This is a genomic window from Rouxiella chamberiensis (assembly GCF_026967475.1).
Taxonomy (GTDB): domain Bacteria; phylum Pseudomonadota; class Gammaproteobacteria; order Enterobacterales; family Enterobacteriaceae; genus Rouxiella; species Rouxiella chamberiensis.
Genome location: NZ_CP114058.1, coordinates 632,005 through 689,675, shown reverse-complemented (window position 1 = coordinate 689,675; position 57,671 = coordinate 632,005). Strand labels below are relative to the sequence as shown.

General features: G+C 52.1%; 36 protein-coding genes and 13 pseudogenes (2 of these 49 only partly in view). 23 read left to right on the top strand and 26 right to left on the bottom strand.

The features are described 5' to 3' along the window. The 3 genes and pseudogenes from dptH to dptF all read right to left on the bottom strand — a co-directional run. Positions 1–3,167: pseudogene (dptH, locus tag O1V66_RS03285) on the bottom strand (DNA phosphorothioation-dependent restriction protein DptH); it reaches 1,914 nt to the left of the window's first position. Then, a complete protein-coding gene (gene dptG, locus O1V66_RS03280; protein ID WP_045047183.1) occupies positions 3,148–4,473 on the bottom strand; it encodes a DNA phosphorothioation-dependent restriction protein DptG in 1,326 nt (441 codons plus the stop codon). The pseudogene dptH and the gene dptG overlap by 20 nt, the downstream one beginning before the upstream one ends. Before the next feature lie 4 nt (positions 4,474–4,477). Next, positions 4,478–6,128, bottom strand: a pseudogene (gene dptF, locus O1V66_RS03275) (DNA phosphorothioation-dependent restriction protein DptF). Between the two features lie 174 nt (positions 6,129–6,302). Here dptF and O1V66_RS03270 point away from each other — a divergent pair. The 5 genes and pseudogenes from O1V66_RS03270 to O1V66_RS03250 all read left to right on the top strand — a co-directional run bounded on the left by O1V66_RS03270 (position 6,303) and on the right by O1V66_RS03250 (position 12,949). Continuing rightward, positions 6,303–7,422 (top strand): annotated as a pseudogene (locus O1V66_RS03270) (IS3 family transposase). 915 nt (positions 7,423–8,337) lie between these two features. Next, entirely contained in the window at positions 8,338–9,138 is an 801-nt protein-coding gene (gene otsB / locus O1V66_RS03265) for a trehalose-phosphatase (RefSeq protein WP_045047186.1), read from the top strand. After that, positions 9,135–10,559 (top strand): alpha,alpha-trehalose-phosphate synthase, encoded by a 1,425-nt coding sequence (otsA, locus tag O1V66_RS03260; protein WP_045047187.1) that lies wholly within the window; start codon positions 9,135–9,137, stop codon positions 10,557–10,559. The genes otsB and otsA overlap by 4 nt, the downstream gene beginning before the upstream one ends. Positions 10,560–10,862: 303 nt before the next feature. After that, positions 10,863–12,493 (top strand): annotated as a pseudogene (locus O1V66_RS03255) (alpha,alpha-trehalase). A 128-nt stretch (positions 12,494–12,621) separates the two neighbouring features. Then, positions 12,622–12,949: pseudogene (locus O1V66_RS03250) on the top strand (gamma-glutamylcyclotransferase family protein). 70 nt (positions 12,950–13,019) lie between these two features. On the opposite strand, the gene O1V66_RS03245 reads toward O1V66_RS03250, so the two are convergent. Together O1V66_RS03245 and O1V66_RS03240 are read right to left on the bottom strand one after the other, a co-directional pair. Next, positions 13,020–13,457: a VOC family protein gene (locus tag O1V66_RS03245; protein ID WP_269128082.1), complete on the bottom strand. Its 438-nt coding sequence runs from the start codon at positions 13,455–13,457 to the stop codon at positions 13,020–13,022. Positions 13,458–13,697: 240 nt separating this feature from the next. Beyond that, a complete protein-coding gene (locus tag O1V66_RS03240; protein WP_045047191.1) occupies positions 13,698–14,150 on the bottom strand; it encodes a GNAT family N-acetyltransferase in 453 nt (150 codons plus the stop codon). 196 nt (positions 14,151–14,346) lie between these two features. Here O1V66_RS03240 and O1V66_RS03235 point away from each other — a divergent pair, with 196 nt between their 5' ends. Together O1V66_RS03235 and O1V66_RS03230 are read left to right on the top strand one after the other, a co-directional pair. Beyond that, positions 14,347–14,997 carry a M20/M25/M40 family metallo-hydrolase gene (locus tag O1V66_RS03235; RefSeq protein ID WP_269128081.1) on the top strand — a complete coding sequence of 217 codons (651 nt, stop codon included), beginning with the start codon at positions 14,347–14,349 and terminating at the stop codon, positions 14,995–14,997. A gap of 145 nt (positions 14,998–15,142) precedes the next feature. After that, positions 15,143–15,826, top strand: coding sequence for a zinc-binding metallopeptidase family protein (locus tag O1V66_RS03230; protein WP_269128080.1), 684 nt, complete (start codon positions 15,143–15,145; stop codon positions 15,824–15,826). A 50-nt stretch (positions 15,827–15,876) separates the two neighbouring features. Here O1V66_RS03230 and O1V66_RS03225 read toward each other — a convergent pair whose 3' ends face one another. Both O1V66_RS03225 and O1V66_RS03220 read right to left on the bottom strand, forming a co-directional pair. Beyond that, entirely contained in the window at positions 15,877–17,112 is a 1,236-nt protein-coding gene (locus O1V66_RS03225) for an MFS transporter (protein WP_045047193.1), read from the bottom strand. Between the two features lie 83 nt (positions 17,113–17,195). Then, positions 17,196–18,155, bottom strand: a complete 960-nt coding sequence (locus O1V66_RS03220) for a sugar phosphate isomerase/epimerase family protein (RefSeq protein WP_269128079.1) — start codon at positions 18,153–18,155, stop codon at positions 17,196–17,198. A gap of 422 nt (positions 18,156–18,577) precedes the next feature. Here O1V66_RS03220 and O1V66_RS03215 point away from each other — a divergent pair, with 422 nt between their 5' ends. Continuing rightward, positions 18,578–19,324 carry an SIS domain-containing protein gene (locus tag O1V66_RS03215; protein WP_269128078.1) on the top strand — a complete coding sequence of 249 codons (747 nt, stop codon included), beginning with the start codon at positions 18,578–18,580 and terminating at the stop codon, positions 19,322–19,324. A gap of 20 nt (positions 19,325–19,344) precedes the next feature. Next, on the top strand, positions 19,345–20,250 hold the full coding sequence (locus tag O1V66_RS03210; protein WP_052673386.1) for a ribokinase: 906 nt from the start codon (positions 19,345–19,347) through the stop codon (positions 20,248–20,250). Positions 20,251–20,303: 53 nt separating this feature from the next. Here O1V66_RS03210 and O1V66_RS03205 read toward each other — a convergent pair whose 3' ends face one another. Both O1V66_RS03205 and O1V66_RS03200 read right to left on the bottom strand, forming a co-directional pair. Further along, positions 20,304–21,020, bottom strand: a complete 717-nt coding sequence (locus O1V66_RS03205) for a 4'-phosphopantetheinyl transferase family protein (protein WP_052673387.1) — start codon at positions 21,018–21,020, stop codon at positions 20,304–20,306. A 31-nt stretch (positions 21,021–21,051) separates the two neighbouring features. Beyond that, positions 21,052–23,369: pseudogene (locus O1V66_RS03200) on the bottom strand (molybdopterin-dependent oxidoreductase). 358 nt (positions 23,370–23,727) lie between these two features. Here O1V66_RS03200 and lldR point away from each other — a divergent pair. The 3 genes and pseudogenes from lldR (at position 23,728) to O1V66_RS03185 (ending at position 27,171) form a co-directional block, all read left to right on the top strand. Then, positions 23,728–24,483, top strand: a complete 756-nt coding sequence (lldR, locus tag O1V66_RS03195) for a transcriptional regulator LldR (protein WP_045047197.1) — start codon at positions 23,728–23,730, stop codon at positions 24,481–24,483. A 47-nt stretch (positions 24,484–24,530) separates the two neighbouring features. Then, on the top strand, positions 24,531–25,730 hold the full coding sequence (gene lldD / locus O1V66_RS03190; protein WP_269128077.1) for an FMN-dependent L-lactate dehydrogenase LldD: 1,200 nt from the start codon (positions 24,531–24,533) through the stop codon (positions 25,728–25,730). Positions 25,731–25,858: 128 nt separating this feature from the next. Continuing rightward, positions 25,859–27,171, top strand: a pseudogene (locus O1V66_RS03185) (NAD(P)/FAD-dependent oxidoreductase). Between the two features lie 59 nt (positions 27,172–27,230). Here the strand turns inward: O1V66_RS03185 and O1V66_RS03180 are convergent. The 4 genes and pseudogenes from O1V66_RS03180 to O1V66_RS03165 form a co-directional block, all read right to left on the bottom strand. Further along, complete coding sequence (locus O1V66_RS03180; protein WP_045047200.1) at positions 27,231–27,890, bottom strand: methionine ABC transporter permease; 660 nt, start codon at positions 27,888–27,890, stop codon at positions 27,231–27,233. Next, a pseudogene (locus O1V66_RS03175) lies at positions 27,871–28,910 on the bottom strand (methionine ABC transporter ATP-binding protein). The gene O1V66_RS03180 and the pseudogene O1V66_RS03175 overlap by 20 nt, the downstream one beginning before the upstream one ends. A gap of 155 nt (positions 28,911–29,065) precedes the next feature. After that, positions 29,066–29,659, bottom strand: a complete 594-nt coding sequence (locus O1V66_RS03170; protein WP_330873457.1) for a MetQ/NlpA family ABC transporter substrate-binding protein — start codon at positions 29,657–29,659, stop codon at positions 29,066–29,068. Further along, the gene (locus O1V66_RS03165; protein ID WP_269128075.1) at positions 29,586–29,906 is read right to left on the bottom strand and encodes a MetQ/NlpA family ABC transporter substrate-binding protein; all 321 of its coding nucleotides are present in this window, start codon (positions 29,904–29,906) and stop codon (positions 29,586–29,588) included. Before O1V66_RS03165 ends, O1V66_RS03170 begins: the two co-directional genes overlap by 74 nt. A gap of 379 nt (positions 29,907–30,285) precedes the next feature. Here O1V66_RS03165 and yncE point away from each other — a divergent pair, with 379 nt between their 5' ends. The 3 genes and pseudogenes from yncE (at position 30,286) to yghX (ending at position 34,833) form a co-directional block, all read left to right on the top strand. Beyond that, the gene (yncE, locus tag O1V66_RS03160; protein WP_045047202.1) at positions 30,286–31,347 is read left to right on the top strand and encodes a 7-bladed beta-propeller protein YncE; all 1,062 of its coding nucleotides are present in this window, start codon (positions 30,286–30,288) and stop codon (positions 31,345–31,347) included. Positions 31,348–31,539: 192 nt separating this feature from the next. Beyond that, positions 31,540–33,746, top strand: a pseudogene (locus O1V66_RS03155) (TonB-dependent siderophore receptor). Positions 33,747–33,945: 199 nt separating this feature from the next. Further along, entirely contained in the window at positions 33,946–34,833 is an 888-nt protein-coding gene (yghX, locus tag O1V66_RS03150; protein WP_045047203.1) for a YghX family hydrolase, read from the top strand. 84 nt (positions 34,834–34,917) lie between these two features. Here the strand turns inward: yghX and O1V66_RS03145 are convergent. Beyond that, positions 34,918–35,494 (bottom strand): annotated as a pseudogene (locus O1V66_RS03145) (C40 family peptidase). 370 nt (positions 35,495–35,864) lie between these two features. Here O1V66_RS03145 and O1V66_RS03140 point away from each other — a divergent pair. Beyond that, the gene (locus tag O1V66_RS03140) at positions 35,865–37,007 is read left to right on the top strand and encodes a lactonase family protein (protein ID WP_045047205.1); all 1,143 of its coding nucleotides are present in this window, start codon (positions 35,865–35,867) and stop codon (positions 37,005–37,007) included. A 258-nt stretch (positions 37,008–37,265) separates the two neighbouring features. On the opposite strand, the gene O1V66_RS03135 is transcribed toward O1V66_RS03140, so the two are convergent. Then, positions 37,266–38,177 (bottom strand): helix-turn-helix domain-containing protein, encoded by a 912-nt coding sequence (locus O1V66_RS03135; protein ID WP_052673389.1) that lies wholly within the window; start codon positions 38,175–38,177, stop codon positions 37,266–37,268. A gap of 1,113 nt (positions 38,178–39,290) precedes the next feature. Further along, positions 39,291–39,528: pseudogene (locus O1V66_RS03130) on the bottom strand (DUF2171 domain-containing protein). A gap of 433 nt (positions 39,529–39,961) precedes the next feature. Here O1V66_RS03130 and O1V66_RS03125 point away from each other — a divergent pair. Next, the gene (locus O1V66_RS03125) at positions 39,962–40,294 is read left to right on the top strand and encodes a hypothetical protein (RefSeq protein WP_045047207.1); all 333 of its coding nucleotides are present in this window, start codon (positions 39,962–39,964) and stop codon (positions 40,292–40,294) included. Positions 40,295–40,303: 9 nt separating this feature from the next. Here O1V66_RS03125 and O1V66_RS03120 read toward each other — a convergent pair whose 3' ends face one another. After that, a complete protein-coding gene (locus O1V66_RS03120) occupies positions 40,304–41,140 on the bottom strand; it encodes a MurR/RpiR family transcriptional regulator (RefSeq protein ID WP_045047208.1) in 837 nt (278 codons plus the stop codon). A gap of 242 nt (positions 41,141–41,382) precedes the next feature. Here O1V66_RS03120 and O1V66_RS03115 point away from each other — a divergent pair, with 242 nt between their 5' ends. The 4 genes and pseudogenes from O1V66_RS03115 to O1V66_RS03100 all read left to right on the top strand — a co-directional run bounded on the left by O1V66_RS03115 (position 41,383) and on the right by O1V66_RS03100 (position 47,697). After that, positions 41,383–43,509, top strand: coding sequence for a TonB-dependent siderophore receptor (locus O1V66_RS03115; protein WP_045047209.1), 2,127 nt, complete (start codon positions 41,383–41,385; stop codon positions 43,507–43,509). A 181-nt stretch (positions 43,510–43,690) separates the two neighbouring features. Beyond that, positions 43,691–44,779, top strand: coding sequence for an ABC transporter substrate-binding protein (locus tag O1V66_RS03110; RefSeq protein WP_045047210.1), 1,089 nt, complete (start codon positions 43,691–43,693; stop codon positions 44,777–44,779). A gap of 86 nt (positions 44,780–44,865) precedes the next feature. Then, a pseudogene (locus tag O1V66_RS03105) lies at positions 44,866–46,634 on the top strand (ABC transporter permease). Next, positions 46,627–47,697, top strand: coding sequence for an ABC transporter ATP-binding protein (locus O1V66_RS03100; RefSeq protein ID WP_045047212.1), 1,071 nt, complete (start codon positions 46,627–46,629; stop codon positions 47,695–47,697). Before O1V66_RS03105 ends, O1V66_RS03100 begins: the two are co-directional and overlap by 8 nt. Positions 47,698–47,763: 66 nt before the next feature. Here the strand turns inward: O1V66_RS03100 and O1V66_RS03095 are convergent, their stop codons facing one another. Together O1V66_RS03095 and O1V66_RS03090 are read right to left on the bottom strand one after the other, a co-directional pair. Beyond that, positions 47,764–48,591: an Ig-like domain-containing protein gene (locus tag O1V66_RS03095; protein WP_269128325.1), complete on the bottom strand. Its 828-nt coding sequence runs from the start codon at positions 48,589–48,591 to the stop codon at positions 47,764–47,766. 186 nt (positions 48,592–48,777) lie between these two features. After that, positions 48,778–49,538: pseudogene (locus tag O1V66_RS03090) on the bottom strand (inverse autotransporter beta domain-containing protein); the annotation flags it as partial. A gap of 497 nt (positions 49,539–50,035) precedes the next feature. Between O1V66_RS03090 and O1V66_RS03085 the strand changes: the two are divergent. Continuing rightward, a complete protein-coding gene (locus O1V66_RS03085; RefSeq protein ID WP_045047213.1) occupies positions 50,036–50,998 on the top strand; it encodes a D-2-hydroxyacid dehydrogenase family protein in 963 nt (320 codons plus the stop codon). A 111-nt stretch (positions 50,999–51,109) separates the two neighbouring features. Here O1V66_RS03085 and O1V66_RS03080 read toward each other — a convergent pair whose 3' ends face one another. The 6 genes from O1V66_RS03080 to O1V66_RS03055 form a co-directional block, all read right to left on the bottom strand. Next, positions 51,110–51,781, bottom strand: a complete 672-nt coding sequence (locus O1V66_RS03080; RefSeq protein ID WP_045047214.1) for a GntR family transcriptional regulator — start codon at positions 51,779–51,781, stop codon at positions 51,110–51,112. 132 nt (positions 51,782–51,913) lie between these two features. After that, positions 51,914–52,717 carry a transporter substrate-binding domain-containing protein gene (locus O1V66_RS03075; protein WP_045047215.1) on the bottom strand — a complete coding sequence of 268 codons (804 nt, stop codon included), beginning with the start codon at positions 52,715–52,717 and terminating at the stop codon, positions 51,914–51,916. 66 nt (positions 52,718–52,783) lie between these two features. After that, entirely contained in the window at positions 52,784–53,734 is a 951-nt protein-coding gene (gene speB / locus O1V66_RS03070) for an agmatinase (protein ID WP_045047216.1), read from the bottom strand. Positions 53,735–53,752: 18 nt separating this feature from the next. Beyond that, positions 53,753–54,409: an amino acid ABC transporter permease gene (locus tag O1V66_RS03065; protein ID WP_045047217.1), complete on the bottom strand. Its 657-nt coding sequence runs from the start codon at positions 54,407–54,409 to the stop codon at positions 53,753–53,755. After that, positions 54,406–55,209, bottom strand: a complete 804-nt coding sequence (locus tag O1V66_RS03060) for an amino acid ABC transporter ATP-binding protein (protein ID WP_045047218.1) — start codon at positions 55,207–55,209, stop codon at positions 54,406–54,408. The genes O1V66_RS03065 and O1V66_RS03060 overlap by 4 nt, the downstream gene beginning before the upstream one ends. Next, positions 55,206–55,874 (bottom strand): DUF1989 domain-containing protein, encoded by a 669-nt coding sequence (locus O1V66_RS03055; protein WP_045047219.1) that lies wholly within the window; start codon positions 55,872–55,874, stop codon positions 55,206–55,208. Before O1V66_RS03055 ends, O1V66_RS03060 begins: the two co-directional genes overlap by 4 nt. A 110-nt stretch (positions 55,875–55,984) precedes the next feature. Here O1V66_RS03055 and O1V66_RS03050 point away from each other — a divergent pair, with 110 nt between their 5' ends. After that, on the top strand, positions 55,985–56,947 hold the full coding sequence (locus tag O1V66_RS03050) for a hydroxyacid dehydrogenase (RefSeq protein ID WP_045047220.1): 963 nt from the start codon (positions 55,985–55,987) through the stop codon (positions 56,945–56,947). A gap of 15 nt (positions 56,948–56,962) precedes the next feature. Here the strand turns inward: O1V66_RS03050 and O1V66_RS03045 are convergent, their stop codons facing one another. Next, on the bottom strand, positions 56,963–57,671 hold the 3' portion of the coding sequence (locus O1V66_RS03045; RefSeq protein ID WP_045047221.1) for a LamB/YcsF family protein. The gene runs 62 nt beyond the window's last position; only the last 709 of its 771 coding nucleotides appear in the window; the start codon falls outside the window, past its right edge; the stop codon is at positions 56,963–56,965.

Below are 57,671 nucleotides of genomic sequence, written 5' to 3'. Positions count from 1 at the left end.
TTATACGCGCCAATAATGCCGTGCTTCTCTTTGCGCTCCCTTTCACTGGAGCGCAGCATTTTCAGCAACCATTCACCGTTAAAGGCGTTAAATTCAGCCAGAAGATGCTTACTGTCAACGGCGGGTTGCCCGGACTGGCTTCCGGTCTGGAGCAACCGCAGGAACAGATCAACCTGCTTCGTGACGGTGATGGCATCGTAACCTGCGCAACTGGTGTACTGGTCAGAATAGTGGATAAGAACCACATCTTTCTGACTGGTGAAAAAGTCGAGGGTGACTTTAGGATCAATGATGGTGGTCCAGAGCGCACTATTGTAAGAGTAAATGAGTAGCTGTTTAAAATTGCCACTTACGGCCAGGCCGATCCCTTGTCCATGATACTGGCTGTTACTTTGACGTGCCGGTTGCCACAGGCAGCCGATTAGTCGGGCAAGACGCAGGGCGCTGTAGGACTCAGTATCCACATCACGCAGGCCAAACGCGGTAAAGTAGGCATCCCCCTGCGTTTCAGCGCCTTCCCCAGCGATCAACCCATGACACAGTACCCCGCTGGACGCATCTTCAATGCGGATCTGGCGGCAATCCACTGGTGCTGTATTGGTGAAAAATGCCAGGTGTGCATAGGCCAGCTTGTCTCTTTCTGACGGTAGGACAAACTTGCTGAACGTTAACCGGCTGCGCAGCAGGTCAATCAGCATATCGGCTTCCGCCCGCCATACGCCGCTGTTCAGATCGAGATCGTTTTTAAGCTGCTCATAGCTACCACTTTCGGCAAAGTGATCGAACATATTGGGCAGCAGACGTTCATCGTAGCAGTTCACATGCACCGAAATAGCGTGCTCTTTTTCCTGCTTAAAATATTCCACTAATCCCAGAAACAGCTCTTTGGCATTCCCTTGGTTAATGGCATTTATAATCAACGCATTGTTTCCGGCGCTCTGGAACAATCGAGCGTAGGCGTCTGTGAACTCATTGACTTTGTCTTTTACCAGACGCTTAACGTAATCATGACTGACTTGCTGCTGAGGAACCGCATCAATCCAGAAGCGGTTTTCTTCCACCGGCTGTAATTGCGCGTACTCATGCTCACTGTGGTAAACAAACGGCATTAAGCCAGAAACCATCAGGCGATCGAGAGTAATCGGCGGTAATGTTGCAAATGAAGCCGAAGCATGCTGTTCCGACTCAGCAACGATGGTTTCTGACAGCTGTAGATGGTAGGCCAGCACTAGCGGATGCAGCGGTGAGAGACGCTCATGGCTATCAATGCGACAAATCCCAAGATGAAGAAGGCGTTTCTCCTGCGCCGTCAGCGCTCTGCTAAGGCCGATTTGCTGGAGCGCCTGTTCAAACGTGGTAACAATATAGCTGACCAGCGTGCGGTATTCTGCTGACCACGACACCAGGCTCGGCAGGGTATTACGACGCTGATAGTAGGAAAATAACTGCTCATAGGCGTTATGGAGCTCAGAGTAGCTAACAAGAAGTTCATCCAGCGCAAACTCGCTATCGTCATTTCCCGTTCCCAGCAGGCGTCGCTCAATTAATGAGGCTTCAAGCATCAACAACTGCTGACGAACACCGACAACCTTGTGTTCGGTGTTATCAAGAATGATACGCCCCTTCAGCCGGTTCCAGGTTGCATTACCCTCTTCTTTGAACAGTTTATTGAAACGACTTTGGTCAAAAAGCAGCGGCAGCGTTAGCCCTTCTTCGGCTCCTGGCCCTTCGATGTTAAACGACAGACTGGAATCGCCGGAAATAAGCGCAAACTGTACCAAGTCACTTTGATTCGCCAACGTCTCAAAATTCACCTGAGCATAATGCTGGCAGTCGATGTCTTCGCTCTCGTCATCCAACGTACAGGTCAGGTTGCCAGACTCGGCAATACGCAGCGTGTTATCTTCCAGTTGCAGGGTTATTTGCTCTTTACTTGGCTCAACACGATAGCAGTGCTGAATATCGTTTAGCCAGAATTGTCCCTGCTCGACCAACAACAGGCGAAATTTATACTCTTCGGCTGAATTATTGCGGTTGGTCAGTTCGAGACTAAAGAAGCAAGGATGCCCGTCAAAAGGCACCGACGCCATGATGCGGGAAGTCTTGCCCCCTGCCCGGCTGGTGCGCCAGAAAGGTGCATTCTTTAACTGGCGATGATGGGCAATCTTTATCTGGTTATCCTGAAGATCGTTGCCCTGAAAGCTGAACTCCAGCTCCACTTTTGATTGTCCCGGCAGCACCTGCACCAGCAGACTGATATCGCGTTTTCCCGCCTTGCTAACGCTTTTTGCCCGTTGCCAAACGTCACCGTTTTCGACGGAGACGTTCTCCAGCAACAGTTTTTGTTCGCTACTCTGTTCTTTCTCTTTCCGGTAGTCGGAGAAATCTAGCTCACGCCAGTCGCCTTTATCGTAAAAATGCTCCTGAATGAATTTTGTACTGAATTCAGGCAGTACATTCTCCAGTTGTCCGCTGTAGCGTTCAACACAGTCTTCAATCTGGCGATATAATTTCCGGTTTTCATTTAGCCGGGTGCGTAGCTGTTTTTGGCTATAGTTCAGTAGTTCATCGTCTTTAAACAAGTGAAGCTCAGAGAAATCCAGATTGCCGTCATCCAGCAAGCGATACAGCGACGAGAAACCAAAGACGGTCGCGCCTTCATCCAGTACCGTCGTCAGTTGATCCTCCAGCAAACAGCGGGACAATTCTGAACGTTTACTGTCGGTGGTAATGAGCTTTTCCAGTTGAAGGCTGAAAGTTTTCGGATACCAGATAGCATCCGGTGCCGCCACGTCTTTCGTGCTGTTAATCAGGGTATCGAGCATACTGTTGTGAATAATCAACAGTGCCGTTTGGGCAAAAATGCCGCTGCGCCCTGCAACTTCATCGCGCAAATGAGAAATGTAGTTTTCTGTGAATGCTGGAGCCTCGGCACCGTGCAGTACAGGAATAAGCTGAACACCATTGCAGGGGAGGCAATCAATATATTGCCCTGGCGCAATTTCCAACTGATTGCCGTCCGCCAGAGAGACGAATGCTTCCCAGAGTTTTAAGGCATTACCGGGATCGGGAGATTTGAACTGGTAGCGCTCGCCGGGCTGAATGATGCCACCTACCCATTCAATAAAGGTTTCTGCAAGATAGGTTTCATACTGTTTTACGGACATACACGGCGTCTCCACTATCACTCATTCGCTCTACATTTCCCATACGTTCATAAAACGCCACCAGCGTTTGCACTGACTGGTTGTCCAGATAAAAACCGCGTTGTTCAAAACCACGCAGCAATTCGTGCAGGCGGAGTTTGTCATTTTGGCCCACGGTGAGATTAGTCAGTAACAGCAGATGATCCTGATTCAGTACCAGCACTTTCCCTGCCCGGCCACGCACCTGAATGAAGTCAGTGCAAATGTGGTTTTCCAGCTCATTAACGTATTTACGATTTACCGTCGCGCGGTCAGTTTTTTTACCCTGGAACTGCTCTACGGCAACGGATAATAGCTGTTTGAAGGCACTCTCCAAGTCTATAGCTCGTTCACGAGCTAGAAGATCTCGTTCTTCCTTACTAATAAATTTTTGTATGTAATCATTAATCTCATCTAACACTTGATTTGGGGTGCCCGAATAATTCAAGCAATCCTGATATACCTGCCAGAGAGGGCGTTTTTTCGCCCCTTTTACCTGCAACACCTCCAGTGCGGAAAGTATTGGGAACAGTTTTTCACTCTGACCAGCAAACCATTTATAACCAAAGCGTTTAATTTGATCCCGCTCAGAACTGGCTTTTTCACTATCGAGAATAAAGAACAATGATTTACTTTGCGGTTCACCATCTCGCCAGTTATTCAGATTGAGAGCGAGTTGAGCACACCAGCTAAAAGCGTACAACCGCAGGGTATTGGTCAGCTCTTGCAAGAGATATTGTGGATGTTCCGCCAAAAACTGCAGGTCGGACTGAAAACATACTGCCATATATGGCAGATAGGATTGCTCTTCGGAAAATGGCCCTTTCCCTAGCAATTTTATTTTTTCATTGAGCTTATTCAACATTTGCTGCTCAATGAAGTTTAGCCTGTCCTGTATGGGGTAGCGAAGGCTGAAATCACCCATCAAATTGGCAAACAGAGTACCAAGACGTTTATCTGCTGTTGAACCCGCGCTTATTTTTTCACCCACAAATTGAGCATGAAACATTAAAAAAAGTGGGGATACACGAAAAATGTCCTGGCTGGAAAAATACATACGTTCCAACACCGACCAGAATGCAGGCTCATCAAGCAGCTCCTGCATATGTGTTTTACAGTCTTCACGGAATTGGTCAGGGTCGTAAGCTTCGATTTTGCGTTTCAGGGCGTAGCTAAGGGCCAGGCCTGTGACGAATTGCCAGCTAATATCGTTGTTTTTATTGCGTACAGGCAGGTAACTATCCAGTTGATTGTTACCCACTTTTAACTCGTTTGCGATAGGATACATTCTGCTAACCCTCCATACCGCTAATAGTGATCATATCGTCATCCGCCTTTGCACGATAAACCCGTTGTCTGCCATCATAAAATTTGATTTCACTGCTGGATTTAGCCTGTTCTCGCGATCAACTCAACAATTTCATCCAGTAACACGATTGCATTTTTATCGTATTTATTCGGACGATAACCATTATTTAACTTGTCCAATAATTCAAACAAATTAAGTCCGATATGAATATGCGGCAGTGGATTTCGCCCAACCTTTAAATAGACATCAAAGCCAGTTTGATGAGCCGTATGTTTATTGCGAATAGAGTCCCAGTCAGGCTTTATCTCGATTGGCGCCGTTATTTTAACACCACCAAACTCCCCCATGAAGAACTCTTCTTTTTGCATACTTAATTCAGGTGCTTTGCGGTTTGCATAGCGCTGGATACCGGCGATAAGTTCAAGTGCATAGAAGCGATTCAGTAATTTTTTCTGTTCTGAGTCTGCGGTATAGTTTCTATGCATATGCCAAATTTCTGAGTAACGTTCAAACAGCGATTCATTAAAGAACTCGGAAAAATTGCGGTGATAATCATTGCCCACCGATTCATGTTGTAGCAGCCAAAAAAGCCGGATTAACGAACTTGCGTCACCGGGCTTAACGCACTGGCGATCAAACTTAATATGCCACGGCTCAAGTGCAGCTAAAAAATCATCGAGATCGGCGTCAACCAGTCCAAGCTCATAGCGCAAAATGAACTGATCGAGTTCATAGGTATGCAATCTGGCTGGATCAAAATCGGATACCTTTTTAATCAAATCATTTTCTGCACCGGTGAAAAGGTTATCAAATAAGTAACCAGGCCCCATCAGCAGGTGATGCAAAAAATCCAGCAGCGTTCTGGTCGTTACAAACTGGTCTTTGATTAACCGTGCTTTAAAGAGCTGCGTAATTAACACATTTTGCACACCAGGTATGCAAAGCAATTTGAAATTCGCGACTTCTTTCAGATCTGGACAAACTGACTCATCGCGCCGAAAGATAAACTGGAATAAATTATTATCATCATCACGAGTTAAATTATTTAATAAAGTTTTAATAAATGATGAGTAGTGTTTATTTTCGTCAAACTGGAATTTAGGGTAATGTTCAAAATCAAAAAAAGAACAATTTTCGTTACGGTAAGGACGGGTTGCATCCTGCTGCGCTGATAAAAATGAATCGATTGCAGACCGGATCGCCTGGTGGCATTTAGCGCCTTCTCTGGCAAAATTGGCGAGCATTCCGGTGTTGATGCCAATGAGCAGCGGAGATGACTGCTGATGATGATTTGCAAATAAATCATTCAAGGCATCAATAGCTGATTGTCGAGGGGCAAAGCTATGCGTGGCATCCAAGTGGAAACTAAATCGCCGTTGATAACGCGGATCTGACTGGCAACGGGTTAAAATCTCGGACTTTCCATCCCCGCTACTACCACACAAAAAAATGATCTCACCGGGTTTGGTCACATCCAAATAACGTTGTAATTCAGTTTCAATCTCTTGTTTAACGAAGAGTTGTTCCTTTAACTGATCTAACTCATCCTTCTGGCGATGTGTTACGGTGGTGACGGAAAACGAAGATGACTTCGCAAGTACACCCAACGCTTTACGTAATGTGATTGCGCTCATAATCGCATAACCTCTCGGGGGAAATACTTACCATTCTATATAAATGAATTAGTTAACTCTACTAAACTTTAACTTGTCAAAATAGCACTTTTGACTGACCCTCCCCAAAATCCTGCTCCATTCAGTTAAAGAATTGCAGCATGATATTTACTCCCATGAACGGAGGTGGTGCCGATGAAAAAGTCAGGATTCACTGAAGAGCAGAATGTATTTGCCCTGAAGCAGTCTGAGCTGGGGACGTCCGTACCTAACGTCTGCCGCAAGCAGTGTATGTCCGATGCCACGTTTTACACGTAGCGTAAGAAATACGGCGGAATTTCTCCTTCTGAACTCAAACATATGTGGCAATTGGAAGAAGAAAATCTGTGGCTGAAGAGGCTGGTTGCCGACCTCAGCCTTGACAAGGCTATGTTGCAGGACGTGTTGGCAAAAGGGCTGACGCTGGCACGCCTGCGCGAATGGGTCAGGGATTTACAGGCCCGATACGGTGCCAGCGAAAGACAAATCTGTTTTGCGCCACGGCTCAGCCGCAGCTCGTTCAGGTATCGGTTCTGTTATTGCCGATGACAGCGCACTGCGCCTGCGTATCCGTGAGATCACTGAAACGCGAATTCACTACGGATATCGCCGGGTACACGTGATGCTCAGGCGGGAAGGCTGGCGCGATAACTACAAACGGATCTACCGGCTTTACAGCGAACAGGGGCTGTCACTGCGTCTCAAACGTCCACGGCGCAATAAATCCGCGCAGCGCTGGCAGCCGCAGCCGCAGCCGCAGCCTCAGAGGCTGAATCCCAATCAGGTCTGGGGCATGGATTTTGTCTCGGACGCGCTGTTTGACGGGCGACGAATGCGCCTGCTGACGGTTATCGACCTTTACACCCGCGATTGCCTAGGGATCTGCGTGTGGCAGAATCTGCGTTCAACAGAAGTGGCAGAAATGCTGAACAGCATAGCGCTCAGGCGTCCTTTACCTCAGTTGCTGAAAACCGATAATGGTTTTTAATTTGCAGGAAAAATGCTGGACAGGTGGGTGTATGAAAGAGGGATAAGGATCGACTTCTCACGCCCGGGAACACCTACGGACAACGCTACAGTCAAGTCCTTCAACGGCAGGTTGCGGCAGGAATACCTGAACGAGAACTGGTTCATGTCTCTGGAGGATGCACGGTGCAAAATCGAGGCCTGGCGCATACACTATAACCAGAGTCGTCCCAATTCTGCACTGGGCTGGATGACGCCCTCCAAATTTGCCGAAAATTCTGCCGGTTGCCAGAATATGCAGCCAAAATGAAGCCGGTTATTCCTGATTATGAATGGATCAAATACGGGGTCAGGGTCAATATGTAGATGAAAACTCAAAGCAGATTTACGTAAATCACCGCTTGGTGGTCATTCTGGTGGTCTTGACAGAAAGTGCATTCAGGTTTAGCTTACTTATTAGCCAGTTACTGGCAAAGGCGATCCCAGTCAGAGGAGCCAAATTAGAGAAGCCCGCTCAAGGAAACTTGAGCGGGCTTTTTGCTTTTTGCTTTTTGCTTTTTGCTTTTTAGTCTTTCTGGTCTTTTCCACCAAATTTTGGCGCACTCGAGTTGTGTTTACCTTTCACCTGGAATTGTCAGCTCCAACGAGTAGCGCATATAGGAATTAACGTTCACTCAATGCACAAATAATACCCAGCTTATTTCTTGAACTCTATGCGTTAGTTTTCGGCATGTTCAAATAAAGCATTCGCCTATTTAATACAGCGTAATTGCAACGATATTCTCAGCAGCGATTCTTATTGTTTTTCAGGCTTGAAGCTAGGCTTAGGGATTATCTGTAGACAACCTTCTGCCTTTATTCGTAAATATCACGCCTGCATTTGGGTATTTGAGTTATTGCCTCACATTAATACCCAAAATCCTACTGGTGACAGTCTAATCTACCATTTTAGCCAATATGCATTTGAGACTATTCTGCCCTCGAAACCGGCATGGCAACTTGGTAAAAATGCGTGCAAACGTCTACACTTAATAAAAAGTGTCAAATATTTATACAAATATTAGCGTTATTTCTCTCACAAAATGAGAGTTTAGCTGGCAAATTAATACCCGTACTGACGCATTGTCATGCAGTTCGCCCTCGCGGTTTACGATGTTCTGCACTCGGTAGCAAAGATTTCCAGTTCCCCGAGACAATAAGGTCAGTACCAACAGGAGGAACTATTTTGACCACCGCTTTAACGGATGTTAACCACGATGCGCCGCCCCTTCTCGCCGTAGACAGCAGCAAATATGCCTTCTTCTTCGATGTTGATGGAACGCTCGCCGCAATCCAGCCTGAGCCGGATGCCGTCACAATCCCTCTCGATGCACGTCATAACCTGCAAAAACTCGCCGACCATTGTGAAGGCGCGCTTGCGCTGGTTTCGGGTCGCCCTATTTCGCAACTGGACACGCTGGCCGCGCCGCTTGTCCTGCCTCTCGCCGGTGTGCATGGTGCCGAACTACGCGATGCGGCCAATAATCTGCACCGCGTCGAATTACCTGCCGACGTTGCCGAACCGTTGCGTCAAATGCTTGAAGACGGCATGAAAGCGCTGCCGGGCACCCTTCTTGAAGCCAAAGGCATGGCCTTCGCACTTCATTATCGCCAGGCTCCGCAGTTCGAGAAAAACGTGCTGGCACTGGCGGAATCAGCCGTCGCGCAGTTCGCCGCCCTGACGTTGCAGCCCGGCAAATGTGTGGTCGAAATCAAACCGCACGGCACGGACAAGGGCGCAGCCATCAAAACCTTTATGCAACATGCGCCTTTTCACGGGCGTATTCCCGTTTTTGTCGGTGACGATCTGACAGATGAAAAAGGATTTCAGACAGTCAATGCGCTGCAAGGTATTTCGGTCAAGGTAGGAGAAGGTTCGACGAATGCCGCCTTCCGGCTTGCCGAGGTCACAGACGTCTACGACTGGATTGCGCAACTTTTATTACAATTACAACAAGATAAAATAGGTAAGGAGTTTACGTTATGAGTCGTCTGGTTGTCGTATCTAACCGTGTCGCTATTCCTGATGGGTCGAAATCATCCGCTGGCGGTCTGGCCGTTGGCGTATTGGACGCATTGAAAACTACCGGCGGGCTGTGGTTTGGCTGGAACGGAGAAATTAGCGAGATTTCCGGTGAAGAAGATGATGATCTGAATTTGCTGGAAAATGATGGTATTACCTACGCCTCGCTTCCCTTGAATCAAAATGATTACGATCTTTATTACTGCCAGTTCTCGAATGCCGTTCTTTGGCCCGCCTTCCATTACCGCATCGATTTAGTGCAATTTCAGCGCGAAGCCTGGGACGTCTATTGTCAGGTCAATGACATGCTGGCGAAAAAACTGCAAAGTCTGATCAAACCGGATGACGTGTTGTGGATCCACGACTATCACCTGCTGCCTTTCGCCGCGGCCTTGCGTAAAATCGGCGTCACTAACCGAATTGGTTTCTTCCTGCATATCCCCTTCCCGACCCCGGAAGTCTTTAATGCGCTGCCAACGCATCAGGAATTGCTGAAAATGATGGCCGAATACGATCTGCTGGGGTTCCAGACCGAAGCCGACCGCAACGCCTTTGTCGAAAACCTTGTCCAGCAGAACGAGTATGAAGAGCTCGGCGAGAAGCATCACCGCGCTTATGGAAACACGTTCAGAACCGAGGTGTATCCTATCGGCATCGCGCCGGACAGCATCAAGGAGATGGCGGAAGGTCCGTTGCCGCCGAAGATGGCAGCAATGAAAAAAGAGCTGGGTGACGCGCAGAATATTATCTCCTGCGAACGTCTGGATTACACCAAAGGTTTGCCGGAGCGTTTTCTGGCTTTCGAAGCATTGCTTGAAAACTTTCCGCAGCATCGCGGGAACGTGCGCTATTCGCAGATTGCCCCAACCTCGCGCGGAGAAGTGCTTGCCTATCAGGATCTCCGCCACCAGCTTGAAATGGAAGTGGGCCGCATAAACGGCAAATACGGCACCCTGAACGGTACGCCGCTGTTTTATCTTAATCAGCACTTTGACCGCCGTCTGCTGATGAAGCTCTTCCGCTTGACCGATGTGGGGCTGGTAACGCCACTTCGCGACGGCATGAATCTGGTTGCCAAAGAGTATGTGGCGGCGCAGAACCCCGATGACCCGGGCGTGCTGGTGCTCTCCCGCTTTGCAGGTGCCGCCAACGAGTTGACCGCCGCGCTGATTGTCAATCCTTACGACCGTGACGAAGTGGCCGCCGCGCTGAATCAGGCGCTGACCATGCCGCTGGAAGAACGCAAAGCCCGCTATGACGAAATGATGGCGTTACTGCGCAAGAATGACATCGCGCACTGGAGTCGCCGCTTCACCGAAGATTTACAGCATATTCCGTTACATGGAAACGGACAGGATACCCCCGCCGAAGTCGCCACTTCCTGATATTTGCGTTTTCCCCTTTATAACAGCCCCGAAATCGGGGCTGTTCATATATAGTTGCAAACGAATCCGCGTATTTTCGCCGTAGCGCCCAACTCATATTTCGTGACTTTTCACCTACATCACAAATAGTTATAAGTTTTTGCGTTTTTCGTTCACGACTAGGAATGTGACGAAAAACACACTCTTGCTGTTGATGATGGAGCAAAAGTCTACACTTAAAGGAGAGCAGCTCGGGAAAGATCCCGTTTTTTTATGACGCAATGAAGAGGTTTGTAGCTTATGCACAACTCTAATTTACAGATTATGGAACCAGTGGAATTAGAAAACGATAACAATAACCAATTTGAACTTGAGCCGCTCGAGTTGATTTTGGAAAGAATGATGGATGCCGAGCCGGAACCGGAAATGATCGAGGGGTTACCCCTTCCGATGCCCTGACGCCAGCAGACCGTTATCTTGAACTCTTTGAAAGTGTTCAGTCTTCGCATATTTTTGATGACAGCAAAACATTTCCAGACTGCGCTCCGAAAATGGATCCGCTCGATATTCTAATCCGCTATCGGAAAGTGAAAAAGCATCCGAAATTCGACCTGAAGCGGTTTGTGGACAAACATTTCTGGATGCCGAAACACTACGGCAGCGACTATGTTCCCAATCCTCAAGATTCGCTCAAAGAGCACATCGACAATCTCTGGCCTATCCTGACGCGCGAACCAGAGCACCATATTCCGTGGTCATCCCTGCTGACTTTGCCGCAGGCTTATATTGTCCCTGGCGGGCGCTTTAGCGAAACCTATTACTGGGATTCCTATTTTTCCATGCTCGGCCTTGCCGAAAGTGGACGCCATGATTTACTGAAAACCATGGCGGACAACTTTGCCTGGCTGATTGAAATCTATGGACATATTCCCAACGGCAACCGCACCTATTATCTCAGCCGTTCCCAGCCGCCCGTCTTTGCCCTGATGGTGGAACTCTTTGAGGAAGACGGTGTTCGTGGTGCTCGTCGTTATCTGGAACATCTAAAGAAAGAGCACGAATTCTGGATGGACGGTGCGGAGTCACTGGCGCCGAATCAGGCCTATCGTCATGTGGTCAGAATGCCGGACGGCGAACTGCTTAACCGCTATTGGGACGACAGGGACACGCCGCGCGACGAATCATGGCGTGAAGATATTGAAACGGCGAAACATTCGAGCCGACCTGCCAATGAGGTCTATCGTGACCTGCGCGCCGGTGCGGCTTCGGGTTGGGACTACTCGTCGCGCTGGCTGCGCGACAAAGATCGCCTGGCAAGCATCCGCACCACGCAGTATCTGCCTATCGATCTCAATGCATTTCTCTACAAGCTGGAAAATGCGATAGCCAATATTTCGACGCTGGAAGGCGATAAAGATTCTGAAAACCTGTATCGCCAGAAGGCGGAAGCTCGTCGCGATGCCGTCAACCGCTATATGTGGGACGACGAGCAAGGCTGTTTTCGTGATTACGACTGGCACCGTCAAGAGATGGCGCTGTTCTCGGCAGCCTGCGTCGTGCCGCTGTATGTGGGTCTCGCCACGCACAAACAGGCCGATCGTCTGGCGGAAGTCGTGCGCGAACGCCTGCTGACCAAAGGCGGCATCATGGCCACCGAATATGAAACCGGCGAACAGTGGGACAAACCCAACGGTTGGGCACCGCTGCAATGGATGGGTATTCAGGGCTTCAAAATGTATGGCAATGATGCACTTGGCGATGAAATTGCCCGTAACTGGTTAAGAACGGTAAACAGTTTTTATCAGGAACACCATAAACTTATCGAGAAATACCACATCTCAGGCGATGATGCCAAAGAGGGCGGCGGGGGTGAATACCCGCTTCAGGACGGATTTGGCTGGACCAATGGCGTGGTTCGTCGACTCATTGGCCTGTATGGCGAAAATTACGATTGATCGCCATTAACGTTCTCTCTGCCGTAAAAAACTGTGTACAGCCACCGGGAGGTGGCTTTTTTAATTCAAATTCAAACCCGCAGACTGTTTCGGTATAGTCACTCTTCGTTGCGAAAACAGGAGCTGAAATGGAAAGTTTGTTTGTGTATGGAACGCTGGGACCCGGTCGCCCCAATGCCCATGTTTCTTGAAGGCATCGGCGGTCAATTTGAAGCAGGCCATGTTGGCGGCTCTCTGTTGAACAAAGGCTGGGGAGCTGAAATGGGGTTTCCGGGCATTGTTCTGGATGACAGCGGCAACCGCGTTGACGGCTTCATCTTCTTTTCAGAAAATCTGACGGCCAACTGGCACATTCTTGATGACTTCGAAGGCGAAGGCTATGAACGGGTACCCGTTGATGTCGTGACCCAGGATGGCCGTACTCATCAGTCGTGTATCTATAGGCTGAAAGCCTGAATGGATGAGGGCCGCGAGCGCGGCCTGTGTGATCTTCAAAATCTTCGACCTTTTTTGGGCAGGAAATAACTTATGAAATTTCCTGCCCGATCATCATCCTGTGGCCGTCTGGCGTCGCTATCGTGAATTCTCGCATGCCGTGGGGTTTATCGGCTGGCGGTTGAAGAATAATGGCTCCCGAGGCAACAAATTCCTGATAAAGCGCATCCACCTCATCAGTGTTGAAATAGCCGAAATAATTATGATCGCCGAGGCTGGCAGGTCTTGAAACATCCGGTGAATGCCCCAGCATGACTTTTACCGCACCGCGCGAAGCCAACTGCCAGCCCAGCCCGTCGGGCCATTCGAGGGTAAAGCCGAGCGCATCCCGAAAATACGCCGCACTTTTTTCAAGATCGGGTACCGCAATAACAAAGGATGACGCGAATAAGTTTGCTGTCGTTTCCGGCATAAGAGAGATACCTCTAGTTACGGGGGTAATCTTTGATATTAACGTTATGCCCGCCATTTAAACACCGGTATTAATAATCTGAAGCGGTCGCCATAAATTCGACATTCTCAGAAAATAACGTTCGAGCGCTGCGTTGCTGCCTATAAGCTCACAGACACAACAAGCATGGCTTTTCCGCCGATATGGCTTTCTCTCTGGGCATCAATAGCAGCGACAAGGCCTGTCGACGACTACAACATGTCGAGCACAAACGGGTCATTACTCTACCGATTAACTCATCGAATACATCGCCCTTCTCTACCCAAGCGATTTAGAAAAACAGACGGCTTCGTCGCGCCCTACATAAGGCCCGTAATTGGCTCTCTGCCGATAGCCATGTTTTAGATAAAACGCTACCGCTCGACGATTAATATGGCGCGTCTCGAGCCACACTTCCCGATAACCTAATTCCGCCGCGGCACGCTCCAGAAAAGCCAGTAATGCAGCGCCTGTACCGGGATAACGCCCATCGGCATACATTCTCTTCAATTCCGCCACGTCATTGGAGAGTGGGCGTATAGCGCCACAGCCCAGCGCTTCATGACTTTTATTCCTTGCCACCGCCCATACGGCTTTTTCACAGGCAAGGTCCTCGGCATTGAAATGACGCTTTCCGCTATCGCCCGTAATTTCAGCCAGCACGGCAGACAATGCTTCAATTAAAACCTGCGAATCAGGCGATGCGGGATCTTCTCTTTGAACAGAAATCATGACGATTATTCCATACCATAAAAAGATAAATGAGCCGTTAATAAAATTCTGACTCAATAAAATATATTACCGAAAATTTTATTGCCACTCTCCGGGCGAGTCAGGCTTTCGTTCGCACTGGCAAAACATAGCAGGAATCTAACTAAAGGGTTGACGAACATTGGTTTACCCTGAGGGAAATACCATGAGGAGGATAATGATGACAGCGCCATTAAATGAACAGGAAAAAGCATTACTCTCGCAGGTCGAACCCTGGATTTCGCAACATAAAGAACAGCTGATAGGTGAATTGGCACAATGGGTCGCCATCCCGAGTATCAGTCGTGCCGATTTAGCCAAACCCGGCGCGCCCTTTGGTCCCGAATGCGTCAAGGTGCTCGACCATGCGTTGAATCTGGCGAAACAGGCAGGCTTTCGTACAGAAGAACACGAAGGTTATGCCGGTTCGATAATCTTTGGCGATCACGCGCAGGATATTGGTCTGGTCAGTCATCTCGATGTGGTGCCTGCCGGTGAAAACTGGACCTACCCGCCCTTTTCTCTGACTCGTCGCGACGATTTCCTGATAGGTCGCGGCGTGTCGGACAACAAAGGTCCGGCCATTCTCGACCTGTATCTGTTAAAGCTTATTCGCGATCTCAAGATCCCTTTGCATCATAATCTGCGCATTATTTATGGCCTGGCGGAAGAAACCAATATGGCGGATCTGCGCTGGTTTGCCGAAAAGGGTCCTGTTCCGCGCCTGTCGATCGTTACCGACGGTAAATTCCCGGTCAACTTTGCGCAAAAGGGCCAAATCAGTTTCACGCTTGAAGTGAAAGAGGCTGGCGTTACTGGCGGGCCTTAGCGCGGGTAATGCCAGTAACAGTGTCCCGGCGCACGCAGAGATTCTGCTCGATATTGCCCTTACTACGGCGCTTGAGCAGAAAATCGCTGCGTTGCAGGGTCCGGCAACGGGCAGAATCAGCGCCCGGAAAACCGATAAGGGAGTATTGCTGATTGCAAAAGGCAAGGCCGGTCATGCGGCTTTCCCCGACCCCACCCTCAATGCCGCGCCGGTGCTGCTTTCGGCACTGGTGCAGCTTGAGTTGCTGTCTACGCGCGAGCATCAACTGGCAAGCAGTCTGGCCCGCCTCTTTGTTTCGCCGTTTGGCGAAGGGGCGAATCTGGCCCTTGAAGATACGCCGTCCGGCAAGCTGACCCTCAATGGCGGCTACTGGCAGTCTTCCACCGAAAATACCTTGTTGATTCATTCAGATATTCGCTATCCCGTCACCACAAAAGGTCCGGAGATCCTCAATACGTTACAACGACAGCTCGCCGAATGGGGGCGACATCGTGATTCAGGCTGCGTTGCGCGATGTGCCGCCGTTTTACTGGCCGGAAAGCGACCCTGTGCTGAGGCTCCTGCAAGACACCTGGAATCAGATAACGGAGCGCCACGACGCGCCTTATTCAATGGGGGCGTGACGCATTCCAAGGTGCTGCCACGTGCCATCACCTTTGGGCCGGGCTATGCGCGTACCGCGGAAAATGCACCCGATTTCCTGCCCGAAGGCCACGGATTGCCGCATGGCGCGGATGAAACGCTGCATCTGCCCACGCTGCTGAATGCCCTGCCGGTTTATCTGCTGGCGCTTGTCCGACTCGATCGCCACCTCGCCGAACAGTCATAAAAAAACGCGCCGAAGAATTGGCATCTTCGGCGCGTTTTTATGGTCTTGCATTAAATCGTCTTGTTTTTCAACACGACCTGTCCTTCAATCTCTTCAGGCGTTTTGAGGAACGGCGTGAGAACGGCACTCAAAATATACAGGCCAGCGTAAATCGCCAACACGCCGCCCGCGCCGAGCGGAGCATAGAATACGCCCGCAATGGCTGGAGCCAGAAAAGCGCCCAGACCCGCACCCAGATTCAGTACAGACATCGCTGCGCCTTTGTTGTCGGGTGCAAGCAGCGGGAACAGCGCCGAAAGCGGCACATAACCGGCCATCGTCACGCCGCACAGGCATAGCACGAAAGTCATCAGGTAGAAATTGTGCCCGGCATATTGCGGTGTCAGCCAAATCAGCATCAGCACAATGGCATAACAGACGCCGCCAATCCACATGATAGTATTGCGCCAACCAAACTTGTCGCCGAAGAAACCAAAGAACAGATTGGCAAAAATCGCCACCACAAAGACTGCCGACCACATATGCAGCCACTCGGTCTGGCTATAACCAAACTTCGCCAGATAGACAGGCAGGAACACCGCCAATCCATATTGCGCAATGCCGTTGATCGATTTCACCACCAGCCCGGTCGCAATGCGCGGTCTTTTGAGAATCGTGATGCAGCTGAGTAACTCGGTCAGCGAGAAAGGATGGATCTCGTCGGCCGGCACCCTATCCTTATTGGCAAAAATCGCCAGCACAGAACCGATTATCACAAAAACACAGCCCATCCACAGCACATTGATATGCCCCATCATCGGCAGCAGCAGTGAAGATAAATACGGCCCCATCACGCTCAGACCCAGCGAAAAGGTAAACCAGAACCAGCCCACGGCGGTGGCACGCTTTTCAATGGGCGAACTGTAGTTGATCCAAATCAGGAATGAGTAGGCAAACAGCGGATAACCCAGCCCGCGAATGGCGTAGAACGGGATCATGACCGCCATATTGAGCGTCGGCATACCCAGCCCGATAAAGCCGAGGCTGCCAATCACAAAAGCCAGCAACCCATAAAGCATTACTTTTCGCGGGCCAAGCGTTTGCACCAGCACGCCCGACAACCAGGCGGCCAAGGTTACAGTTACCCCGTAAAAGGTCAAGAGAAACGAAGCATCGGAAACCTGCAATCCTTTATCTACCAGATATAAAGAAATCCAGGCCTGCTCGACGCCATCCCCGACCATAAAAAGCGTGAGGCCGATATAGCCCCACAGTAAATTTGAAGGTAAGCCTATTCTATCTAACATATGGCCTCCAGACATTGCGTGCACAATGTCTATCAAGAGATCATGAAATGAGGGTATTCTGCCAATATCGCTATTGCGGCATTTTACGCTTTATTTGTTATGAGCGATAACAGCAGGCTTTGTATTTTAATCGCATCTTGCGATTTAATAATGGCGTCGATTTCTTCAAGCGACACTGAATCAATATAATCGGCCAAAGCATTATACATTTTGATATTTTGTTCACACTCTCTAACCGGGTCTTCACGGCTTGGGAAAGTATCGAAATAAACCAGACCATCAAATTTATATTTTTTCGCGTAATAGATATATTCCAGCGTTTGCAGCAAATGCACTGTACCCAGCATCAAACCGTCGTCAAAATGTCCATAACCATCATTTAAATGGAATCCGACCAGACGGTTTCGCTGCGCAGACAGGAACAGAGAATAGGCGGGATTCTCTTTTTTCATGATCATATGGCAGAAGTCGAGGGTAATGCCGAGGTTTTTCTGACCGACATCGTCAATCAGCATCAGCGTCGCGCAGACATCACCAATCAGAGAGAAGGTTCTCGGCTCGTAAGGTTTGTACTCGAAGCTGAACGTGATGTCCGGATTGGCGGAGGTTACGCGTTTAATCGCCTCGACGGTATCTTTGTAGGCGCGCTCGTAATCGAGTTGAACCGGGTAGTCGAAACCGTCGTTGGCAAACCACAGCGTCACCGTCTCACCGCCCAGTTCACGGCAGACATTCACCGCTTCCATCGTGATGTCGATGGCTTTTTCACGAATTGCCGCATCAGGATTGCTGAACTCGCCTTCGTTGAAATGTTTCTGATAACGCAGCGCAATGCCACCCAACTGCAATGAGGAGGATTCGATGGCATCCCTTATCTCGTTTAGCGTGTTGTTCTGGAAGTGCTCCGGATAATTCAGCTCGACGTGAGTCAATCCTTTTACCGACGCCATGCGTTTAATTAAATCAACGGTATCGATTTTATCTTTATCGAAAAAGAGTTCTGGTCGTGATTTGAACGAATTAATTCGTGATGAAAACTTCATAATAAAATTCCTTAGCATTTTTGACGACGTCGATACTTATAATGCAAGGCAAAGGCAATGCAAAATAGAAATGCGGTCTAACACTTAAAGTTTTTTATTACAGTAAAATAGACGGTAAAAATTTTACTCTGAGTAAAATGGAAAAGTAAAAAAGATGGATTTAAACACCATAACCGTGATTTAGATAACACTTTTAAGGTGTTGAAGCATGCTACCGTATTACTAAAGTTCCTAACCCCGCCCTTAAGTAAAATAATTCTTTTACTCAATACTTTCGGGCCCTCCTGGAAATTAAATACCATGCAGCAGACTTTAACCGGCAGGGAAATATTGCTTTATGCCAAGACGCTCGCTCCCACGCTGGGTAAAAAGAGCGATCCATCGCGCATTTCATCGAGAATAATCCAGACGTTATTTCATCGATGCGCATTAATGATGTCTCGACCTTTTTGAAGGTCAGCGTGGCCAGTATTACCAAAGTCTCCAAGAAACTAGGCTGCAACGGTTTTCACGAGCTGAAACACTCGATAAGCCAGATAAATCCGCTGGAAGAGGAAAACCTTCAACACGAGGTGTATGCCCCCGGTCGCTATGAAGATGTGCTTGAGCGTACGGTAATGAACTCCATTTTCGCGTTGCAGGAATCCCTGAGCCTGATTAATTCCACCGTCTTTAATCAGGTGGCGCAGCTGCTGATTAATTTCGACGAGAAGAACAAACTGATATTAACCGGCTGTGGAGGCTCGAGCGCCCTGTGCTCCGACTTTCATCATAAGCTTTTGAAGATAGGTATTTTCTCCAACGTTTATTACGACTCGCATATGCAGCAGATGTCGGCCGCACTGATGCAGCCGGGCGATATCGCCATCGGCATCTCTCATTCGGGCAAAACTTCCGACGTTTTCCATATGCTGAAATCGGCGCGTGCCAATGGCGCCAGTACGGTCTGTATTACCAACTATTTAAACAGCCCCGTGACGCTGGTTTCCGATCACGCGATTGTCTCCTCCGTTAAAAATAATCCTATTACCGGAGAGAACGCCTCAACCCGAATTGTGCATCTGAATATTCTTGATGCGCTGTTCACCATCCTGGCCAACGAGCGCGGTCAAAAAAGCCAGGCCAACTTGCATAAGACACGCGATTCCGTGCTGGCGAAACGCGTTTAAATTTGATTAGGGAAATTGTGATGAAAACTGACGTTCTGGTTGTGGGAAGTTTGAACTTCGATATCCTGGTTAAACAGGCACGCCTGCCGTTAATCGGTGAAACCTTTACCGGTGAAGGCCTGCTGCAAATGCCGGGCGGCAAGGGCGGCAATCAGGCCGTGCAATGCGCACGTCTCGGGCTGAAGGTTAATATGGTCGGCTGTGTGGGCGATGATCTCTTTGGCACCGAGCTGCTGAACTCGCTGAAAGAGAATCAGGTTTCCTGCATCGATATCAAACGTCAGGGCGCGTCGGGGCTGGGATTGGTACAGATTCTGCAAAGCGGCGACTATTGCAGCACCATCATCAAAGGTGCCAATTATGCGCTGGCGGTCGAGGATATCAAAGACGCCTTCTTTGTCGACGCGCCGCTGGTTATTCTGCAATCTGAAATCGCCCCCGACGTGGTGGCGCTCACGATTGAAAAGGCCCGTCAGTTTGGCTGTACGCTGTTATTGAACAACGCGCCTGCCCGCGATATCGAACGTGCCCTTCTGAATCAGATTGATTATCTGGTGGTTAATGAAACCGAGGCGTCGTTTATGCTGGGCTATACGGTAGAGACGCCACAGCAAGCCCTCAAGGCGGCCCACGCGTTGCGCAGCGAAGTCAGAAAGGCGGTGATTGTGACACTCGGCGAGAAGGGCTCGGTGGTGGTGGCCGATGATGAAAACGGCCACTTTCCGGCGGTTAAATGCGCGGCCGTGGTCGATACGACCGGTGCCGGGGATTCCTATATTGGCGCACTGGCTTACGGCATCATCAAGCGTCTCCCGCTTGCCGACTCCATCGCCTTTGCCTCGCAGGTCAGCGCCTTCTCGGTGCAGAATTATGGCGGTCAGGGCTCTTTCCCCTATATTAACGACCTGCAACCCTGCGTCGCCTGAACCCGCGCGTTGCTCTGCCGTTGACGTTATCGCAAAGGCGGAGCAACAGCGTTTTAGGTGGCGACAATGAGCGTCACGATATGTTTCCCGTCAAACAGATAACGTCCGTCGAAGGTCATTTCCTGCCGATAACGGGCGTTGATATCCTGCGTGAGTCGCAAGACAAAGCGCTGCTCCTGCTCGTCGATGGATTCAACCCTGGCGTAGTCGAAGCCGAAAAATACCTGAACGCTCGGATAGAGGGCCTTGAAGAGACTCTCTTTTGCGGAAAACGCCAGCAACAGCGCTACGTCGGTATCAATGGGTAGACTTGCCAGCAACGCAGCTTCGGCGGGCGTAACGATGCTGTCGGCAATCTCGCGCAACACGGCGGGATTAAAGCTCTCGATATCGATGCCGGGCGAGACGCCCGGTTGCCTCGTGACGAGCGCCACCGCCTGATTATCGCCATGCGAAATCGTTCCCGACATTCCGCGAGGCCAGCACGGTGAGCGATCGCTATTTTTAGTGACTTCCTGCGTGATGGAAAACGGCGCCAATGCACGAGCGCAACAGAAACGCCCCGCCAGATATTCGGCTTTGCGTTTGGCTACGGCGCGCGATAAATGTGCCGGAAATGCCCGTCCATACTGCGCAAACGCCGCATCAGAGTAAGCTTTGATATCGAACGTCACTTTACAGTAACGAATGTCGGCGTTGCCCGTGATGACGCCTTCTTCTGAATCAATGATGAAACCGGTCAGCGTTGACCGGTGATGAGGCGTCAGCATCGGCGCATCCTTGTGCTCAAATAACCGCAAATCAGGCTTCGGGTGCGTTGACAAAGGCCGGGGGCTGGAAAGCCGTAACCTCCGGCAGCGTGCCCTTGAATGGAGCTATTTCGACCCAGCAACTTTGGGCGCTACAGCCTTGTCCTAGACGCGAACTTCCCCGATCTTCGGTCAATACGTTGGGATTGCCATGTTTGTCGAGCGAGTTGGGTTGCGCCGCATCGAGCGGGTCATACCAGGCTCCCGTTGACATCTGCACCACGCCTGGCCGAATGTCTTCGCTGAGGTGCACGCCTGCCAGAATGGTCCCGCGATCGTTGAACACATTGACAATGCTGCCTTCAGTCACACCGCGCGCGGCGGCGTCCAGCGGATGCAGCCACAGGGGTTCGCGGCCCTGAATCTTGGTGCTACGGCTGACACTGCCGTGATCATACTGGCTATGCAGGCGCGTGCGCGGTTGGCTGGAAAGCAGATGCAGCGGCCAGCGGGCGGCCATCTGTGCCTGTTCGTCGGCATTGGGCTGATACCAGAAAGGATGCCCCGGACACTCTTCATAGCCAAAGTCTGCGACCGTCTGCGAAAACAGCTCAATCTTGCCGGAAGGTGTGGCGAGCGGCGAGGCGAGCGGGTTATCGCGAAAGGCTTTGAGGAAGATATGCGGACTCTCCGGTCGGGCGTATTCCAGCTTGCCCTGCTCCCAGAAGTCGTCGAAGGCCGGTAACTCAATGCCGTCCGCCTGCGCACGAGGCATCGATCCTTCATAGAGATGACGGATCCAGCTTGCTGCGTCGCGCCCCTCTGTGAAGCTTTCGCCAAAGCCCATACGTTCGGCCAGCGCGCTGAAGATTGCGTAATCATCGCGCGCCTCGAACTGGGCCGGAATATGCTGGCGCATGGCAATCATAAAGCCGTCATTGCTGGAACTGCCGATATCTTCGCGTTCAAGCGAGGTGGTGGCCGGAAACACGATATCGGCGAATTTCGCCTGCGCGGTCCAGTATTGCTCGTGCACGATAACGGTGTCGGGCTGACGCCACGCGTCGATAAGGCGGTTGATGTCCTGATGATGGTGAAACGCATTGCCGCCCGCCCAATACACCACGCGGATATCGGGATAAGTGCAGTCTTTGCCGTCAAACTGGTAGGCACCGCCCGGATTAAGCAGCATGTCGGAGAGTCGCGCAACCGGGATCTTGTCGCTCACGGCATTTTGCCCTGCCGGAAAACGCGGGCCGGAGAAGGTGCGACGAGAGGCACCGGCCAGATTGGTGCTGGCGTAGGCAAAGCCCAATCCCCGCCCGGCGTACCGATTTGCCCGATAAGCGCGCTCAGCGCCACCGTTGCCCAGAAGGTCTGCTCACCCTGCCTTGCACGCTGCAACGACCAGGCGATGTTAATCATGGTGCGTTTTTCTACCATCTGGCGGGCCAGATGGCGGATGTCATCGGCAGCGATGCCGGTCAGCGCCGCCGCCCATTCAGGCGATTTCGCGACGCCGTCTTTTTCACCCAGCAAATACCCCTTGTACTGCGCGAATCCGACCGTATGGCTGTCGACAAATTCGGCGTTGTACAACGATTCGTCGATTAATACATGACTAAGCGCCAGCAACAGGGCGGTATCACTACCAGGCTGCAATGACAGCCATTGCGCGTTGGTGACACCGGAAAGGTCGTTCTTCACCGGACTCACATTGATGAAGTGCGTGCCGTTTTGCTGCATCTGCCCCAGCCAGTGCTTGAGCGAATGATCGTTGGCACCGCCGCCGTTGACCTGCGCGTTACGCAGCGGCAAGCCGCCAAAGGCCACAAACAGTTCGCAGTGTTCCGCCAGCGACGACCAGTGGGTATGCTGTTTTTGCAGCACGTCGAGGTCGCCGATGATGTGCGGCAGCAGGCGCTCGGCAGCGGCCAGACTGTAAGTATTGGTGCTGCCGGTATAACCGCCCAGCTGATTGAAAAAGCGATGCAGCTGGCTTTGGGCATGATGAAAGCGCCCTGCGCTCGACCATCCGTAGGATCCTGCATAAAACGCCTGATTGCCGTAGGTTTTCTTGACTCGGGCCAGCTCGTCGGCCACCAGCGACAACGCGGTTTCCCAACTGACTTCAACGAAAGGCTCCTTGCCGCGTCCGTGGCGTGAATCGCGTCCGTGCTGCAAATAGCCAAGACGCACGGCGGGACGTTGTATTCGGCTCGGGCCACTTACCGCACCGACCAGAGACTGACCTATCTCGGAAGGATTTCGATCCCATTCGACGGGATCGATTTTCGTCACTTCACCTTCGGAGGTGGTGACGCGGTAGGTGCCCCAATGCATGACGGCAAGGTTGTGTTCGCTTTTCATAATATTTATAGAATCGTTTTCTGGTGTGAAGTGTTATGCAAAAACAGTATCACAGCGGATCTCCACGCCGTGATGAATTTTAGAGTATTGATTATTTTATCATATGTTTATGCATGGGGAGCATGAAGCCGGTACTGAATAGGGGATAAATGCCCAAAACACGCAACGCAAAGTGGCGGCTGTTTGGTCGGACCAAAAAGGCAAAATAAGAGAGCCATTTCACATAAGCCCAATCGCATACGGATTGGATATTGCTAAACCGGCGTCTTTCATCAACTATTTCTCCATAAATTATCGGGTAAACGTTTTTGGTCGGACCAAATTCGTTACGCCAATCTGAAGTTGACAGGAGACGAAGATGGCGCTGGCTTCACCCCGCGTTGCCGACAGTTTGATTAGCCGGTTAAAAGCCTTTATCGAAGAAAGTCGGCTCGAAGCCGGTATGCGGCTGCCTGCCGAACGCCAGTTGGCGCAGGCGCTCGGGGTTTCCCGCTCCTCGCTGCGCGAAGCCCTTCAAAAGCTTGTCAGCGCAGGCTGGCTGTTCAGCCGTCCGGGCGGCGGCACTTTCTTGCGCGAGCGGCACGCACTGTGGTCCGAAACACAAATTGTGGCTCCGCTGCGCGAACTGGTGACCGAAGATCCGGATTATCGCTATGACATTCTCGAAGCCCGCCATTCGATAGAAGGCAGTACGGCGTGGTATGCGGCATTGCGTGCAACCCAGTCCGACAAGGATCAGCTGCAATATGCCTTCGACGCCACGCTCATGCTTAACGAAAGCGAAAATCCCGACCTTGCAGCCCAGGCAGATGCCCGTTTTCATCTGGCGATCGCCGCCGCCTCTCACAATGTGGTGCTGTTGCAGACCATGCGCGGTTTCTTCGAACTGCTGCAATCCTCGGTAATGCAGAGCCGTCAGCGGATGTATAGCCAGCAGGCAATTTTTTCACGTCTGAACGACCAGCATCGTTCGCTGCTCCACGCCATTCTTGAAGGCGACGCGGAGCGGGCTCGCCAGTCGGCGATGGAACATATCGGCTTCGTTCACTCGACCATCAAAACACTGCATGAAGATGAAGCACGACAGGCCCGGATCACGCGTCTGCCGAGCTGACACGTTTCTTAATTTCTACCCATGTCTCGAAACAGGGAAATCGACCAATGATTATTTCAGCTTCCAGCGACTATCGCGCCTCCGCGCAGCGTATTCTGCCGCCCTTTCTTTTCCATTACATTGACGGCGGCTCCTATACGGAAACGACCTTGCGGCGTAACGTGGAGGATCTCTCGCAGATAGCCCTGCGCCAGCGCGTGCTGAAAAACATGTCCGAACTGAGCCTCGAAACCAGACTGTTCAACGAGACCCTGTCGATGCCGGTTGCGCTGGCACCGGTTGGCCTTTGCGGCATGTACGCCAGACGCGGTGAAGTGCAGGCCGCGCGTGCGGCAGCGAATAAAGGCATTCCGTTTACGCTGTCAACGGTTTCCGTTTGTCCGATTGAAGAAGTCGCGCCCGCCATTCAACGCCCGATGTGGTTTCAGCTTTATGTCTTGCGCGACCGCGGTTTTATGCGCAATGCGCTGGAGCGCGCCAAGGCGGCAGGATGTACCACGCTGGTCTTTACCGTCGATATGCCTACGCCGGGCGCGCGTTATCGTGATGCGCATTCGGGCATGAGTGGTCCCAATGCGGCGATGCGCCGGTATCTGCAATCCTTCACGCATCCTCAGTGGGCGTGGGATGTGGGCGTAAACGGTCGTCCGCATGACCTTGGTAATATTTCAACCTATCTGGGCAAACCGACCGGACTCGAGGACTACATTGGCTGGTTGGCCAACAATTTCGATCCCTCTATTTCCTGGAAAGATCTCGAGTGGATTAGAGAGTTCTGGGACGGACCAATGGTTATCAAAGGCATTCTGGATGAAGAAGATGCCCGTGATGCGGTGCGCTTTGGAGCAGACGGCATTGTGGTTTCCAATCACGGCGGACGCCAGCTCGACGGCGTACCCTCCACCGCCCGGGCATTACCGGCCATCGCCGATGCGGTCAAAGGCGATATCGCCATTTTGGCCGACAGCGGAATTCGCAACGGTCTCGACGTGGTGCGCATGATTGCGCTCGGCGCGGATACCGTACTGCTTGGCCGTGCCTTCCTCTTTGCTCTGGCGACGCACGGGCAGCGCGGCGTCGAAGATTTGCTGACCCTGATTGAGAAAGAGATGAAGGTGGCGATGACGCTGACAGGGGCCAAAAATATCGGCGAGATAACCCGGGAGCTGCTCGTGCGCGGCGGCCTCACTCCCTCGCCGGCTGAACACCCTGAATGCCCGATGGCGACAGGATCGGGCAACCCTTGAGTCATTCCCACGCTTTGAACATCTCACGTGCCATGTAACAATAGGCCACCCACTTTTTATATAATTAAAATGTTGTAAGTCATAAGAGTAAGTTACTTACCTGCGACCGTCACGGCACACGATAAAAGATGAAAATTCAGCACCTTCCCCTAGATCAAAACATTAATGGCTGGGCGGCGATAAGGGCGGAGGCCCCGCGCTACCCTGCCCTGCGCGGCAAGGTTACCGCCGATTGGCTGGTTGTCGGCGCAGGCTTTGCCGGGCTGGCATTTGCCCGTCGCATTGCCGAACTGCGCCCGCATGAACAGGTGGTCGTCATTGACGCCATTGGCATCGCCGACAACGCCTCTGCGCGAAACTCCGGCTTTGTGATTGATTTACCGCACACCGTGGGGAGTTCGTCCTCGGAACTGGCGCAGGCCAACACGTATCGTCGCCTGCTGCAATATGGCGTCAGCCACCTCAAAGACACTGTGGACAGTCACCAGATAGACTGCGACTGGCTCAATTCGGGTAAGTATCACTGTGCCGTCAGTCCGCAATTTGACGGCGAAATCGAGCATTATCAGCAGGAGCTGAAAACGCTGGGTGAAAGCTATCAGTTACTGGAAAAAGACGCGCTCAAACAGCGGCTTGGCACCGATTTTTATCGTCGTGCGGTGTATACGCCGAACTGCATTCTGGTTAATCCCGCCGCGCTTGTAGGCGGACTGGCGGCAACGATGCCGTCGAATGTCAGCATCTTTGCCCATTCGCCCGCGCTGCAAATTGACACTCGTCACGGCATCTATGCGCAAACGCCGCATGGGGAAATTCGTGCGGGCAAACTGATGCTTGCCATCAATGGTGCCAGCCGGGGTTTGCCGCTGTACAAAGGTGGCGTGTTTGCGATGTCGACTTTTGCCACTCTCACGGAACCCCTGACACTGCGCCAGCGCGAACTGCTGGGCAATATTGCGCCGTGGGGATTGACGCCGGTCAATGCACTGGCCGGTGCCACGCTGCGCTATACCCATGACCACCGCTTTCTTATCCGCGAACACGTCAACTTTGCCCCCGGATTGATAACCGATGCCGTCGAAACCGGCAGACAGGCGCGTCGTCATCAGGCCCTTTTTGCCCGTCTGTATCCACAGTTGGGCGATGTAAACATGGCTTATAGCTGGTCAGGGCTTATCAGCATTACCCGCAACGGCGCGCCGGTGTGGGGCACGCTGGCACCGAATGTCTACTCGGCGGCGGGCTGCAACGGTGCGGGCATCTCGAAGCAGAGCGCCTTTGGCCGCCTGCTGGCCGAACATGCATTGGGGGAAGACAATCCGCTGCTGGCCGATATGGCAACGCTCGGCCGTGCCAACTATCTGCCGCCGCGTCCGTTTCTTGATGCAGGTGTCAAAAGCTTCATGGCGAGGAACGCTGGCGCTCACGCAGCGAACTGTAAGGCCATAAAAAAACCGGTCGTGGATGGCGACCGGTTTCGGGAATGTGCGGGAAACAGAGCTAGACGCGGCGCTTGTCGACCTTGGCGACCAGTCGATCGCCGACCCATTGAATACCGCACACCATGATAATCAGAACGACAATGACCTCGACCATCACCGCCGTTTCAAAACGCTGGTAGCCGTAACGAATCGCAAGGTCGCCAAGGCCCCCGGCCCCAATCGCCCCCGCCATCGCCGAGGCTCCAATCAGCGCCACCAACGTGACGACAAAACCGGAAAGAATACCCGGCAGCGCCTCGGGAATAAGCACGTCCCAGACGATACGCAGTTTACTGGCGCCCATCGCCCTGACCGCATCAATCAATCCTCTATCGACATCGCGCAGCGACACTTCGGCCACGCGGGCAAAATACGGCGTAGCGGTAATCGACAGCGGTACCATCGCGGCCCAGGTGCCGAGCGACGTACCCACCAGAAAACGGGTCACCGGAATAAGCGCCACCAGCAAAATGATAAACGGCAGCGAACGAAAGCCGTTTATCACAAGCCCCAGCGAGCGGTTTACCCAATGATTTTCTGCAATACCGCCCGGCGCGGTCATCACCAGAATCAGGCCCAGCGGTAATCCGGCCACCAGTGAAAACAGGCCGGAGACTGCCGTCATCAACAGCGTCTCTTCTATCGCATTGATCAGTAAATCAAGCATGACTGGTGACATAACCCATCAACTCCACGTCGGCCTGGTGCTGCTGCAACCAGGTTAAAATAGTCTGTTCAGACTCGGCATTCGCTATCGGTACCGAGAAGAAGAAGCGCACCACGGCATAGTGCTGGATGTGATCGACACCGCCCTGAATCAGACGAAACCGACCGGCCAGCTCGGAGGCCATCAGCGTAAGAATTTCGCCTTGCCGACTTTGCCCGTCGCTATCCTGCGCGGCATAATGAACGCTGTAAATTGCGTCGCCGCGACGCTCCTTCGACAAAGATTCCGAAATCGATTCAGGGAGTTGCGGCAGCAGTCCGCTCAGCAAGGTGCGCGTCAGCGCCGACTGCGGATGCGCAAACACCTGCCATACCGGCCCCTGCTCGACGATTTCGCCGCCGTTTAACACCGCCACCCGATGCGCGACCTTTTTAATGACTTCCATCTCGTGGGTAATCAGCAGCACAGTGATGCCGAGTTGCTGATTAAGCGACTGCAACAGCGCCAGAATGGAGCGGGTCGTTTCGGGATCCAGCGCGGAAGTCGCCTCGTCACACAGTAGCAACGCCGGATTGGCCGCCAGCGCGCGGGCAATCCCGACGCGCTGTTTCTGCCCCCCGAAAGAGCCGCCGGATATTGCGCCGCCTTGTCCTCCAGCCCGACCAGCGCCAGCAGTTCGGTCACGCGCGCCTTGCGCTGCGCCTTGTCGTAACCGGCAATTTTCAGCGGCAGTGCCACATTCTGTTCAACGGTCTTGGCCGACAGCAGATTAAAATGCTGAAACACCATGCCAACGCGACTGCGTACCGACTGCAACTGTTTTTCGTTCAGGCCGGTAATGGCCTGACCTTCAATTTCGATAACGCCGTCGTCCGGGCGTTCAAGGCCGTTAAGACAGCGGATGAGTGTCGATTTCCCCGCGCCGCTGCGCCCGATGATGCCTACGATTTCACCGCGCTTGACGGTCAATGACACCTCCTTGAGCGCCTGCGTAGCGCCAAAGCGACGATTCACGCGATGAAGGCGCACCACGTCGCCCGGCTCTTCGGACGAGAAATCGCCGGCGGCGGGGCGTGTTGCACTGACCGCAGGCGACAGGGCTTTTTTATCCTGCGCCGAGTCGGCGGTGAAATGCGCCTCGGTCTCGGAAATGACTGTCATGCTTTTTCCTCTTACAACTCAGGTGATTACCAGGTGGTGACACCCGTGCCTTTATATACTTTATCGAATTCGGCTTTTACGGCGTCATTCTGATAGGCGCTGACCAATGTCTTGACCCACGTCGCGTTGACATTTTCTTTCTTCACGGCAATAAAGTTGGTGTAGGGATTATTCTTCGTCGGCTCCTGCGCGATGCGATCCGCCTGAGTCAGACCGCTCTTGAGCGCCCAGTCTGTGTTGACGACCGCGGCATCCAGGTCAGGTACCGACCGGCCGATGATGCCGGAATCCAGCTCCTTGATTTTGAGATGACGCGGATTGTCGGTAATGTCTGCGGTCGTCGCCGCAATGCCCGCACCCGGTTTGAGTTTCAGCAACCCTTCCTGCTCAAGCAGTACCAACGCACGCGCCTCATTGGACGGATCGTTCGGCACGCCGATAGTGGCTCCGTCCTTGAACGCTTTGGCCGATTTCACTTTTTTGGAATACAGCCCGATGGGCCAGACGGCGGTATCGCCTACGCGCACGATATCGTAGTGATTCACCTTAATCTGGTTGTTGAGGAAAGGCTGATGCTGGAAGGCGTTGGCGTCGACCTCGGTTCTCCTGAAGCGCCTCATTGGGCTGATTGTAATCATTGAAGATAACGGTTTTCACCGTCAGGCCTTTTGCGGCAGCCTGCTTGATGACCTCACGCCATACATCTTCATCTTCACCGCTCATAATGCCGACTTTGATCGAGGTTTTATCGGCGGCATGGGCCGCAGACAAGGGCGCAACGGCACCGGAAATGAGGGCGACCGACGCCGCAGCCAGCAGCACGGCGCGACTGCGTTTTTTAGGGGAAAGTGTCAACAGGGAGCGCATGGATAAATCCTCAAACATGATTAAGGTAGGCCGGTGATTTCGCTGCAAACTTGAGCGGCAATTTCGGCAGTATACCCATCCGCTTATGTCTTAATAATAATATTTAATCGGTGAATATATTATTATGGAATATCCAATCTATTCCCTTGGTTATGATGAAATTTATCCTTGTCATCCTGCAAAATCTCTGTTCACTGAAACAAATATTAACATTTCCTGACGCATTGAATGATAATGCTTTTCATTAGCGATAGATAATGATAATTATTATCCCCGAAATTTTAGCCCTTTCTTTACCTGTCGATACGCCTGACGCTGTTTTGGCTCAAAGGAGAAAAGTAAGGCAGGGAAGAGCTCTTACTATTTTATGGAGAAAATAATGTCATTACGTTTTGCACCGGCGAAAGCAGGCTTTACGTCAGCGTTGCTGCTGACCTCCCTCTTCTTCTCAACTTCTGTGCTGGCCGAAAGCCACGTCTCAATGGAGAGAAAAGCGGTGGGAAAAGGCGTGTACGAACTGGCATACAGCGCCTCGCAGAAAGCCTTGTTCGTGGCCTCTTCGGCAGGCCGTCAGGAAAAGAACGGCGTGCTGTATCGTCTGGATCCTGCAAGCCTTGCGGTGAATCAGGCCATCAAAACCAACCTGAAACCTTTCGGCGTGGCGTATAACCACAAGACCGACACTGTGTTTCTCGGCAATACCACCAGCAGCGCAGTGACATCGGTTGATGCCAAAACCAGTCAGGTCAAGAAAGAGCTGGTGCTCGATACCCGTCCACGTACCGAAAAAGAGCGCCCGCTGGCGCCGCGTGAGCTGGCCGTGGATGAAAACACCAACACCCTGTACGTTGCAGGTCTCGGCAAAGAGAGTGTCATCTGGGTTGTCGACGGTGCCAACCTGACCCTGACTCACACCATTGAAGGCGTGGGGAAAATGGCGACCGGCCTGGCTATCGATGCAAAAGCTTCACGTCTTTACATCACCAACGGTGACAACGAATTCATCACCATCGATACCCAAACCAACAAGGTGCTGTCGCGCGTTAAAATCGACAACGCAGGGGAGCATTTCTACCTGAACATGAGTCTGGATACCGCCAAACATCGCGCATTCGTGACCGACTCCAAGGCCGATAATCTGCTGGTGCTTGATACCCAGAACGGCAAGGTCCTGAAAACGATTGCCCTGCCAGCGTCCTTGGCCGTGCTGTTTAACCCGGCGCGCAATGAAGTGTATGTCACGCACCGCAATGCCGGTAAAGTCAGCATCATCGATGCCAACAGCTATAACGTGCTGGAAACGCTGGACATGCCGACTCATCCACAGAGCCTGGCCCTGTCCGATGACGGCCAGACCCTGTTTGTCAGCGTGAAGCAGGAATCGAGCCGCCAGAAAGAGGCGACCGATCCTGATGAGGTGGTCCGCGTTACCTTTAAATAAGTCTTGCCCCCTATTCTCGCCCATACCTAATGGGTTGGGCGAGAATATCTTCTGTGAGCCATTCTTTATCTCCTTTTAATCGGGGGAGAACGCATTACGCATGACAGACCCTGATGGGCAGGTGTTCTGACAATTAAAAATATAATAATGATTTCATTTTAAAAATAACCTTAATGACCATTGGATAGAGAAATGAATACCTCGAAAAAACATAAGAAAACGGCGCTCGCGCTGGTATTGATGGGTTTAATGGGCAGCACCAGTGCCGCCAGCGTTAATGAAGAGAAAGACAGGGAAAATGACAGCGAAGATACGCTGATTATTCGTGAAACCGCCGAGCAGGAATTAAAACAGCAGGCTGGCGTCTCTATCATTACCTCTGAAGATTTAAAACGTACGCCCCCGGTCAACGACTTGTCGGATATTATCCGTAAAATGCCCGGCGTTAATTTAACGGGAAATACCGCCTCCGGTAATCGGGGAAATAACCGTCAAATCGATATTCGCGGCATGGGGCCTGAAAACACGCTGATATTAATCGACGGGAATCCGGTCAGGTCGCGCGACAGCGTACGTTACAGCTGGCGCGGCGAGCGCGATACGCGCGGAGATACCAACTGGGTTCCCCCGAAATGGTCGAGCGCATCGAAGTTATTCGTGGCCCGGCGGCGGCGCATTATGGATCGGGGGCGGCAGGTGGCGTGGTGAATATCATTACTAAACGTCCGACCAATAAATGGGGCGGATCGCTGTCGTTATTCACCAATCAGCCGGAAAGCGACAAAGAGGGGGCAACCAAACGCGCCAACTTTAGTCTGAGCGGCCCACTGAGTGACGACGACAGCCTGACCATGCGGCTTTACGGCAACATCAATAAAACCGATGCCGACAGCTGGGACATCAACACCGTAGAAAATGGCTCGCAGGCGGCGGGTCGCGAAGGCGTGCGCAACCGTGATATCAACAGCGTTCTGTCGTGGAAAATGACCCCGAACCAGATTATCGATTTCGAGTTTGGTTACAGCCGTCAAGGCAACATTTATACGGGCGACACCCAGTACAGCAGCAGCAGTAATACCACCGAAAATCTGGCGCAGTCCGGCGCCGAAACCAACCGTCTTTATCGTCAGAACTATGGGCTTACCCACAACGGCATCTGGGACTGGGGCCAGTCCAAGCTGACATTTTCCTATGAAAAGACCAACAATACCCGTCTCGACGAAGGTATGGCGGGCAGCGGCGAAGGCCGTATTACCGATGCGCAGACCTACTCCACCAGCCGGTTGCAAAACTATCGCGGCAATGGCGAGCTGTATATTCCGTTCGAATTCTACACCGACAATACGTTGACCGTCGGCACGGAATGGACGCGCGAAGAGCTCGACGATCCGGCCTCGATGGGCTTTACCTCGTCTTCCGATACCACCGTTGGCGGCGTGTCGGCCAACGGCGCAGGCCGCAGCAGTAAAAATAGCGCAAGCCTCGGCGCACTTTATCTCGAAGACAATATGGATTTCGCCGGTGGCGCAACCAAGCTTATCCCCGGGCTCCGTTTCGACCACCACAGCCAGTTTGGCAATAACTTCAGCCCGAGTCTGAACATTCAGCAGGACCTCGGCGACAAGTTCAAACTGAAAGCCGGGATTGCGCGGGTGTTCAAGGCCCCCAACCTGTATCAGTCCAGCGGCGGTTATCTGATGCAGACGCGCGGCAACGGCTGTCCGAACACCATTGCTACCGGCAGTTGTTATCTGCTCGGCAACGACGACCTGGATGCGGAAGTCAGCATCAATAAAGAAGTCGGCATTCAGTTTACCGATAACGGCTACAACGCGGGCCTGACCTATTTCCGCAACGATTACAGAAACAAGATTGTCGCGGGCGACGAGCTGATTTCAAAAACGGCGTCGGGTGCCAATGTGCTGCAATGGGAAAACGGCGGCAAGGCACTGCTTGACGGACTTGAAGCCAACCTGCAGATCCCGGTCGTCGAGGATGTCCTGACCTGGAACACCAATGCGACCTACATGTTCCGCTCCAAACAGAAATCCACCGGCAATCCGCTGTCGATTATTCCGAAATACACCATCAATACTGCGCTCGACTGGCAGGTTAACGACAAGCTGGCGCTGAATGCCAATCTCACGACCTATGGCCGTCAGAAGCCGCGCACCAAGGCCGAGAGTCGTACCGAAGTCAGTAGCGGGCTGTCGGATACAGAAGTGGGCGGCTATTCCGTAGTCGGGATTGGCGGTAACTACAACGTCACCAAAAATCTGCGCGTCAATGCCGGTATCAGCAATTTGCTCGACAAGAATCTGTATCGCGCCAACGACGGCGCATCGACCTACAACGAACCAGGGCGCGCCTATTATGCAGGTGTAACAACCTCGTTCTAATGACATCACGTTAGAAAGCAGCGTTTCTGTAACGCTGCCTTTTGCAGCATCATGCTCTATGGCTTAGGCCCGCGCTGGAAAGATTCAGGCGGGCTTTTCTTATTCTGCCGTCAATTAGCCCACCGGAACGGACGGTAGCGGCTATATTTTTAGCATCACGTTTTACTGAATACTTCTTTTTCCAACCTCGGGAGTTGCCATGACACGTTTGACAGCCAAAGATTTCCCTCCGGAATTGCTTGAACTCTATGACTATTACGCCCACGGTAAAATTTCAAAGCGCGAGTTTTTGTCGATGGCGGCGCGTTACACAATCGGCGGCATGGCCGGTATGGCGCTGCTAAGTTATATGAGCCCGAACTATGCGCTGGCGCAGCAGGTCGAATTTACCGATCCCGCAATCGTGCCTGAATATATTCATTATGAATCCCCGCAGGGCAATGGCGAAGTCAGAGCCTATATGGTGAAACCGGCCAATGCCTCGGCCAAAACCCCTGCCGTCGTGGTGGTGCATGAGAATCGCGGATTAAATCCTTATATAGAAGATGTGGCACGGCGCGTGGCGAAAGCCGGTTTTATTGCGCTGGCCCCGGACGGATTGAGCTCTGTCGGCGGTTATCCGGGCAATGATGAAAAGGGCAAAGCCTTGCAGGCGCAGGTTGACCCGACCAAATTGATGAATGATTTCTTCGCGGGAATCGATTTCATGATGCACCACCAGCAAACCACGGGCAAAGTCGGGATCACCGGTTTTTGCTACGGCGGCGGGGTGGCAAATGCAGCGGCGGTGGCGTTTCCGGAATTGGCGGCGGCGGTGCCTTTCTATGGCCGACAACCCAAGGCAGAAGATGTGCCGCGTATCAACGCGCCGCTGCTCCTGCACTATGCCGAGCTGGACAAGGGAATTACCGAAGGATGGCCTGCCTATGAGGCGGCATTGAAAGCGGCGGGCAAAACCTACAAGGGTTATGTCTATAAAGGCGCGAACCACGGTTTCCACAATGATTCAACGCCGCGTTACGACAAGGCCGATGCCGACCTGGCCTGGGATCGCACCATAAAATGGTTCAGGCAATATCTGGTGTAAACCTTTCTGAATACACCCGCGGCTCCAAGCCTCTCTTCGTGTCTTGCTCTCTGGCGAGACACGTCCTCTGCCCTGTCGCTCGTGCTAGTTGTTGGCCAAATCCATTTTCTTGTCGGCGGAGTTTAGGGTTATCTGCGCGCCCTGCTCTTTCTGAAGGCGACGGGCTTCGAGATAGACCGATTTCCAGTAAGGATTGTTGAGCGAAGAGCGCATGACGCCTTTACTGACGGAAGCATGCAGGAATTGCTGGTTGGTGTCGTAGAAACCAACGTGCAGATTATTTTTGATGCGGAAGAAGACCAGATCGCCAGGCTGTAAATGTCCGGCCTGAACCGGTTTGCCCATGGTAATCAACTGGGTAGTGGTCACGCGATCCATAGGAATATTGAATCTGTCTTTCAGCGGTTCGCCAGACAAATCCCGAGCAGTCCACGCCCGTTAATTTTGTACCACCCCAGTGATAAGGCGTGCCCTGCCAGGAATACATTTGATCATGAAGTGCGGCGACGACGGAAATCAGGTCAGGATTGGGATTTGACGTGTCGCTGGTGTCCGCAGACTCATTGCTCATATCGGTGTTATGGGCAGATTTCGACGAGCATCCCGCCAGAATCAGCATTGATACGAGCAATAAACTTTTAAGAGAATATCTTGGCTTCATTAAGTAACCAGGCAAGTAAAATCAGAAAGGTAGGGTTTTATAACCTATATACTAATTGTGCTGAATAGGCCAGGAATCATCTTACTTAAAATTACCTTAATTTACAGGACTTGACATAAAGAAATTCCCAATTTTTGCTCTACTTGAAGATAATGATTATAAATTATAAGTTTACGTTTAGGATGATGCCTATTTTCGGTATAACAATAATCTGTCGTAGACCCGTAAAAACGGAATTTTCGTCAAGAAGTCGAAAGTAAACTTAAAACACAATACCTATGGGGTTTTTATGAAAAATACATTGCTTACGCGTTCCCGGCTTATTCAGGCCCTTACGCTGTCTACCCTTCCCCTTTTATTAGGTGCCACTATGTCTTATGCAGAAGAAAGCCGCCCATTGGCCCCGCAGGCACAGGATCTCCCTGCCCAGACACTGCTGGTGGGTTCCTGGACCGGCCAGACCACCGGCGAGCTGGTCCAGAAAGCCATCTATCCGAGCCAGGGAATATACCGTGTGCGCTTGAACAGCGATGGCACCCTGCTCCCGCTGGATGTTCTGAAAATATCCAGCCCGTCATGGATTGTCTTTAGCCATGACCATAAATTTGCCTATACCACCAACGAGAACGAAAAAGGTGCCGTGACCGCACTGAAGGTCGCACCGGATGGCAAACTTGCGACTTTGAATGAAGTCGACAGCCAGGGGCAGCACCCAACCCACGCCACGCTGACCGCCGATGGCAAATATCTGCTGGCCGCCAATTACTCCGTGGGGCCGAATCAGGCAGGCTTTACCGTATTCCCTATTCAGGGCGATGGCGCATTGGGAAAATCGGTGCAGCATGTTCCTCTGACTCAGGGGTCGCACGCCGTGGCTGATAGACAAGCCAGCGGCCATGCGCATTCGGTCAATATCAGCCCCGACGGCAAGTTGCTGTTCGTTGCCGATCTGGGTGCCGATGTCGTACACGCCTACCGCTACGACAGTGCATCGAAAGCGCCCTTCAGCCCCGCGCCGCAGTTTGACCTGCACTTCAAGCCGGGTGAAGGCCCTCGCCATATGACATTCTCGGCGGACGGCAAATTCGCCTACGTCAGCACCGAAATGTCGGCGCAGGTGCATGTGTTCAGCATCGAAAAGGATAAGTTCAGCGAGATTCAAACCGTAGAGCTGACAGAAAGCCAGGATCCGAACGACAAGGGAGGCGCAGGCATTCTCTTCAGCCCGGACGGCAAATTCCTCTATGTGGGCAATCGCCGCAAGGTGAACGAAATTGTGGTGTTCAAAGCCGATGCCGAAAGCGGAAAACTGAGCATGGGCAACCGATTCTCTGCGGGTGGCATTGAACCGCGCGCCTTTGCGTTCGACAAGACAGGCCAGTATTTGCTGGTCGCCAACGTATTTTCCAACAATGTGGTAGAACTACGTCGCGACGCACAGACAGGCGCACTGACGCCGACTGGCGTAACCGTACAAATTGGTACTCCGACGGACATCAAATTCCTGCCGTAACGGCCTGCCAGTGAGCCGCGCCCCTCGATTTTACGAAACCGAGGGGCGTAACCGCTTTGCAAGCCGCTGTATTGCCTGGAAAATGCATACGAAAGCATGTCGCCACAGCTTATTAACGCAGGCTAAAATATTCGGTGCATGTCAAAGGCAGAGTCAAGAGAGAAGAGTAATGCAGGAAGGCAAGTTAACACGATAATCACGGGATAGGGAAAGATAGATGACGCCTATTTTCCTTATATAATGCTTAAACCGCTCATATCATGTCTTTCTGGGGGGATCGGCTTTTGCCACCGGCAACAGCATTGAAATCTCGTAAATCCCCTGCTCCTTGTCCTGTATTCTGAACCGTTCTATCTCGGATTCATTTCTCTTTTTCAAGTCCATTGCCAGCAATGTTTCCCGATACGTCTTGCTAAGGCAGTTATTATACTGGCGCAAGGTAAACTGACCGTTGATGTTCAGATAGGTCCCTGCCGGTATAATTTTAGTGCTGACTTCCTTTTTTACAAAATCACCTTTTAACGTAATCGTCATATTCAGAAACGAGTCGTTTTCCCTTGGCGCGACATAGGGACTAAAAATGCTACTCAAAATAATAACATTTTCATGAGTCTGATCTTTTACGTTAAGCAGGTGATAAAGCTGTTCGCGATTGAGCAGGCTATCCCCATTCAAAAGCTCATTGACATCGATTTTCAGCTCGAAATCATCGCCGAAAATGATTTGTTCATTGAGCTCGATAACTTCAAGCACATAAACGCCGCAATCGTTGGCTCTCTTGAACGGATGCATGATAGTCGACATCGACAGTTCATTTTGCAGGCGATATTCCGTTGGCGGCATGCCAAAACGTTGCTTAAAACTTTTATTAAAGGTCTGCAAGGAGTCGAACGAATATTTCTCGGCGACTTCCTTGACGCTTAACTTGGTCCCCAGCAGGATGAGTGCCGAGTTGGCCAGACGACGATTGCGAATATATTCGCCTATCGTGAAACCTGTCTGCTTTTTAAAAAAGCGCTGCAAGTGCCAGCTTGAATATCCAGCAATTTGCGAGAGAATATCGATTGAAAGTTTCTCCTCCAAATGCAATTCAATATAGCTTACCAAGTCATCAATGACTCTGTCATGAAAAGTCGCTTCGGCGGTTTTCTTTTCCCTTTCCTTCGTCATTTGCACCCTCTTTATATGGTGATATCCTGTTAATATGTCGCACATGAATGGCGTAATATTTCGAAGCATTTTCTTTGCTACGGTTATTACATGACTATCCTTGAATTCATCGAAGAGCCTGGTGTTACAGATTGCCCTTATACATGATGAACAATTAATCCAACAGTGCCTATTCTCATGACATCAAAAAGCGGTTAATCAAATTTGATAATAAATGCGCCACTTGAATACTGGTAATTCTCAACATCAATTTTACAAATACATTCGCAAGCTTAATGATATACAGAATGTATTAATCCAACACGCATGACTTCTCCACCACGCATGCCATAAAAGTGTGGTGAAACAATAGTTTCGATGCTCACCTTACAACCCTATACTCCTGATAATGCTTAACTTAACGGGCTTGCAACGGGTATAGCTTATTATATACAAAATAATTTATCTTTCTGTACAAAATTCACTCAAAAGTAGTTTTAGAATGCTTAACCTCCTTCACCCCAATCTATTTAAACAGCGCATCCGATAGGTTTAGGGTAATTTTAGAATAGAAAAATTTAATCCTTAAAGCCACACCCTGAGCGGTTACCTTCTCCATTTTGTTAATAACTGTCTTTTATACCTGACAGACAATAACATCGTCTGTAAATCCTTTGTCGTTTTGCTTTAATATAAATATAGCAAAGCTTAGGCAATTAACAAATTCAAGCGCCGTATTTGACCCCTATTAATTAGATAGAGACATCCTATTGAACCTGATAAAAACAGGATAACTCAAGGAGTTACCTAATAAAGCATTAACCTTCCATGCGGGTAATAAACAATAAGCACTCATTAAAGATAATTCTTATTAATAGTCTAGTGCGCCCGGAATGTATAAATAGCGCTTATCGTGAGCGGCACTCATGCCTAATAGTTAAACACTCTTAATGAAAAAGAAAATAATTCAAGACGTTAGCCCTTTAAGAATTGTCGGAAAAAGGCGCCTCCCCTTTTCGTCCTTCGCTCGCCAGCCATCATAAGCGTGATCGGCCTCTTATTTTCTGACATAAAAAAAGCCTGCATCAGCAGGCTCCGTTTTCATGAAAGCAATGGGGTGAAGCATGTTAGCGATTATACGCTCTGCCACTCGCTCTCAACATCGGCTTTGGATTTCGAAAGGATAACTTTATTGTCATCAATGTCTTTTACCCAGGCAACAGGAATCAAATGATGCTTGCCGCCCGCTTCCGGATCGCTCTTGGCCAGCTTGATTTTATCTTCTCCATCAAGATGATCCACTATACCGACGTGGTTCGCCGTTAACATCGACAACCTGAGCGTGATCCAGAATTTTGCTTGTATCGACCATACATCCTCCTTTGTTTAAGTTATTTAAGGCTAGTCGATAAAGGCACTTTTTTCCAACCGGGCCGTTTTGTGCGCCCCGGCTAAAAAGGATAATTAAGCTTTAGCACTATTTGTGCATAAGTGGCCTATTAGTATATATATCACCTATCGAATAAATAGACCTGAGTGTTCAGTTAACCCTTTTAAAAACCTTTATTTTCGTCTTCTTACATTATATTTCCAGATTATGGCTCATTATCGGAGCCTTCTTAATTAATAACATTGTACAGGACCAATGAGCCTGTTATATTCACCCCCACATCATGAGATTAGGTTAAAAAATAACCACACGCTTGATATAATTATAAAAAAATACTCTCATGTATTCTCAATGTTAAAAGATTCGTTATAGGCAAAATAGACACATGGCTAGGCAATAAATTTCAGGAAATAAGATGAATCTCGATAATAATACCAAGAAAACGGCATGTCCCTTTTGCGCCAGCGAACTCACTAAAGAGCGGGCGCGATGTAATCAGTGCGGCGCAGAAAGAGTCGTCAACTATATCAATCCCGAAGAGAGAAGATTAATTCTCATTTTGCGAATGGCACTGGGCGTCGTGTCCGTATTGGTTTTCTGGCTCACGCTGGCGCTTATCGGCAATCCTGCCGTGTCGCTGGTGGGCCTGCTGGCGGCAATAATCCTGTCATGGCTGGCCCCGATGCTTTACTTCAAACGTAAAAAACGGGGCAATGTGGCCTGGGTTAAAAAACCGATGATCTGGTAATGCCGTGCCTTAACGTTTACGGGTAACGGACTTTAGCCCTTTATGTAATTCCTGCATCCTTTTCATCGAGCGCATCGTGCGCTGTGATGCCATCGAGGCCACAGAAAAGACCAGCATCTCGAGGCAGACCAGCACGGTGCCATGAAGCGGCACCCGACCATTTTCACCGCCACGGGGAACATGGATAACCACGTCGGCCTCTTTGGCAAAGAATGAATCCACTGCGTTGGTCAACAAGATAACGGGAATACCTAATCTTTTGGCCTCTCGCAACGTGGTTGTTCCCTCGCGGTGCGCAGATTTCTGCGCCATCATGATTAATACATCGCCACGTTTGAGTGCGAGCAGTTGTTCCGCCAGACCAATCCCCACGCGATTCAGGGCCAGTGCTGGCAAGCCTATGCGATTAAACAAGCGCACCGTGTAATCTGCCAGTATCCCCGAGGCATTAATGCCGAAAATCGCGACATTACGCGCTTCGTTCAGCAAAGAGACGGCCTGTGCGACGGCCACTCGATTAGCCTCGCCAGAAAGCGCATCACAGACTTGCCGATGTCCGTTCAAGACAAAATCAACGCTCGACTGCGTACCTTGCGTCAGTTCGCCGACGGTGGTGTTCATCTTGTCGGTCGAGGTCATGACCGGCTCGAACCAGCGCGTCAGGGTGGTTTTCAAGTCACGTAATCCCGTAAACCCCAACGCCTGAATTGCACGAATCACCGTGGCATCGGACGTATTGACCGCCGCGGCGATTTCAAGCGCGGTGTTTTCCAAAACCGCCTCTCTATTTTCATCAATGTAGCGTAATACTGACTGTAATCGTGGCGAAAGTTGCTGCCCACGCATCCGCAATCGCTCGGTAAATACGTCGGCACGCCTGGAAGATGTTGATGAATTCACTGAATTTTACTCTCTATTGAAACGGGATGCCGCGCGGCGAAAGAAGATATTAACGTCATTTCATGTAGTGAATAATCAATATTACTACAACATTTACTACTACATAACCCCATGATTGAATGATAATCAATTGCAATTAAGCGGCTTATTTTCTCGTTTATCATTTTTATCAGGGTTAGTTATTCATAATGAAAACAAATGGCTTGGGATTCAGGAAAAATCGTTGTGCCCGTAGCGTAGTCGCCGTGCTTTATAGCGGCATTTTTCTTTCGCCGACCGCGGGCCACGCCGCCGAAGACAGTAATACGCTTACCATCACCGCCTCCCATTCCGATGACGATGCCTACTCGAGCGCAACGACGTCGGTCGCCAGCAAAACACCGACCTCGCGCCTGAACGAGGCACAGTCAGTCAGCGTCGTCACTCGAAAGCAGCTCGACGACTATCAGATATCCAGCCTCAGCGATGCGATGCGTTTTGTCAGCGGTGCGGCGGAAACCAACACGCTTGGCGGCACCGAAGACGGAATTGTGCGCCGAGGTTTTGGCACCAACTCCGACGGCTCGATTTTTCGCGACGGGATCCGCAGCAGTCAGGGATTGAACCTCGACGCCACGGCGGAACGTGTGGATGTGCTCAAAGGCTCCGCCTCGCTGCTCTACGGCATTCTCAATCCGGGCGGGATGATCAATATCGTCAGCAAGAAGCCTCAGTATCAATGGCACACCCTTGTGGGCGGGCACTACAACAGCACGGGCGGCGGCGCGGGAAGCATCGACGTCACCGGTCCTCTGGGCAACGGTTTTGCGTTTCGCATGATTGCCGAAAAACAGGATCAAAACTACTGGCGAGGCTTCGGCAATCAGAAACACAATCTGCTGGCCCCTTCCCTGCAATGGTATGGCGAAAAGGCCAGCTTTTATGTGGGCTATGAAAGCTACCAGTACGATATCCCCTACGATCGCGGCACGGCTTTCATCAACGGAAAACCGGTTTCGATAGGCTATAAAACGCGTCTGGATGACTACACCAATCACGCCTGGGGACGCAATCAGACCGTTAATTCTCACTGGGATTATCAGCTGAACGATGTCTGGAGTACGCGCCTGACCTACGGCATGAACCAGCGCCAATACGATAACAATGAAGTGCGCGTGACCGCCATCAACGCAACCACCGGCGCGGTAACCCGCCGTGCGGATGCGAACCGGGGCTTTAATCACAAGACGCAATATGCCTCCTGGGATGTGACCGGCACGCCCGACATTCTGGGCATGACACATAGTCTGGTCGCGGGCGTCGACTATGAAATGATCCAGACGTATCGCGCCCACGCCTATACCGGAAAAACCAACAGCGTCTTCACGCTGGATAATCCGGTCTACGGCATGACGCCGGTCACCGACAGCTCAACGGAGAAAACGGCCACCAGCAATCTGCTTAATCGCATTTATAGTCGCTCTCTTTACGCAAAAGATAGCATTGCGCTGAACGATCGCTGGACCGTCGTGGGCGGCGCACGTTACCAGCATTATCGTCAGCGTGAATCAGAAGGGTTCACGACGCCCACCGAGACTTATGCGGACGAAGGCAATAAGTTCCTGCCGCAGACCGGCTTGATCTACAAGCTTACGCCGGACGTGTCACTTTACGGCAGCCTGAGCAAATCCTTTACCCCTTCGACAACCGTCGACGATGACGGCAATGTGGGTCAGCCAGAACAGGGCACAACCTATGAAGTGGGCGGAAAATGGCAAATGACCCCCGCCGTGTTTGCCTCTGTGGCCCTGTACCGTATAGATGAAAGAAATATTTCGCTGTCGCTGAACGGGTCGACCTATGAGGTCAACAAGGCCCGCTCGACGGGTGCGGAATTTGAAATCAACGGGGAGATTTACCCTGACTGGGCACTGAGCGCCAATTACAGTTATGACGAGGCAAAAATCACCGATGACCAGAACAACGCCGAGAATAACGGCCATCGTCTGCAAAACGCGCCTCGCCACTCGGGCGCGGTGTATCTGACTCATACGCTCGACTGGCATCGTCTGCCGGGCAGTTTCCGCCTTGGCGGCGGCGCGCGCTACATGGGCTCGAGGGCGGGCGATCCGGACAACAGTTTCAGCCTGCCGGATTACGTTGTCGCAGACAGCTTTATCAGCTGGGACAACACGCTATGGGGTGAAAAGACGCATCTTCAGTTGAATATCAATAATCTGTTCAACAAGCACTATTACACCTCGAGCGGCGGCAATCTGCGCGTTGAGGAAGGACAGACCCGCAACGCCGTCTTGAGTGCCAGCATCGCCTTTTAACACCGAGGGAGAGGTCAAGGCCTCTCCTCTCTCTTTTGCGGAGCGCATTACCCTCTGATTCGCGAGAATTATCGGCCAGCCTCACAAAACGGGAAGATATCCCGCCCTCGCCATTGCGCCTAAGTCCACATCACCTATATGTTAATTTATATTTCCGATATGTAAACAAGGGTAAATATAAATGTTAAATAAATTCAAAATTTCTTTGATTACGTTGACCGTGGCTTTTTCAGTCTCTGCATGGGCAGATTTTCCCAAGGGTTACCCGACCGATTATCAGAAAACGGTCGATGGCGCGAAAAAAGAAGGCAAGGTGGTTATCTATTCAACCACGGATACCAAAGCGGCAGGCCCGCTGATTCAGGGCTTCGAAGCCACCTATCCGGGCGTTAAGGTTGAATATAACGACATGAACAGCACCGAGCTGTACAACCGTTATATCAGCGAGCAGGCGGCGGGCGGCACAAGCGGTGACGTCGTCTGGAGCTCGTCGATGGACACCGGCCTGAAACTGGCCACCGAATACGCCGAAGAGTATGCTTCGCCCGAACAGAGCCAACTGCCAAAGTGGGCGGTCTGGAAGAACAAGGCTTACGGCACCACGTATGAACCCGTGGTCTTTATCTATAACAAACGGCTGATCCCGGCCGGTGACGTGCCTGATTCCCACGCTGCGCTTGCAAAACTCATCGCCAGTCAAACCGATAAATTCAAGCGCAAAGTCACCACCTACGATATCGAAAAATCCGGGCTGGGCTTTATGTTGTCCGTACAGGATTTCAAGGCCGATCCTGACTACTTCAAACGGCTGGCCGATATCGCCAAAGGTGGCCTGACCGTGCAATCCTCCACCGGCACCATGATGGAACGTGTCTCTTCCGGCGAAAACCTGATTGGTTTCAATATCCTCGGGTCCTACGCCGAAGCGCGCGCCAAGACAGACCCGACACTTGGGATTTCCTATCCAAAAGATTACACGCTGGTACTGTCGCGCGTGAGTTTCATCAGTAAAGACACGGCCAACAGCAATGCCGCCAAACTGTGGCTCGACTACGTGCTGTCTGAAAAAGGCCAGAGCATCCTCGCCAATCAGGCCGATATTCCATCCATTCGTAACGATATCGAAGGCAAGAACGACATCGATGGCATGACCAAAATGCTCGGTAACGCGCTCAAGCCTATCCCTGTCGATGAAACCCTGCTTGAGTATCTGCAACAGAAAAAACGTCTGGACTACATCAAACAGTGGCGCGAAGCCTCGGCGAAATAGTCCACGGTTATCTCCCCTCCCGCCCTCTTTCCTTTGCAGAAAGAGGGCGTTAACTCTCTGTCTCACTTGAGAATATAGGGATTTTTATGAGTGGATTGCTGAGAAAATGGCAAAGTCTGCCGCGCGGTGTGGTCGTGGCAATCACGGCGCTGGTCATTTATGTCCCGCTCTCGTTTATCATCATTCAGAGCTTTCTTTCCGCCCCGTTCTTTTCCCCTTCCAAAGAATGGAGTCTGGAATCCTTCGCGTTTATCTTCACCGATCCCGACTTTTACAAGGCGCTGAAAAGCGGCTTTATTCTGGCCTTCGGGTTGGTGGTGATTGCCATTCCGCTTGGCGGTATTCTGGCCTTTCTGATGGTCAGAACCGATTTACCCGGACGACGTTTTATCGAACCCCTGATTCTGGTGCCCATCTTTGTCTCGCCCATGGTTCTTGGGTTTGGCTACGTGGTTGCGGCCGGCCCGGTCGGCTTCTTTTCGCTATGGGCTGACGCCTTGCTGGGCTTTGTGCCGTGGAATATCTATTCGATGGCAAGCATTGTGGTGATTGCCGGACTCACACACGTGCCTCACGCCTATCTCTATATTTCGTCGGCGCTGCGCAGTGTCGGCTCTGATGTCGAAGAAGCCGCACGCACGGCCGGTGCCTCGCCCTTGCAGGTAATGACCGCCGTGAGTTTGCCCATGGTTCGCCCGTCCATCCTTTACGCTTCCGTGCTGCTGTTCTTTCTTGGGCTGGAAGTGTTCGGGCTGATGCTGGTGCTCGGCGATCCGGAGGGCAATCTGGTGCTGGCCACCTATCTCTATCAACTTACCAATAAACTCGGCACGCCTTCCTATCATCTGATGGCGGCGGTGGCGGTGGTGCTTATCTGTATTACGATTCCGCTGGTCATGCTGCAACGTCGACTGATGCGCACCGCCAATCGTTTCGTTACCGTCAAGGGCAAAGCTTCACAGGCACGCGCCCTGCCCCTCGGCAAATGGCGCTGGGTCGCGGGCGCGGTGGTGGTGTTCTGGCTGACGGTTACCATTGGCGTGCCGCTGGTCGGGGTCGTGCTGCGGGCATTTATCTCCAACTGGGGCGTGGGCGTTTCCCTGTGGGATGAACTGTCGCTCAATACCTTCCGCACTATCTGGCAACAGCCAAACCTGCTGCGGGCCATCGTCAACTCGATGGCAATCGGGGTTATCGGTGGAGCGCTTGCGGTGGTGTGCTATCTGTTTATCGGCATTGCCATGCACCGCAAACCCGATGGCGCCACGCGCTTTCTCGATTATAGCGTGCTGGTACCGCGTGCCGTTCCGGGCCTGCTGGCGGGATTGGCCTTTCTGTGGGTGTTCCTGTTTCTGCCGATGTGGCTGGACAGATCGCTGAAAGACGGCTGGATGGCAGCGCTGCCGGTTGCCGACTGGTTACGAGAGCACTTTATCGTCTGGCTGCGTTCGCTGCGCAGCACCATTTTCAGCGTGTGGCTGGCCTATACGGTGGTGTGGATGGCCTACGGGCTGCGGCTTATCTCGTCAACCCTGTTGCAGGTCGGGCCGGAGCTTGAAGAAGCGGCACGCAGTACCGGCGCGACGCGCGGCCAGATTACCCGCCACGTGACCATCCCGCTTTCCCGCTACGGATTGATTGGCTCCTGGCTGCTGATGTTTCTTATTTTCGAGCGCGAATATTCTACGGGGGTCTATCTCCTCTCCCCGGAACGGAAACCATCGGATCGATGCTGGTCTCGCTGTGGGCGGCGGGTGCGATAGACATTGTTGCGGCGCTCTCTTTCATCAATATTCTGCTGGTGGTGCTCGGTTTGGGGATTGCCCTGCGTTTTGGAGTTAAATTACATGATTGAATTGACGGTAGAAGATCTGCATTTAACCTATGGCGACAATCCGGTGCTCAAGGGTGTGTCGATGGAGTTACGCCGTGGTGAAGTGGTTTCCCTGCTCGGGCCTTCCGGCAGCGGAAAAACCACCTTGCTGCGGGCGGTCGCCGGACTCGAAAAACCCACGCAGGGCAAAATCGTGATCGGCAAGAATACCGTTTACGCGGGCACCTCGCGCAGCGAAATTCCGGCAGAAGAGCGCAATCTCGGGCTGGTATTTCAGTCCTATGCGCTGTGGCCGCACAAGACCGTGTTCGAGAATGTGGCCTATCCTCTTAAATTGCGCAAAACCGCCTCCGGCGAGTTGAAACAGCGGGTGCAAAACGTGCTGGACCAGCTTGGGCTTGGCCATCTCGGCAATCGCCATCCGCATCAACTTTCGGGCGGTCAGCAGCAGCGCGTGGCCATTGGTCGGGCATTGGTCTACAACCCGCCGGTGATTTTGCTGGATGAACCGCTGTCGAACCTCGATGCCAAGCTGCGCGAAGAGGCGCGCGTCTTCCTGCGCGAACTGATTATCAAGCTGGGCCTGTCGGCGCTGATGGTCACGCATGACCAAAATGAGGCGATGGCGATCTCCGACCGTATCCTGTTGCTCAATAACGGCAAAATCGAGCAGGAGGGCACGCCTCAGTCAATGTATGGCTCACCCACTACCCTCTTCACCGCCGAATTCATGGGCAGCAATAATCGGCTGCACGGCAAAGTGACTGAAATTCGGGACGGCAAGGCGCGCATCGAAGGTAAAGACTGGGTGTTGTGGGGCATGGCCGGACAAGGTTTGCAGGCCGGCACCGAAGGCACGGCGGTGATACGGGTTGAGCGCGTAAGGCTTACAGAGGCGCAGGAAGATAACCAGTTGGAGCTGGCGTTACTGACCAGCATGTATCTTGGCGACCGCTGGGAGTATCTGTTCCGCACGCAGGCCGATGATTTTGTGATTCGCGCCTACGGAACCGATGTACGGGAATCCGCGGTCTGTCGCCTGACCTTGCCTGTCAACGATGTCTGGATCTTCCCTAAAGCCTGAACCACGGGCAGGAGCGTGTTTTGCTACCTTCTCCTGCCTTACTTTTTACGGTATTTAGGTGACACGTTAACTTGGCAATCGGTAGCGGATAAGAATGGTAAGTTTTTCCGAGTTGACAGCCCCGGACGTAGCGCCCACTTCGACGCCCATATGAGCGGCTATTGCAAGGGCCGTAGTGCGCGCGACTCCATTTCTGTCGGTCTTGACCCGCGTATCTGTAATTTGCAGATTTTTATGAGCCGAGGAGAACGTCACCCACTGGTTTTCACACGCCTTGCCATCGCTGCCTTTAACATGGGCAGTCAGGGAAATGCGCTGTTTTTCCAGCGGTTTAAGATTATCGGCGTGCAGAGTAACGGCAGCCACCTTGATATCGGGTAATTCCGCCGCTTTCAACGTAACAACGGTTTCAAAAGGCTTGTGACCCTGCAAGGTAGAAACCATCACTACCTTCCCCGCTTGCGTACCCGCCGTGAGCGTGGCGGCATAAATACCCGGCATAGATGTCTCGCGATATTGAGTAAAGCTGAGGGGAAGCGGTGAAAGTTGTCGAGATTTCACTGCCAGATGAAGTTTATTCGTCATGCCGCTCACCGGTTTATTATCTTTATTATTTAATTTCAGTGTTAACGTCGTTGACTTATTTCCGTCCGCCACTAACTCGGGATCCGTAATGACTGCCGACGAACCTTGACTGTCGATTTCCGCATTCACGACGATTCTCGCCTGTAACGGCGTGGAGAGTTGCCCACGACTGTCTATGGCTGTCGCAATAAGCGGATAAGTATTATCCGTCTCGCTATTACGGGCAGGAAGAATAATCGACGCCGCTGCACTTTCTTCATTGAGAATAATGCCTCCGGCGGCCTTGAATTCATCGGCAATTAACCGCATCTTTGCTACGCCGTGCGTTGAAGAAACGTTGATTCCCAGAGAACGGTTGTCACCGGCAAGGCCTTGAATTATCTCATTCATTGAAAAATGAATACGCGACTGTTTTTTATAATCCAGCACGATGTGATTGTTGCGTGACACCAGATCGAAACGCCCTCCCCGAAGGCTTCGCATAGACGCAACCTGGGCCGGGTCCAGACTTGCCGCCAGTGAGCGACCCAAATCATAGTTCACCATCAGACGCAGCAGATTGTCAGGACGATGCCCCCCGCCCGCCGATGTTCTCCTTCCAGCGTAAAGAGCGGCATGGGCGTCCAGCTTAACGCGGCGCTCAATGCAGAGGGGTTGTCTTGCCGAGAGTCTCGAGGACGCAGCGCCACATGCCGACCATAATATTTTTCGTATTTCAGTCTTCCGCCAACATGGGGATAGGCAGGTGAGCTGCTCTGGGCTTCAATATCCCAGCCGTTGGCCGCGCGCTCCAGAAGCCCTGCGCCATCGCGCGAAGGATGCCAGTCTGTCAGCCGCCTATAACCGTTTGCCGCCAACCTAAGGTGAGTCGTCCAACCTTCAATGCCAACTCCCCAGCGCCGGTTATTACCCGTCAGGTCATTATCCAGAAACAGATTGCTGCCCAGCATCGCGGCGTCGCTAAAATAACGCATACCTAGCCCGAGGTTCAGGGTATGGCGTGCATCCGCGCGGCGCAGGCCGAGTTGAGTAAACAGCAGAGCGTCGTTTTTGTTATCAAGCAGAGGGAGCAGCACGTCGCCCGCCATATCGAAAGAGGATGAACCTGCCGCAGGACTCAGCGTAATCCGCGAGGTGCCTCCCAACCGCGTTAACTCGCTTTCCAGACTTTGCGCAGCGGTTTGCGTGGCAAGATGTGCCGCATAATTAAAGGCCGCCCGCCCCGCCGCGTTGGCGGGTTGTGACAGGGGCTGCATTACTATCAACAGCGTCATTGGAATAATCGTAATCATTCCAATGTTTTTATCTAACGGCCGTGATCTCATTGAATTAAAATCCTTTTAATTAATAGGCATCATTGCACAGAAAAACTCAGATTAAGGAACCTGACATTACCCTTAAATATATTTAATAGACAAAAATTCTCGCACCTCAAGAGCCACAAAAATAAAGGACAACGGAAAGTATCATGCTCAATATCATTCAAAGGTGAAAGCCCTTTCGTGTTTATTTAAAAACAAAAAATCAGCAAGGACAAATTATGCAGCCCGGCTAAAAAAGTCATCCTAATTAATTTTATTATGAGCGTTAATTGAGAGCGCTATTATGGAAGGCATTAATGATATAAATCATCTCAGGAGAGTATTTACGTCACAACCGGGCAAGACACATTACCCTTTCCCTCTTTCTCAGTCGCTGCTATAACTTTTACGTACCCAGATAAAATCAAAAACCGCATCTCGGGAAAAACACCATGACCCTACACTGCATTATTCTTGATGATTACCAAAACGTCGCCTTGTGTCAGGCCGACTGGTCAACGCTTTCACCCACTGTCGAGGTCGTTGCGCTACATAATCCCCTACAGAATCCGCAGCGGCTGGTCGATGCCGTGAAAGAGGCCGATATTCTGGTCATCATGCGCGAACGCACGCCGATCACCGCTTCCCTGCTGGCACAACTGCCGAAACTTAAACTACTCATTACCTCAGGCATGCGTAATGCGTCTATCGATCTTGCGGCAGCAAAGGCACAGGGGATCACGGTCTGTGGCACCGGCAGTGGATCGGATGCGCCCGTCGAGCTGACCTGGGCATTGATTCTCGGATTGGCACGTCATGTCCCCGTTGAAAACCGTTCCATCCGCAACAGTGGGCCGTGGCAAAGCACGCTGGGTGTCGGCCTGCGCGGAAAAACGCTGGGGCTGATAGGACTGGGTAAAATTGGTCAGCGAATGGCGACAATAGCACAGGCGTTCGGCATGAAGGTGTTGGCGTGGAGCCAGAACCTGACGCCTGAACGCGCGGCAGAACACGGCGCGGAACTGGCCGAGTCCAAACAGGCATTGCTCGCGCGAAGCGATGTGGTTTCACTGCATCTGGTGTTGAGTGAACGCAGTCGGGGAATTATCGATGCGCAAGATTTGGCAACCATGAAACGCAGCGCCTTTTTAATTAACACTTCCCGTTCGGGGCTGGTAGATCAGCCTGCGCTACTGGAAGCACTGCTCAATCATCAGATTGCCGGTGCGGGGCTTGACGTATTTGACCAGGAACCTCTACCCGACAATCATCCTTATCGGCATCTGCCAAACGTGCTGGCTACGCCGCATTTAGGCTACGTCACCGACGACAATTATCGAATCTATTTCAAGGAAGCCATCGAAGATATTCAGGCATGGCAGGCGGGTCAGCCGGTGCGATTACTGGGAGGCTGACCACTGATTAAAATAATTTGCGCTCGATAATGGTTTTATTCGTTATTAATCTATTGCCAAATGGGTAAAAATAACCGCATGGTTGGGAGATTTTAACCGCAATCGACGACATTAGAGCTGACTTAAACGACGAACAATGCTTTCGCGCACATTATCGATGTGTCTGGCGGCAGCGGCGCGCGCGGCTTCGGCATCTCCGCTGCGTAACGCCGCGATGATTTCCAGATGCTCATGGTGGCCGCTGACAAACCGCTCAGGTACCTGACGCAGGTTAAACATCCGCGTTTTAAGTCGCAGGCTTTCTATATATTGCGTCAGCAACTGATTGCCACTGTACTGCGCAAGCGCGGTGTGCAAGCGGCTATCGATTTCCCAGTCTTCCTGCGGGCTTGGGTTTTCTTCGGCAAGCAGCTTGCGGATACCGGCTTCAATGGCGTCCAGTTCCTTGACCGGCACTCGCCCTGCCGACAAGCTGGCGGCTTCGGATTCCAGCGTGCGCCTCACGTGCAGCGTTTCAATCAGCTCGCGAATGGAAAACTCCTTCACCACCGGCGTGCGTCCGCCAGTACGGATAATAAAACCTTCGTTTTCCAGACGGTTAAGTGCGTCACGAACCGGCGTGCGTGAAATATTCAGCAACTCGGCCAGCTTCCTTTCCTGGAGCACCGTATTGACCGGCAGTTCCCGGTTAATCAGCATATTCAACAGCACCTCGTAGGCTTTACTGCCGAGATTCTGCTCGCGCTCACCAATCAAATCAGACGTACTTTTGATGGAATCCATGGTGTCATTTCACATTAACAAGACTGATAAAAAAGGCAGACACGGGTGCCTGCCCTGCTTTTTCTCGCCCGGATGCGCACCCTGCAAGGCGCTCATAACCAGACTGTGTCCCGCCGAGGGTCATGACACAGTTTACTGAGGAAGCGTGCGTACCGGATCTTTCGGTGCCGGATCGAAGCCCACAATAGGGGTGACGAGTTTAGCATAGGTGCCATCGGCCTTCATATCCGCCAGCGCTTTGTTTACTGCCGCCACCAGATTCGGTTTTCCTTTCTTGAAGGCGAAGCCTTTCTGAATAACGCTCACATAGTCAGGCGTTTGCGTTAACGGCAGATGCATATCCTTAATGAGATAGGCATTGCCGATGGAGTCGTTGATAACCCCGTCGATGTTGTCGTTGGCAAGATCCTGCACCGCCGCCGTGACATCGATATAGTTCTTGAGCGTTGCGCCGTGATCGATTGCCAACTGGGCATAGGTAGAGGAAACCTGTGCCCCGATTCGCTTGCCTTTCAGGTCCTGCGCCGATTTGATGTCCGAATTTTTCGGCAGAATAATGCGCCCGCCCGACTCTATCCAGCCATCGGAGAAGACGATAGCTTTCTGCCGCGCCGGTGTGATGTCCATCGCCGCACTGCTCATATCAAACTGGTTGGCTTGCAGACCGACCAGAATCGAGTCCCATTTGGTAATCACCGGCGTATATTCCAGATGCAGACGACGCGCCACTTCTTTCATGACCCGAATTTCCAGACCGTCGAGCTGGCCGTTGGCGCCGCGCATGCTGAACGGGGGATCGGTGCCCTCTGTCGCGACAGACAGTTTGCCCGGTTTCAGCAGTTCAAGATTGGCAGTGCTGTCGGCCGCATTGGCAAACAGAGGAATGGACACTGCGGCGAGAACGGTGGCCATGCCGAGAAAATGTTTTATTTTCATGATGTCACTCTCAAGTTATAGGTGAAGGAAATACCCTGTATGTTGTAACTATTTCAACGTCTCGCGCTATGCTGCGCGTTCACTGGCCAACAGCGCCAACAGTTCGGCCATCACAGTTGCCCCGAGCAGCGAGGTAATCTGCCCTGGCCCGTCGTACATCGGGCTGATTTCCGTTACGTCACAGCCCACCATATTGATGCCTTTCAGCGCGCGCAGCAGTAATAACGCCTCACGCGCGCTGGGTCCTCCCGCTTCCGGCGTCTGTACGCCCGGCGCAAAGGCGGGGTCGACAAAATCCATATCGAAGGTGATAAAGGTCGGACGACCCGCAGTGCGCTCGGCAATGCGCTGCGCCATCTCCTTGATGCCCAGATCAAACATCTGATCCGTGGTAAACACTTCGTAGCCCAGATCCAGCGATTGCGTGATGTCGGAGGTGCGAAACAGCGAGCCGCGCAGCCCGACCTGAATCGAATGCGACGGGTCCACCAAGTCCTCTTCTACCGCACGGCGAAAAGGCGTACCCGCGCTGTAGCGTTTATCGGCAAAATATTTGTCCCAGGTATCGCTGTGCGAATCGAACTGCACCAGCGCCACCGGCCCGTGAACTTTGGCTACGGCGCGCAGTTCGGCGAGCGTAATCGAGTGATCGCCGCCAATACCGCACGGCACCACGCCCGCGCTGGACAGGGCATACACCGCCTGCTCTATGCGTTGCAGACACTCTTCTTCGTAGCCCGGCACAGTGGCGGCATCGCCCGCATCGGCGCAGCGCAGCGTCTCGAACACATTGATATCATTACGATAAGGATTGATAGGACGCAGCATGATAGACATCGCTCGTACCGCATTCGGCCCAAAGCGCGCCCCCGTGCGAAACGGGGCGCCAGAATCGGAAGGCAGGCCAATAATGGCGGCATCCAGTTGGCTCAAATTGGTTGCCATCGGCAGGCGCATAAAAGTCGGCACGCCACAAAAGCGCGGGGTTTCCAGAGAATCGGTCGGTAAAACGCTCATAACAGTGCTCCGTAATAATCAGCTAAAGCGTGCCTGACGACGTTCGAGCCAGTCGGAAAGCTCGGTCAACAGCGTGGTCAGCAGCAGGTAAATCAGGGCCGCCGCGATATAAAACTGGAACGGGCGGAAGGTGGCGGAAATAATGGTCTGCGCGTACAGCGTGATATCAATCACCGTGATGGTCGAGAGCAGCGAGGTATTTTTCAGCGTTGAAATCGCCTCGTTGGTCAGTGGCGGCAGCACGATGCGAAACACCTGCGGCAAGACGATGCGACGCATAATCTCGTTTTTGCTCATGCCCAGCGCAGAAGCCGATTCGACCTGACTGCGCGGAATCGCCTTCAGGCCCGAGCGGATAATCTCGGCCACGTAAGCCCCGCTGTTCAACGCCAGCGCAAAGACGCCCGCCACGAACGGCGACAGATGAATGCCGATTTGCGGAAAGCCGAAATAGACCACAAAAATCTGAATCAGCGCCGGTGTGCCGCGAATAAACCAGATATAGAACCGGCCCATGCCACGGAATAATTTCACCTTCGAGGTTTTGGCGCTCACCGCCACGAATCCAAACACCCAGCTAAGCACGATGGTCGAGAGCGTAATCAGCAACACGGTCCACGACGCCTCGAGAAACCCCATGCCATAGGTATTGATGTCACTCCAAATCTGGTTCATGGACGGTTCTCCTGCGATCCCTTGAAATCTTCGTGCAAAATTCGGCTAAGAAACTGGCGTAAACGCGGGCTTTCAGGATTATGCAGCACCTGATTGGGCGGCCCGTCTTCGGCCATGACGCCCTGGTCGAAAAACACCACGCGCGATGAGACGTCGCGGGCAAAGGCTATTTCGTGGGTTACCAGCAACATGGTCATGCCTTCATCGGCAAGCGACGCCATGAGTGACAGCACTTCGCCCACCAGTTCGGGGTCCAGCGCCGAGGTGACTTCGTCAAACAGCATCAGCTGGGGTTTCATCGCCAGTGCGCGGGCAATGGCGACGCGCTGCTGCTGCCCGCCCGACAGTTTGGCCGGATATTGATGGCGCTTCTCATACAGCCCCACGCGGCTTAGCAGGCTTTCAGCCAGCTCAATCGCCAGCTTTCGGGACATTTTTTTCACCCGCAACGGCGCTTCGATAACGTTTTCCAGCACCGTCATGTGCGGCCACAGGTTGTAGCTTTGAAACACCATGCCGATGCGCGCGCGCAGCAGGCGTAACTGCTCTTCGGTAGGTTGCGCCCTTGCGCCGTCACGAAAATCGAATGCGAACTCGTCGAAATTCATAAAACCGCTCTGCGGCATTTCCATTACATTCAGGCAGCGTAGAAAGGTGCTTTTGCCTGAACCGCTGGCACCGATAATCGACACGACTTCGCCCTTGTGAACGTCCAGCGCCACGTTTTTCAGGACGTGAAGATCGCCATAGCTCTTGTTCAGTTCTTTGATGGTTAATAAAGGCGTTGATGATTCAATCATTTGCTTCCCTCCGGCACGGTTTTCGCATAGCTGTTGTCTCCGGCGGACGACGTCACCGCCAGCCCGATGTCGGCCGGTTGGCGCGATGCGCCGTTGATAGGCGTGATGTCCTGAGGGCAGGCAGAAAGCACCAGATAAATATCCGCTTCGGCGCGCAGTTGCAGTACGTCACCGGCGACAGAATGCGGCGGTACGCGGTCGAGTTCCCCCGCCTGCGTGATTGGCACGTTCATAAACAAATTTAACGAAGCCGGGGTAAAGGGCAGCGAAATGCCCCGCTCCGCGAGCGCTTCATGGAAGTTGTCGGTGCAACTGCGGTGGTAATCCGTGCAGCCCAGCTCGCGATAAATCGCCGCGTTGCAGGGGCACAGCAAGGTGTCATGACGGCCCGGAGTCGTGTCGCCCACCAGCGTGAACATCGGCTGGCGGTAGATACTGACTACCGGCATGTTCAGCTCAAAGTAAAGATTGCTGTTCACGGAGCGGGTATGTTCCATCGAGGCGTATTCAAAGGGATCGGACTGCATCACAGCCCATGCATCGACAACCTGATTTCCCTGAAGATTGGTAATGCTTAACACCTGACCTAGCTGTAACGCGACGGCGGTCCCGCGGGTGGCATCCAATATGAAATCGGACAGAGAAGCGTCGTTTTTGGCGGTCATAGGTTTCCTCACACTAAAAATTCAAATACCCAACTTGGCATTCTTTTGGTATACACAAGAAATGCAATTAAAATGCCAAGCGCACATTTTTTATCTAAAAGAGTGAAAAAATGAACAAAACCTGTTTGATTCCCCAACCCATTCACCTTTCCGGCTTGCAGCAACTCAGGGAGAACGGCATCGAACCGTTGGTAGGAGAAGCCGTCTGCGAGGATGCACGCGCCGAAAATGTGGTCGCCGCCATTTACCGCAGCGGACAATTTTCACGCACTCGTATGGTGCAACTGCCTAATCTGCGGGCAATCGCCGTTCACGGTGTCGGGATTGACGGCATCGATCTGGCGGCTGCCAGTGCGTTGGGGATAGTCGTGTTCAATACACCGGGTGCCAATAATCGCTCGGTGGCGGAACATGCCCTTGGATTGATGTTCGCGCTGACAAAACGCCTTCCCGCCGCCGACAGCGCCGTGCGCAAAGGCGAATTTTCCTTCCGATTTCAGGGCGGCCTGAGCGAGTTGTTCGGTGCAACCCTGGGCATTGTCGGCTTTGGTGCTATCGGCCAGATAGTGGCCACACTGGCGCAGGCGATGGGCATGCGCGTGCAGGTCTTGACCCGCCGCAGCGCCGAAGAGTTGGCGGCACTCGGTTTGCACAAGGCGCACAGCCTGCAAAGCCTGCTGGCTGAAAGCGATATCGTGTCACTGCACGCGCCTTCACTTCCAGAAACGCAGAATCTGATTGGTGCGGCGGAACTGGCCCTGATGAAAAAATCGGCCTTTCTGATTAATACCAGCCGTGGGGCGCTGATAGACGAACCGGCGCTGATTCATGCATTGCAAAACGCAGAGATAGCCGGAGCGGGTCTGGATGTGTTTGCCGTCGAGCCGCTGCCTGCCTCCAGCCCGCTGACGACGTTGCCGAATGTGGTACTGACTCCGCACGCGGCGGCCTCGGCAGAGCAGGCGCTCATGCGCATGGCCAGCGCCGCCGTATCGGGCGTGATTGAGACTCTTCAGGATTGCTGTCCGGCGTCGATAATCAATCCAGAGATCTGGGAAACCCGCCGTCGTTAACGGCGGGTCCTCTGTTTAGGCAATCACTTTTGCCATCGGCGCCAGTGTCATGCCATTGGCTTCAAGCAGGGAGCGGAGCTGGCGCGCCATTTCTACCGCGCCCGGCGTATCGCCATGCACACAGATGCTGTCGATACGCGTGGGCAATTTTACCCCTTCCAGCGTGATAATCGCCTGACTTTCCAGCATGCGCATGACCCGTGTGGCGGCCTGCTGCGGGTCGTGAATCACCGCACCGGCCAACTTGCGCGAGACGAGCGTACCGGCTTCGGTATAGGCGCGATCGGCATAGATTTCCCGCACCATTTTCAGCCCCATCTTTTCGGCCGCCTTTTCCGTTTCCATGCCCGGCATCACTACCATAATCAACTCGGGATCAACCCGATAAATAGCCTGTGCCACCGCCCTGGCAAGCTCCGGATCTTCGGCCGCCATGTTGCCCATCGCCCCGTGGGTTTTGACGTGCTGCAACGAGTAACCCTGACTTTCGGCCAGTGCCTTGAGGGCGCCAATCTGATAGATGATTTGCCTCTGTATCTGGTCAGGCGTTTCACCCAGAATCTGCCGACGACCAAACCCTTGAATATCCAGAAAACTTGGGTGCGCTCCCGCGCCAACGCCCTTCGCTTTCGCCGCGCTTAACGTGTCGGCCATAACATCCGGATCGCCCGCATGAAAGCCGCAGGCAATGTTGGCCGAGGTGACAATCGACAGCATCTCGTCA

Excerpts from the sequence above, each read along its gene's own strand:
- dptG (WP_045047183.1), bottom strand. The coding sequence starts at position 4,473 with ATGTATCCTATCGCAAACGAGTTAAAAGTGGGTAACAATCAACTGGAT.
- otsA (WP_045047187.1), top strand. The coding sequence starts at position 9,135 with ATGAGTCGTCTGGTTGTCGTATCTAACCGTGTCGCTATTCCTGATGGG.
- O1V66_RS03245 (WP_269128082.1), bottom strand. The coding sequence starts at position 13,457 with ATGGCGGGCATAACGTTAATATCAAAGATTACCCCCGTAACTAGAGGT.
- O1V66_RS03240 (WP_045047191.1), bottom strand. The coding sequence starts at position 14,150 with ATGATTTCTGTTCAAAGAGAAGATCCCGCATCGCCTGATTCGCAGGTT.
- O1V66_RS03235 (WP_269128081.1), top strand. The coding sequence starts at position 14,347 with ATGATGACAGCGCCATTAAATGAACAGGAAAAAGCATTACTCTCGCAG.
- O1V66_RS03225 (WP_045047193.1), bottom strand. The coding sequence starts at position 17,112 with ATGTTAGATAGAATAGGCTTACCTTCAAATTTACTGTGGGGCTATATC.
- O1V66_RS03220 (WP_269128079.1), bottom strand. The coding sequence starts at position 18,155 with ATGAAGTTTTCATCACGAATTAATTCGTTCAAATCACGACCAGAACTC.
- O1V66_RS03215 (WP_269128078.1), top strand. The coding sequence starts at position 18,578 with ATGCGCATTAATGATGTCTCGACCTTTTTGAAGGTCAGCGTGGCCAGT.
- O1V66_RS03210 (WP_052673386.1), top strand. The coding sequence starts at position 19,345 with ATGAAAACTGACGTTCTGGTTGTGGGAAGTTTGAACTTCGATATCCTG.
- O1V66_RS03205 (WP_052673387.1), bottom strand. The coding sequence starts at position 21,020 with ATGCTGACGCCTCATCACCGGTCAACGCTGACCGGTTTCATCATTGAT.
- lldR (WP_045047197.1), top strand. The coding sequence starts at position 23,728 with ATGGCGCTGGCTTCACCCCGCGTTGCCGACAGTTTGATTAGCCGGTTA.
- lldD (WP_269128077.1), top strand. The coding sequence starts at position 24,531 with ATGATTATTTCAGCTTCCAGCGACTATCGCGCCTCCGCGCAGCGTATT.
- O1V66_RS03180 (WP_045047200.1), bottom strand. The coding sequence starts at position 27,890 with ATGTCACCAGTCATGCTTGATTTACTGATCAATGCGATAGAAGAGACG.
- O1V66_RS03170 (WP_330873457.1), bottom strand. The coding sequence starts at position 29,659 with ATGAGGCGCTTCAGGAGAACCGAGGTCGACGCCAACGCCTTCCAGCAT.
- O1V66_RS03165 (WP_269128075.1), bottom strand. The coding sequence starts at position 29,906 with ATGCGCTCCCTGTTGACACTTTCCCCTAAAAAACGCAGTCGCGCCGTG.
- yncE (WP_045047202.1), top strand. The coding sequence starts at position 30,286 with ATGTCATTACGTTTTGCACCGGCGAAAGCAGGCTTTACGTCAGCGTTG.
- yghX (WP_045047203.1), top strand. The coding sequence starts at position 33,946 with ATGACACGTTTGACAGCCAAAGATTTCCCTCCGGAATTGCTTGAACTC.
- O1V66_RS03140 (WP_045047205.1), top strand. The coding sequence starts at position 35,865 with ATGTCTTATGCAGAAGAAAGCCGCCCATTGGCCCCGCAGGCACAGGAT.
- O1V66_RS03135 (WP_052673389.1), bottom strand. The coding sequence starts at position 38,177 with ATGACGAAGGAAAGGGAAAAGAAAACCGCCGAAGCGACTTTTCATGAC.
- O1V66_RS03125 (WP_045047207.1), top strand. The coding sequence starts at position 39,962 with ATGAATCTCGATAATAATACCAAGAAAACGGCATGTCCCTTTTGCGCC.
- O1V66_RS03120 (WP_045047208.1), bottom strand. The coding sequence starts at position 41,140 with ATGCGTGGGCAGCAACTTTCGCCACGATTACAGTCAGTATTACGCTAC.
- O1V66_RS03115 (WP_045047209.1), top strand. The coding sequence starts at position 41,383 with ATGAAAACAAATGGCTTGGGATTCAGGAAAAATCGTTGTGCCCGTAGC.
- O1V66_RS03110 (WP_045047210.1), top strand. The coding sequence starts at position 43,691 with ATGTTAAATAAATTCAAAATTTCTTTGATTACGTTGACCGTGGCTTTT.
- O1V66_RS03100 (WP_045047212.1), top strand. The coding sequence starts at position 46,627 with ATGATTGAATTGACGGTAGAAGATCTGCATTTAACCTATGGCGACAAT.
- O1V66_RS03095 (WP_269128325.1), bottom strand. The coding sequence starts at position 48,591 with ATGCGGTTAATTGCCGATGAATTCAAGGCCGCCGGAGGCATTATTCTC.
- O1V66_RS03085 (WP_045047213.1), top strand. The coding sequence starts at position 50,036 with ATGACCCTACACTGCATTATTCTTGATGATTACCAAAACGTCGCCTTG.
- O1V66_RS03080 (WP_045047214.1), bottom strand. The coding sequence starts at position 51,781 with ATGGATTCCATCAAAAGTACGTCTGATTTGATTGGTGAGCGCGAGCAG.
- O1V66_RS03075 (WP_045047215.1), bottom strand. The coding sequence starts at position 52,717 with ATGAAAATAAAACATTTTCTCGGCATGGCCACCGTTCTCGCCGCAGTG.
- speB (WP_045047216.1), bottom strand. The coding sequence starts at position 53,734 with ATGAGCGTTTTACCGACCGATTCTCTGGAAACCCCGCGCTTTTGTGGC.
- O1V66_RS03065 (WP_045047217.1), bottom strand. The coding sequence starts at position 54,409 with ATGAACCAGATTTGGAGTGACATCAATACCTATGGCATGGGGTTTCTC.
- O1V66_RS03060 (WP_045047218.1), bottom strand. The coding sequence starts at position 55,209 with ATGATTGAATCATCAACGCCTTTATTAACCATCAAAGAACTGAACAAG.
- O1V66_RS03055 (WP_045047219.1), bottom strand. The coding sequence starts at position 55,874 with ATGACCGCCAAAAACGACGCTTCTCTGTCCGATTTCATATTGGATGCC.
- O1V66_RS03050 (WP_045047220.1), top strand. The coding sequence starts at position 55,985 with ATGAACAAAACCTGTTTGATTCCCCAACCCATTCACCTTTCCGGCTTG.